Annotated in this window: 42 protein-coding genes and 1 tRNA gene (1 of these 43 running past the window's edge); 34 read left to right on the top strand and 9 right to left on the bottom strand. The window is 71.4% G+C overall.

Features of this window, described 5'->3' with window-relative positions:
- Nucleotides 1-1079: the 5' portion of an AMP-dependent synthetase/ligase gene (locus tag ACVWWH_RS14110; protein WP_457316992.1), read on the bottom strand. The gene continues 808 nt to the left of window position 1, outside the view; 1079 of the gene's 1887 nt are visible here — the first part of the coding sequence; it begins with the start codon at nucleotides 1077-1079; the stop codon falls past the left edge of the window.
- Nucleotides 1080-1197: 118 nt separating this feature from the next.
- Nucleotides 1198-2850, bottom strand: a complete 1653-nt coding sequence (locus ACVWWH_RS14105) for a dolichyl-phosphate-mannose--protein mannosyltransferase (RefSeq protein ID WP_457316991.1) — start codon at nucleotides 2848-2850, stop codon at nucleotides 1198-1200.
- A 129-nt stretch (nucleotides 2851-2979) separates the two neighbouring features.
- On the opposite strand from ACVWWH_RS14105, the gene rsmI reads away from it, so the two are divergent.
- Nucleotides 2980-3849, top strand: coding sequence for a 16S rRNA (cytidine(1402)-2'-O)-methyltransferase (gene rsmI, locus ACVWWH_RS14100; RefSeq protein ID WP_457317032.1), 870 nt, complete (start codon nucleotides 2980-2982; stop codon nucleotides 3847-3849).
- Between the two features lie 166 nt (nucleotides 3850-4015).
- Entirely contained in the window at nucleotides 4016-5509 is a 1494-nt protein-coding gene (locus tag ACVWWH_RS14095; protein ID WP_066496951.1) for an NAD-dependent succinate-semialdehyde dehydrogenase, read from the top strand.
- 98 nt (nucleotides 5510-5607) lie between these two features.
- Here the strand turns inward: ACVWWH_RS14095 and ACVWWH_RS14090 are convergent, their stop codons facing one another.
- From ACVWWH_RS14090 to ACVWWH_RS14080, 3 genes are read right to left on the bottom strand one after another with little or no spacing between them, the layout of a single operon-like run.
- On the bottom strand, nucleotides 5608-7953 hold the full coding sequence (locus ACVWWH_RS14090; RefSeq protein WP_457316990.1) for a transglutaminase TgpA family protein: 2346 nt from the start codon (nucleotides 7951-7953) through the stop codon (nucleotides 5608-5610).
- Nucleotides 7950-9308 (bottom strand): DUF58 domain-containing protein, encoded by a 1359-nt coding sequence (locus tag ACVWWH_RS14085; RefSeq protein ID WP_457316989.1) that lies wholly within the window; start codon nucleotides 9306-9308, stop codon nucleotides 7950-7952. Before ACVWWH_RS14085 ends, ACVWWH_RS14090 begins: the two co-directional genes overlap by 4 nt.
- Nucleotides 9309-9318: 10 nt before the next feature.
- Nucleotides 9319-10377 carry an AAA family ATPase gene (locus ACVWWH_RS14080; RefSeq protein WP_066496955.1) on the bottom strand — a complete coding sequence of 353 codons (1059 nt, stop codon included), beginning with the start codon at nucleotides 10375-10377 and terminating at the stop codon, nucleotides 9319-9321.
- Nucleotides 10378-10556: 179 nt separating this feature from the next.
- Between ACVWWH_RS14080 and ACVWWH_RS14075 the strand changes: the two genes are divergently transcribed.
- The 32 genes from ACVWWH_RS14075 to ACVWWH_RS13920 all read left to right on the top strand — a co-directional run bounded on the left by ACVWWH_RS14075 (nucleotide 10557) and on the right by ACVWWH_RS13920 (nucleotide 51657).
- The gene (locus ACVWWH_RS14075; protein ID WP_457316988.1) at nucleotides 10557-11504 is read left to right on the top strand and encodes a TatD family hydrolase; all 948 of its coding nucleotides are present in this window, start codon (nucleotides 10557-10559) and stop codon (nucleotides 11502-11504) included.
- A 231-nt stretch (nucleotides 11505-11735) separates the two neighbouring features.
- Nucleotides 11736-12899, top strand: coding sequence for a ubiquitin-like domain-containing protein (locus ACVWWH_RS14070; RefSeq protein ID WP_457316987.1), 1164 nt, complete (start codon nucleotides 11736-11738; stop codon nucleotides 12897-12899).
- 209 nt (nucleotides 12900-13108) lie between these two features.
- Nucleotides 13109-14017, top strand: a complete 909-nt coding sequence (rsmA, locus tag ACVWWH_RS14065; protein ID WP_457316986.1) for a 16S rRNA (adenine(1518)-N(6)/adenine(1519)-N(6))-dimethyltransferase RsmA — start codon at nucleotides 13109-13111, stop codon at nucleotides 14015-14017.
- Nucleotides 14018-14027: 10 nt separating this feature from the next.
- Complete coding sequence (locus ACVWWH_RS14060; RefSeq protein ID WP_066496960.1) at nucleotides 14028-14996, top strand: 4-(cytidine 5'-diphospho)-2-C-methyl-D-erythritol kinase; 969 nt, start codon at nucleotides 14028-14030, stop codon at nucleotides 14994-14996.
- A 29-nt stretch (nucleotides 14997-15025) separates the two neighbouring features.
- Nucleotides 15026-16831, top strand: a complete 1806-nt coding sequence (locus tag ACVWWH_RS14055; protein ID WP_457316985.1) for an ABC-F family ATP-binding cassette domain-containing protein — start codon at nucleotides 15026-15028, stop codon at nucleotides 16829-16831.
- A 114-nt stretch (nucleotides 16832-16945) separates the two neighbouring features.
- Nucleotides 16946-17149, top strand: a complete 204-nt coding sequence (locus tag ACVWWH_RS14050; RefSeq protein ID WP_066496963.1) for a hypothetical protein — start codon at nucleotides 16946-16948, stop codon at nucleotides 17147-17149.
- 74 nt (nucleotides 17150-17223) lie between these two features.
- Nucleotides 17224-17883, top strand: a complete 660-nt coding sequence (locus ACVWWH_RS14045) for a DedA family protein (protein ID WP_457316984.1) — start codon at nucleotides 17224-17226, stop codon at nucleotides 17881-17883.
- Between the two features lie 88 nt (nucleotides 17884-17971).
- Nucleotides 17972-18043 (top strand) — tRNA-Gln (locus ACVWWH_RS14040).
- Nucleotides 18044-18165: 122 nt separating this feature from the next.
- Nucleotides 18166-19725: a bifunctional UDP-N-acetylglucosamine diphosphorylase/glucosamine-1-phosphate N-acetyltransferase GlmU gene (gene glmU / locus ACVWWH_RS14035; RefSeq protein WP_457317031.1), complete on the top strand. Its 1560-nt coding sequence runs from the start codon at nucleotides 18166-18168 to the stop codon at nucleotides 19723-19725.
- Nucleotides 19726-20706, top strand: a complete 981-nt coding sequence (locus ACVWWH_RS14030) for a ribose-phosphate diphosphokinase (RefSeq protein WP_066496966.1) — start codon at nucleotides 19726-19728, stop codon at nucleotides 20704-20706. It abuts the gene before it with no gap.
- 224 nt (nucleotides 20707-20930) lie between these two features.
- Nucleotides 20931-21542 carry a 50S ribosomal protein L25/general stress protein Ctc gene (locus ACVWWH_RS14025; RefSeq protein WP_457316983.1) on the top strand — a complete coding sequence of 204 codons (612 nt, stop codon included), beginning with the start codon at nucleotides 20931-20933 and terminating at the stop codon, nucleotides 21540-21542.
- A 109-nt stretch (nucleotides 21543-21651) separates the two neighbouring features.
- The gene (gene pth, locus ACVWWH_RS14020; RefSeq protein ID WP_066496971.1) at nucleotides 21652-22239 is read left to right on the top strand and encodes an aminoacyl-tRNA hydrolase; all 588 of its coding nucleotides are present in this window, start codon (nucleotides 21652-21654) and stop codon (nucleotides 22237-22239) included.
- A 113-nt stretch (nucleotides 22240-22352) separates the two neighbouring features.
- Entirely contained in the window at nucleotides 22353-25076 is a 2724-nt protein-coding gene (locus ACVWWH_RS14015; RefSeq protein ID WP_457316982.1) for a response regulator transcription factor, read from the top strand.
- Between the two features lie 22 nt (nucleotides 25077-25098).
- A complete protein-coding gene (locus tag ACVWWH_RS14010) occupies nucleotides 25099-27837 on the top strand; it encodes a LuxR C-terminal-related transcriptional regulator (RefSeq protein ID WP_457316981.1) in 2739 nt (912 codons plus the stop codon).
- A 343-nt stretch (nucleotides 27838-28180) separates the two neighbouring features.
- The gene (locus tag ACVWWH_RS14005; RefSeq protein WP_457316980.1) at nucleotides 28181-29527 is read left to right on the top strand and encodes an aminotransferase class V-fold PLP-dependent enzyme; all 1347 of its coding nucleotides are present in this window, start codon (nucleotides 28181-28183) and stop codon (nucleotides 29525-29527) included.
- On the top strand, nucleotides 29524-29979 hold the full coding sequence (gene sufU / locus ACVWWH_RS14000; protein WP_066496978.1) for a Fe-S cluster assembly sulfur transfer protein SufU: 456 nt from the start codon (nucleotides 29524-29526) through the stop codon (nucleotides 29977-29979). The genes ACVWWH_RS14005 and sufU overlap by 4 nt, the downstream gene beginning before the upstream one ends.
- Before the next feature lie 151 nt (nucleotides 29980-30130).
- Nucleotides 30131-32848: a LuxR C-terminal-related transcriptional regulator gene (locus ACVWWH_RS13995; protein WP_457316979.1), complete on the top strand. Its 2718-nt coding sequence runs from the start codon at nucleotides 30131-30133 to the stop codon at nucleotides 32846-32848.
- A 28-nt stretch (nucleotides 32849-32876) separates the two neighbouring features.
- Nucleotides 32877-35618 (top strand): AAA family ATPase, encoded by a 2742-nt coding sequence (locus ACVWWH_RS13990; RefSeq protein ID WP_457316978.1) that lies wholly within the window; start codon nucleotides 32877-32879, stop codon nucleotides 35616-35618.
- Nucleotides 35619-35966: 348 nt separating this feature from the next.
- Nucleotides 35967-37505 carry a sugar transferase gene (locus ACVWWH_RS13985; protein ID WP_457316977.1) on the top strand — a complete coding sequence of 513 codons (1539 nt, stop codon included), beginning with the start codon at nucleotides 35967-35969 and terminating at the stop codon, nucleotides 37503-37505.
- A 58-nt stretch (nucleotides 37506-37563) separates the two neighbouring features.
- On the top strand, nucleotides 37564-38769 hold the full coding sequence (locus ACVWWH_RS13980) for a Gfo/Idh/MocA family protein (RefSeq protein WP_084249384.1): 1206 nt from the start codon (nucleotides 37564-37566) through the stop codon (nucleotides 38767-38769).
- Complete coding sequence (locus ACVWWH_RS13975) at nucleotides 38766-39761, top strand: NAD-dependent epimerase/dehydratase family protein (protein ID WP_066496982.1); 996 nt, start codon at nucleotides 38766-38768, stop codon at nucleotides 39759-39761. Before ACVWWH_RS13980 ends, ACVWWH_RS13975 begins: the two co-directional genes overlap by 4 nt.
- Nucleotides 39758-40906: a DegT/DnrJ/EryC1/StrS family aminotransferase gene (locus tag ACVWWH_RS13970; RefSeq protein ID WP_457316976.1), complete on the top strand. Its 1149-nt coding sequence runs from the start codon at nucleotides 39758-39760 to the stop codon at nucleotides 40904-40906. The genes ACVWWH_RS13975 and ACVWWH_RS13970 overlap by 4 nt, the downstream gene beginning before the upstream one ends.
- Nucleotides 40903-41598: a NeuD/PglB/VioB family sugar acetyltransferase gene (locus ACVWWH_RS13965; RefSeq protein ID WP_457316975.1), complete on the top strand. Its 696-nt coding sequence runs from the start codon at nucleotides 40903-40905 to the stop codon at nucleotides 41596-41598. The genes ACVWWH_RS13970 and ACVWWH_RS13965 overlap by 4 nt, the downstream gene beginning before the upstream one ends.
- Nucleotides 41595-42734, top strand: coding sequence for a DegT/DnrJ/EryC1/StrS family aminotransferase (locus ACVWWH_RS13960; protein WP_457316974.1), 1140 nt, complete (start codon nucleotides 41595-41597; stop codon nucleotides 42732-42734). The genes ACVWWH_RS13965 and ACVWWH_RS13960 overlap by 4 nt, the downstream gene beginning before the upstream one ends.
- Nucleotides 42731-44362, top strand: a complete 1632-nt coding sequence (locus tag ACVWWH_RS13955) for an oligosaccharide flippase family protein (RefSeq protein ID WP_457316973.1) — start codon at nucleotides 42731-42733, stop codon at nucleotides 44360-44362. The genes ACVWWH_RS13960 and ACVWWH_RS13955 overlap by 4 nt, the downstream gene beginning before the upstream one ends.
- A complete protein-coding gene (locus ACVWWH_RS13950) occupies nucleotides 44362-45567 on the top strand; it encodes a glycosyltransferase family 4 protein (RefSeq protein ID WP_457316972.1) in 1206 nt (401 codons plus the stop codon). Before ACVWWH_RS13955 ends, ACVWWH_RS13950 begins: the two co-directional genes overlap by 1 nt.
- Nucleotides 45564-46628, top strand: a complete 1065-nt coding sequence (locus ACVWWH_RS13945) for a glycosyltransferase family 2 protein (RefSeq protein WP_457316971.1) — start codon at nucleotides 45564-45566, stop codon at nucleotides 46626-46628. Before ACVWWH_RS13950 ends, ACVWWH_RS13945 begins: the two co-directional genes overlap by 4 nt.
- A 99-nt stretch (nucleotides 46629-46727) precedes the next feature.
- A complete protein-coding gene (locus tag ACVWWH_RS13940; protein ID WP_457316970.1) occupies nucleotides 46728-47771 on the top strand; it encodes a glycosyltransferase in 1044 nt (347 codons plus the stop codon).
- The gene (locus tag ACVWWH_RS13935) at nucleotides 47768-48508 is read left to right on the top strand and encodes a hypothetical protein (protein ID WP_457316969.1); all 741 of its coding nucleotides are present in this window, start codon (nucleotides 47768-47770) and stop codon (nucleotides 48506-48508) included. The genes ACVWWH_RS13940 and ACVWWH_RS13935 overlap by 4 nt, the downstream gene beginning before the upstream one ends.
- Complete coding sequence (locus tag ACVWWH_RS13930) at nucleotides 48505-49173, top strand: hypothetical protein (protein ID WP_457316968.1); 669 nt, start codon at nucleotides 48505-48507, stop codon at nucleotides 49171-49173. Before ACVWWH_RS13935 ends, ACVWWH_RS13930 begins: the two co-directional genes overlap by 4 nt.
- A gap of 167 nt (nucleotides 49174-49340) precedes the next feature.
- Nucleotides 49341-50510, top strand: a complete 1170-nt coding sequence (locus tag ACVWWH_RS13925; protein ID WP_457316967.1) for an O-antigen ligase family protein — start codon at nucleotides 49341-49343, stop codon at nucleotides 50508-50510.
- A 34-nt stretch (nucleotides 50511-50544) separates the two neighbouring features.
- Nucleotides 50545-51657 carry a glycosyltransferase gene (locus ACVWWH_RS13920; protein ID WP_457316966.1) on the top strand — a complete coding sequence of 371 codons (1113 nt, stop codon included), beginning with the start codon at nucleotides 50545-50547 and terminating at the stop codon, nucleotides 51655-51657.
- A gap of 28 nt (nucleotides 51658-51685) precedes the next feature.
- Here ACVWWH_RS13920 and ACVWWH_RS13915 read toward each other — a convergent pair whose 3' ends face one another.
- The 4 genes from ACVWWH_RS13915 to ACVWWH_RS13900 form a co-directional block, all read right to left on the bottom strand.
- A complete protein-coding gene (locus ACVWWH_RS13915) occupies nucleotides 51686-53047 on the bottom strand; it encodes a glycosyltransferase family 39 protein (RefSeq protein WP_457316965.1) in 1362 nt (453 codons plus the stop codon).
- A gap of 186 nt (nucleotides 53048-53233) precedes the next feature.
- Nucleotides 53234-53968, bottom strand: a complete 735-nt coding sequence (locus tag ACVWWH_RS13910; RefSeq protein WP_457316964.1) for a glycosyltransferase family 4 protein — start codon at nucleotides 53966-53968, stop codon at nucleotides 53234-53236.
- A gap of 485 nt (nucleotides 53969-54453) precedes the next feature.
- Nucleotides 54454-55824 (bottom strand): glycosyl hydrolase, encoded by a 1371-nt coding sequence (locus ACVWWH_RS13905; protein WP_457316963.1) that lies wholly within the window; start codon nucleotides 55822-55824, stop codon nucleotides 54454-54456.
- Nucleotides 55825-55955: 131 nt separating this feature from the next.
- The coding region (locus ACVWWH_RS13900) for a DUF4082 domain-containing protein (protein ID WP_457316962.1) at nucleotides 55956-57671 on the bottom strand (1716 nt) is incomplete at its 5' end.

The following is a 57671-nucleotide window of genomic DNA, read 5'->3' as shown; positions in this document are numbered from 1 at the left end:
CCGTAGACGAGCCGGTCGAACACGGCGTGCCGCAGCCGCAGGCGCCGCCCGGGGCCCTCGCCGCGCCCGGCGGCCTCCTCGTCGAGCGCGCGGGAGAACTCGCGCGCCGTCGCCGCGGCGCGCTCGAACACGGAGCCCCGTACTCCCTCGGCGCGTTCCTCGGCGGCGGCATAGACCTTCTCGAACACGCGAGGCACGGCGAGGAGGAACGTGGGCCGGAACGTCGCGAGGTCGTCGAGCAGGGTCGACTGGCGCGAGTGCCCCACCACGACGCCGGCCGCCACGCAGGTGATCTGGACGGCGCGGGCCAGGACATGGGCCAGCGGCAGGAACATGAGCGTCCGCGCTCCCGGGCCGACGACCTCGGGCAGGTGGGCCTGGAGGTTGACCGCGAGCAGGGCGAGGTTGCGGTGGGTGATCTCGCAGCCCTTCGGGCGCCCCGTCGTGCCGGACGTGTACACGAGGGTCGCGAGCGAGTCGAGGTCCGCGGCGGTGCGGTGGCGCTCGAGCTCCTGAGCCGGGACACCCAGCCCCGGGCCGGCCAGGCTCGTGAGGTTCGAGCCGCCGCCGCCGTCCTCGGTCATGAGCGTGATGGGCAGCCACGCGTTGCCGAGCTCGGGGGAGGAGCTGATGGCCTCCTGGACGGCCAGGGCGAGGTGGCTGTTCTCGACGAACACGCGGCGTACGCCCGAGTCGGCGAGGATGTAGGCGATCTGCGAGGGCGAAGACGTCTCGTAGACCGGCACGGGCACGCCGCCGGCGTACCAGATGGCGAAGTCGACGAGCGCCCAGCCGTAGCTCGACGCCGAGACGACGGCCACGCGGTCCCCGACGTCCAGCCCACTGGCGATCAGGCCCCGGGCGAGGGCGACCACGTCCGCATGGAACTCCGCGGCGCTGACCGGCTCCCAGCCGGCCTCGGTGCGCCGCGAGAACAGCTCGGCGCCCGGGGTGGCCGCCACCCGGTCCTCGAGGAGCGAGGTGACGTTCGCCTCGGGCGGCAGGCTCGCCAGCAGCGGCGTCGACGCCTCCGCCCGCGCCTCGTGCGCTCCTGCTCCGGCTTCCGCTCCGCCTGCCACGTGCCCGTCCTCTCCGCGCTCGCGCTCGTCTCCTGGTGCCCCCCGTGCCGCGCTCAATGCCTACGCCCATCCTGCCATCCCGGGGCGGCTCCAGGCCGGGGCGACGCGGGCCGCGCCGCTACGTCCAGCTCGGCATCCACAGCCGCAGCCGCCACTCGATGTAGGGGATGGGCTCGGCCGTCCAGAGGGGCATGAGGTAGGCCGACACGGCGAGGGCGGCGAGGACGAACACGCCGACCGCGAGGAACCCGGCCTGCCGCCGCGCGGGGGGGTCCGTGGGACGGCCGAGCACGAGCCCGAGGGCCATGGCCAGGGCCAGGACGAGGAACGGCTCGAACGAGACCGCGTAGAAGGCGAACATGGTCCGGTCCGGGTACATGAACCACGGCAGGTACCCGGCGGCGACGCCGGCGAGGATCGCGCCGGCGCGCCAGTCGCGCCGGCCCGCCCAGAGCAGCACGAGGACGCCGAGCGCCACCGTCCCGCCCCACCAGATCAGCGGGTTGCCCACGGACAGCACGGCCGAGGAGCAGTGGCTGGCCCCGCACGTGCCCGCAGGCTCCGTGTAGTAGAAGGACACCGGCCGGCCCTGCAGGAGCCAGCTCCACGGGCTCGATGCGTACGGGTGCGGCGTGGACAGGCCTGTGTGGAAGGCGTACGCCTCCTGGTGGTAGTGCCACAGCGAGCGCAGCGGGGCCGGCACCCACCCCCAGGCCGGGTCCGGGTTCGCCTCGGCCCAGTGCCGGTAGAAGCCGTTGTCCGAGAGGAACCAGCCCGTCCACGAGGCGAGGTAGACGCCCGCAGCGGTGACGAGGATGCTCGCCGCCGCGAGCGGGGCGTCGCGCAGGGCGGCGCCGGGCAGCCAGGCTCTGATGCCGGCCTCGCGGCGCGCGGACGCGTCCCACAGGACGGTCATGATGCCGAAGACCGCGATGAACGCGAGGGCGGACCACTTCACGCCCACGGCGAGGCCGAGGCAGACCCCTGCGGCGATCCGCCACCACCGTACGCCGAGCCACGGGCCCGTCACGAGCGCCGTCGGCCGTATCCGCCCGTCCGGCCCGGCGAGGGCACCGAGGCGCGCGGCGAGGCGCCGCCTGCCGTCGTCCCGGTCGAGGAGGAGGGCGCAGAACGCGGCGAGGAGCCAGAAGGAGAGGAAGATGTCCAGGATCCCGGTGCGGGAGAGGACCAGATGGTGGCCGTCGATCGCGAGCAGCAGGCCCGCCGCCGCGGCGAGCGTGTGCGAGCGGAACAGCCGGCGGGCCGCCCACGCCGTCATCATCACGGACAGCGTCCCCACGAGCGCCGCGGAGAAGCGCCAGCCGAAGGAGCTGCCCGGGCCGAAGAGCGCCATCCCGGCCGCGATCATCCACTTGCCCACGGGCGGGTGCACCACGTACTCGGGGGAGGAGAGCAGTCCGGACATGTCGCCGTTGACGAAGAGGTCGTTGGCGTTCTGGGTCCAGCTCCGCTCCACGCCCGCGACGAGGTACGAGTACGCGTCCTTGACGTAGTAGGTCTCGTCGAAGATCAGGGAGTGCGGCCGGTCGAGCTGCCAGAAGCGCAGGAGCCCGGCGACCAGGCCCACGGCCACGGGCACGAGCCAGGCGAGCCGACGGTCCCACACCCCGGCCGCGGTCCAGGAGCCCACGAGGCGCTCCCGCAGGGCCGCGGCCGGACCGCGCGAGGCGTCCTGCGCGGGATCGACAGTCCGGGGGCGCGGGGAGTTCCAGCTGCGCACGGGCGGGCGGGTGGGGGTCTGGGTGGCCATCCCGGCCCATGCTACCGGGGCGGAGGGGCCCGGGGCGGGCTCGCTGCGCTGGCGTAGGCTGGGCGCGTGCAGCCTCGCGAGACCCCCCAGGAATCCAGCAGCCTCCCGGACGCGGAACCAGGGGAGGATCTGGCGGACGACGGCGGCGCCCACCCCGTGCGGCCGGCCGGCGGGGCCGTGGTGCTCGCCGCCACGCCGATCGGCAATCTGGGCGACGCGAGCCGGCGGCTCGTGGAGCTGCTCGGCGAGGCCGACGTCATCGCCGCCGAGGACACGCGGCGCCTCCAGCGGCTCGTGCGCGGGCTCGGCGTGCACCCGAGGGGCCGCGTGGTGAGCTACCACGAGCACAACGAGGCCGCCAAGACGCCCGAGCTGCTCGACGCCGTGGCAGCCGGCGGCACGGTACTCCTGGTCACCGATGCCGGCATGCCCGCCGTGTCCGATCCCGGCTACCGGCTCGTCGAGGCCGCCGTTGCCCAGGGCCTCACCGTCACTGCAGTCCCCGGTCCTTCGGCGGTGCTCACGGCACTGGCCCTGTCCGGGCTGCCCACGGACCGCTTCTGCTTCGAGGGCTTCCTGCCGCGCAAGGCCGGCGAGCGGGCGTCCCGGCTCGCCGAGCTGCGCGCCGAGGCCCGCACCATGGTCTTCTTCGAGGCGCCCCACCGGCTCGCCCCGATGCTGCGTGCGCTCGCCGAGGCGTTCGGCGCCGAGCGCCGCATCGCGGTCTGCCGCGAGCTCACCAAGACCTACGAGGAGGTCCTGCGGGGCACCGCGGGCGAGCTCTCCGCCTGGGCGGAGGAGGGCGAGGTCCGCGGGGAGATCGCGGTGGTGGCCGAGGGCGCGCCCCCCGCCGCCCCCGCCCGCCCCGAGGACCTCGTGGGCGCCGTGCAGGCGCTCGTGGCCAGCGGGGCACGGCTCAAGGACGCCGTAGCGGTCGTCGCGGGGGAAGCAGGGGCGAGCAAGCGGGAGCTCTACGCCGCCGTCGTGGCCGCCAAGTAGGAGCCACACCAAAAACCGCGGAATTCCGCGGAAGTCGATTGTGCATCTGCACAGGTGAAGTCCGTCACCATCGTCCTCGGATGCATGGACACCTGCGGGCACGGAGGCCTAGCGTGGAAGGAGTCCACCCACGCCCGATGTCGAGCGTGCCCACGAAGGAGTCGACGTGCCCGAGAACACCGCTGTCACCCCCGAGCGCGAGCAGGAACTGCTCGCGAAAGTCCCCACCGGCCTGCTGGTCAACGGCGAGTGGCGCGACGCCGCCGGCGGGAAGAAGTTCGCGGTCGAGGATCCCGCGACGGGCAGGACCCTGCTGGAGATCGCGGACGGCACGAGCGAGGACGCGGTCGCGGCCCTCGACGCCGCCGACGCCGTCCAGGCGTCCTGGGCCCGCACGGCGCCGCGGGAGCGCGCCGAGATCCTGCGCCGCGCGTTCGAGCTCGTGACCGAGCGCGCCGAGGACTTCGCCCTCCTCATGACGCTCGAGATGGGCAAGCCGCTCGCGGAGTCCCGCGGCGAGGTCACCTACGGCGCCGAGTTCCTGCGCTGGTTCTCCGAGGAGGCCGTGCGCGACTACGGCCGCTACCTCACCAGCCCCGAGGGCAAGAACAAGATCCTGGTCCAGCGCAAGCCGGTGGGCCCGTGCCTGCTCATCACCCCCTGGAACTTCCCGCTGGCGATGGCGACCCGCAAGATCGCCCCCGCGGTCGCCGCGGGCTGCACGATGGTGGTCAAGCCGGCGAAGTTCACCCCGCTCACCACGCAGCTGTTCGCTGCGGTCATGCAGGAGGCCGGCCTGCCGGCCGGCGTGCTCAACGTCGTCTCCTCCTCCTCCGCCTCGAGCATCTCCGGCCCGCTCATGAAGGACTCGCGCCTGCGGAAGGTCTCCTTCACGGGCTCGACGCCGGTGGGCCGCCGCCTGCTCGCGGATGCCTCCGAGAACGTGCTGCGCACCTCCATGGAGCTCGGCGGCAACGCGCCGTTCATCGTCTTCGAGGACGCCGACCTGGACAAGGCCGTGGCGGGTGCCATGGCCGCCAAGATGCGGAACATGGGCGAGGCCTGCACGGCCGCGAACCGCTTCCTGGTGCAGGAGTCCGTGGCCGAGGAGTTCACGGCCAAGTTCGCCGCGGCGATGGCCGAGCTCACCCCGGGCCGCGGGACCGAGCCGTCCACGACCGTGGGCCCCCTCATCGACGGCGGTGCCCGCAAGGACGTCCACGCCCTCGTGACCGAGGCGGTCGAGTCCGGCGCGCGGGTCGCCACCGGCGGCGCACCGCTCGAGGGCGACGGCTACTTCTACGCCCCGACCGTCCTCGCCGACGTCCCGAACGACGCCGAGATCCTCCGCAACGAGATCTTCGGCCCGGTTGCCCCGGTCACGACGTTCAAGACCGAGGAGGACGCGATCCGCCTCGCCAACGCGACCGAGTACGGCCTGGCCTCCTACCTGTTCACCCAGGACTACGCGCGCATGTTCCGGGTGGCCGAGCAGATCGAGTACGGCATGGTCGGCTTCAACGCCGGCGTCATCTCCAACGCGGCCGCGCCCTTCGGCGGCGTGAAGCAGTCCGGCCTGGGCCGCGAGGGCGGCGCGGAGGGCATCGCGGAGTACACGACGACGCAGTACATCGGCATCGCGGATCCCTACGCGGGCTGACAAGCCCGCAGGCGACGACAGCGGACGGAGAAACGAGCACCGCATCGCCGATCCCTACGCGGGCTGACAGTCCCCGCGCCTGTGGTGGGGCGGGGGAGTCAGTCCTTCGGCCGCCGCACGCGGTGCAGCACCCGCCTCAGGGCGGCGCGCATCCTGGCCCCCGCAGCCTCGGCTGCGGGGGCCGTCCGCGTCCGGGCGCGCGCGAGCCACGCGAAGGACGAGGGCGGCAGCGCGGCGATCCGCGCCCGCCGGACCGGGTGCTGCGTGCGGCGCCCGGCCTCGTGCACCACCGCGACGGCATGCCGCGCGGCCTCCTCGTCGGCCTCGTACCCGGGGCGCCCGAATTCGTGCCGCTCGTACGCGGTGGTGAGGGTGTCGAGCGCGCGGTGCAGGCCGCCGTCGTCCGCGTCCCACGCGCTGAGCCGCCGCGCGTACGAGCGCGGCGTGTCGGCGGGGCCGGGGGGCAGCCCGTGGTCGACCCCGACGGCCTCGAGCTCCTCCCAGATCCCCCGGAGTCCGCGCCGGAGCCGCCGTCGCCGCTGCGCGGCGCGGAGGGCGGCGGGAAGGGCGACGACGACGGCGAGGGCGAGGAGCCCGAGCGCCACGAGGACGGCGGGAATCCACGGGGCGGCCTCCCGCGCGCCGGACGGGGCCGGAGCAGGGGCGCTGGGTGCGGGGGTCGCGCCCCCCTTGTTCGGGGCCGCCCGCAGGCCGTCGTTGAGGTTGTCCAGGTTGCTGCTGCCGCCCGGGCCCGCGGTGTCGGTGAAGGCGTAGGTGGGCAGCACCCCGCGCGTGGGCGTCGGCTCGAACGGCACCCAGCCGAGCCCCTGGAAGTACAGCTCGGGCCAGGCGTGGGCATCCTTCCCGTCGACCTGGAACTCGGGCAGGGACTTCGAGGCCGGGACCGCGACGGTCTGGCCGGTGGGGTGCCCCGGTGCGAAGCCCACCGCGATCCGGCTGGGGATGCCGACCACCCTCGCCATGACGGCCATCGCCGCGGCGAAGTGGATGCAGTAGCCGGACTTCTTCGTCAGGAAGGTGCTCAGGACGTCCATGCCGGTGCCGTCGTAGCCGTCCTCGACCGGAGTCTTCTCCGAGTACTGGAACGTGCGCAGCCACGCCTGGATCTTCAGGGCGCGGGCGTAGGGGGTGGCGGCGCCCTGGGTGACCTGTTCGGCCGCGGTGCGGACGTTCGCCGGGACGCCCTTGGGGACCTGGGCGGCGACGAGATCGATGCCGCGGGGGGCCGTGACCGCGGCGGAGAGCGCCTGGGGCGTGAGCTGCGGCATCGTGGAGTGCACCACGTAGAGCTGGTTCTGACTGGAGGCGGGGGCTCCCTTGATGCTCAGGTCGGCCGGATCCCAGCCGAAGTCGCCCCGCACCCCGTCGAGCGACTGGGGCGCGTAGGGGGCGGGCAGGTACGGGCTCGTGAAGCCGCCCGTGGTCACCACGGTGGTCGTCGCCGTGGTCGGGCCGGTGGCTGCCGCGGAGTTCACGATCTGCGTGATGGGCCGCTGGAGCTGGTCGTCATGGTTCTCGGGGCCCCACGCAGCCCCGTTGAAGTCCTCGACCGTGACGGTGCGCAGGTAGACGGGGGCCGTCGAGTCGGTGGCGTAGGTGAGGACGCCGACGGCGTTCGAGCTCCTCAGGTCGTTGCCGAGGCTGATGAGCGGGTTGAGGCCCACGTTCTGGCCCAGGCTCTGCAGCCGGGAGCCCTCCGGGAAGGTGCCGGCGTCGAACCCGGGGATGACCTGGGGGAGGACGAGGGCGCCGGCGACCACGGTCGCCACGAGCACGGCGAAGCGCCCGGGCGAGAGCGCGGCGGCGAGGCGCTCGGCGGCGCTCCCCGAGGCGTAGGCGGAGCCCGCCGTGGCGAGGAGCCCGAGGTAGCCGGCAGCGGCCGCGGCGAAGCCGGTCGCGCCCACGCTCTCGGGCTTGAGCACGGCGGGGACGACGAGGACCGCGAGGACGGCGACGCCCGAGACCGCCGGCATGCGGCACGAGAGGGCGATGGTCTCGGTGACGAGCGCGATGAGGCCGATCGCCCCGGCCGTCAGGGCCACGATGCCGACGTTCGGTGCGGCCGGGACCGCGTCGTAGGCCACCGTGTGCCAGGCCTGGTCCAGCGCTTCCCGCGCGGCTCCGAGGGTGCCGGCCGTCGGGATCAGGCCGAGCAGGCTCGAGCTCCGGAAGAACATCGAGTCCATCCCGGCCGTCCACGCGGCCAGCCCGGCGAGGCCTACCGCGACGGGGTGCCAGCGGAACGCCCGGGCAAGCAGGGTGCCGGCCACCGTGGCGATGAGCACCACGAGGACCGGGTACAGCCAGGACCACCCGCGCAGTACCCCGCCGTAGGCGAGGGACCCCCCGCCGACGGCGAGGACCAGGAAGAGCTCGGCGGCGATGTGGCGCCACTGCGGGCGCCGGAGCGAGGGAATCTTCACGTGGAGCTCCTCTCCCCGCCGGCCGTGCCCGGGCGGCGCTCCCCGCGGTCCAGGGGCGCATCCTCGGCGGTCAGCGCGGCCCACACCCGCGGCAGCGAGGCGCGGGGCGTGGCCTCCGCGGCCCTCCAGCCGGCGTCCCGCAGGGCGTCCACCGCGCCGCGCGAGGAGCCGGCCCTGGGGACGACGACCACGGCGAGCGCGCGTTCGGCGAACCCGGATGCCGAGGCCAGCTCGCGCGCCTGCTCCGTCGTGGTCCGGCCGAGGACGGCGACAATCGGCCCGCGGTGGCGGTGGCCCTCGAGCCTGTCGAGGAGCCGGTCGCTGAAGCCGGCGGGCCCGGCGGCCTGCTCCGCCGGGCCGATGGCGGCCAGGCCCTCGGCGATGAGGGCGAGGCCGTCGCGGCCCGTGTACTCGGCGGTGTCCGGTTCCGGCGCGGAGGAGGAGCGGGCGAGGGCGAGGCCCCCGCCGGGCTCGAGCAGCCGCAGTGAGTAGCCGAGCTCGCTCAGGTGGGCTGCGACGGAGACGACGGCGGTGACCGCCCATTCGAACGCCGGCGACTCGCGGTCCTCGGAGTCCTCCTGGCCCGCGTCGGGGAAGGCGGAGCCCCGCAGGTCCATCACGATCGTGGCCTCGGGCGAGACAGCCGACTCCTCCTGGCGCACCATGAGCTCGCCGTGCCGGGCGGTGGCCGCCCAGTGGACGCGGCGCATGGGGTCGCCGTGGCGGTACTCGCGCGTCATGACGTCGTCCTCGCTCGGCACCGACTGGATCCTGGCCGCGATGATGCCCTCTGCCCCCCGCAGCCCGGCCAGCGCGGCGGCCGGAAGCGCGACCGGCGCGGGGGTCACGGTGAGCCTCGTGCTGGCGCCGATCCGGCTGCGCCGCTCGGCCAGGCCGAACGGGTCCGAGTGCCGGGCCTCGACGGGGCCGATCCAGTAGAGGCCGCGGCGGGGGCAGCCGAGCTCGTACCGGTAGTTGCTCGCCCCGTCCCGTCCGATCGATGCGCCGGGGTAGACGAAGGTGGGACCCGTGCCGAGCGAGGCGGGCAGCTGCTCGGTCATGGCCATGCGCCCCGAGAGCAGGCCGCTGTGGCGCAGGCTCAGCGCGACCTCCGTGCTCTGCCCGGCCTCGACGACCTCCGGGCGCGGCCGGCGCAGGACCGTCACCGACGGCCGGACCAGAAGGCTGGCCACGAGGGCTCCTGCGGGGACGAGCGCGAGGAACACGGCAAGGTGCAGGAGGTCCCGCCGCCCCATGACCTGGGCGGCCATGAGCGCCACCGCGGCGGCGGCCACGAAGCCCCAGCCCCGCGGCGTGAGGGCGCCCCGCCAGTCCGTCCGGGGCAGCCGCTCCATGCCGGACCGCCTATCCGTGGCGCCGGGCGCCGGACTGCCCGGTGATGGGGATGGGCACCGAGTCCACCACGGCCCGGAGGACGGCAGCCGCCGTGAGCCCGCTGCCCGAGGCCCGGCGGTCGAGGACGAGGCGATGGGTGAGGACCTCCGGCGCCATCGCGGCGACGTCGTCGGGCAGCACGAAGTCGCGCCCGGCGAGGGCGGCGCGGGCCTTCGCCGCGCGGAGGAGCTGCAGGACGGCCCGCGGGCTCGCGCCGAGGCGGATCCGCTCGCTCGCGCGCGTCGCCCGCCCCAGCTCCACGGTGTAGTCGCGCACGGGCGCGGAGACGAAGACGTCCTTGACGGTGGCGATCATGGCTCGGATCTCGGCCGCGTCCACCACGGGCTCGACCCGCAGCAGGGGGGACTCCGACTGGTGGCTCTCGAGCATCTCCGCCTCGGCGGCGGCGTCCGGGTAGCCCATCGAGATGCGCGCCATGAAGCGGTCCCGCTGCGCCTCGGGGAGGGGATAGGTGCCCTCCATCTCGATCGGGTTCTGGGTCGCGACGACCATGAACGGCTCACTGAGGACGTAGGAGGTCCCGTCCACGGTCACCTGATGCTCTTCCATGCACTCGAGCAGCGCGGACTGGGTCTTCGCCGAGGCCCGGTTGATCTCGTCGCCGATCACGATGTTCGCGAACACGGCGCCCGGCCTGAACTCGAACTGCCGGGTGGCCTGGTTGTAGATGGAGACCCCGGTGACATCGCTCGGGAGGAGGTCCGGGGTGAACTGGATGCGGCTGACCGAGCAGTCGATGGACCGGGCAAGGGTCTTGGCCAGCATCGTCTTGCCGACCCCGGGGACGTCCTCGACGAGCAGGTGGCCCTGGGCCAGGAGGACGGTGAGGGCCAGGCGTGCGGCCTCCGCCTGGCCGTCGACCACCTGGCCGATGGAGGCGAGGATCCGCTCGCACGCGGCCTTGAAGCGCCCCGCCTCCATGGGCTCGGGCGACTCGGCGTGGTGGAGCGGACGCAGGGCGCTCACGGAGCCCCCTGCCTGATCGACGCCGCCCTGATGACCGTCCATGTGCGCCCTCCCGGCCGGCCGCCGCCTGCGTGCGGCCCTGATGCTGTGGCGTGCGCCACACCTAGCTCCACGTTACCCGCAGCCACCGCATCGCGCTCGGCCCGGGTACCGCCGCACGGCAGCCCTGCCGGGCCCCGATGCGGGCGGGCGCAGCCGGTCCGCGAACTACAGTGGAGGCCATGTGCTCAGCCCATCCGCCCGCCGCCTACCGCCCCACCGACACCGCCGGCACGGCGGAGGAGGCAACCTCGCCGGCCGGCCGCCGCGCCGCCGCGGACGAGTCGGGCCGCTCGCGCCGCCTCGAGTACCCGCCGGCGCCCGAGCCCCTGCCGGTGCCCGTGGTGGACAACCACACCCACCTGAACTTCAGGGACGGCCTCGTGGAAGTCGACGTCAGTGACGCCCTCGACGCCGCGGCCGCCGTGGGCGTGGACCGCGCCGTCCAGGTGGGCTGCGACCTGCCCTCCTCCCGCTTCACGGTGCAGGCGCTCGACGCCGACGCCCGGCTGCTCGGCGCCGTCGCCCTCCACCCCAACGACGCCCCCCGCTACGCCGCGCGGGGCGAGCTCGAGGCGGCCTACGCCGAGATCGAGCAGCTCGCCGCCCACCCGCGCGTGCGGGCCATCGGGGAGACCGGGCTGGACTACTTCCGCTCGAAGGGCGATGCCCTGGCCGTCCAGCACGAGTCGTTCCGCTGGCACATCGACCTCGCAAAGCGCCTCGGCAAGACCCTGCAGATCCACGATCGCGACGCCCACGAGGACGTGGTGCGCCTCCTCGGCGAGGAGGGCGCCCCGGAGACGGTCGTGTTCCACTGCTTCTCCGGGGACGAGGACCTCGCCCGCACCTGCAACGAGCACGGCTGGTTCATGTCCTTCGCCGGGACGCTGACCTTCAAGAACGCCGAGAACCTGCGCCGGGCCCTCGCGATCGCCGAGCCGGAGAGGATCCTCGTGGAGACCGACTCGCCGTACCTCACGCCGCACCCGTACCGCGGCCGGCCCAATGCGAGCTACATGGTCCCGTACACGGTGCGCTCCATGGCCGAGGTCCTCGGAGCAGACCTCGCCGAGCTCTGCTCGCGGCTCTCCGCCAACACCGAGCGGGCCTACGGCTCCTGGGCCTGACCCCACGCGGCGCCACGGGGTGGCCCGTAGCCATTCCGTGATCTGACTGGCCTCTCTGTAACGTTTCGGTTACTGTGATCCCCAACAGCCGGGGTCGCCGCAGACGCCGGGCACTTGCCCCCTCGGGGTGAGGCAGGAGCAGTGCCGCGGGCGCGCCGTCGTCCATCTCCCGGTCCTCCCTGCCCCGTGCCCGGGGCCGCCGTGCCCGGATGGACCGACGATTGGACCCCTGTGAGCAACCACGGCCGCCGCGCAGCACGACCGGTCCGTCCCCGCCGTTCTCCCGTCCGTGCCGCGGGCCAGGCCGCCGTGGTGGCCGCGCTCGCGCTCGGGACCACGGCCTTCGTGGTCAACGGCAAGACCGTGACCCTGTCCGTCGACGGGCAGGCCAGCACCGTCACGACCTTCGCCTCCACGGTGGACGAGGTGGTCCGCAGCGCGTCCGTGCAGCTCGGCTCTGCGGACCGCGTCTCGCCCGCCCTCGGCGCGACGGTCACCGACGGATCCGTGGTCACCGTCAGCCGCGCCAAGCGCGTCACGGTCGACCTCGACGGGGCCCGGCGCACGGTGGACACGACCGCCCCCGACGTCGCCGCGCTCGTGAGCCAGCTCGGGATCGCCCCGACCTCGCTCGTCTCGCTCGACCGCTCCACCCGCCTCGAGGCGGCGCCGGCCCCGATCCGGATCAGCACGCCGAAGGACGTCACCGTGATCGTCGACGGCACCCCCGTGACGCGCACGACGACGGCCGCCACCGTCGCGGACCTCCTCACGGAGCTGGGCATCACCCCAGGGCCGGCCGACCGCATCTCCGCTCCCCGCAACGCGCCCATCGTGGCGGACATGGCGCTCAAGGTCACCCGGGTCGACACCTCCGCCGCGAGCACGGTCACCGAGACGCTCCCGTACAGCACCGAGAAGACCGAGAGCGCCGACCTCACCGAGGGCGAGACGAAGGTCGTGCAGCAGGGCGTGGACGGAACGGTCGAGAAGCACTACAGCAGCGTCACCGTCGACGGCCGCGTGGCCCAGCGCACGCTCGTGTCCCAGAACGTGACCCGGGCCGCGGTCACCGAGAAGATCCTCGTGGGCACGAAGCCCAAGGCGGCCAGCACCGGCCAGAACACCGGCGCCGCCGCGCCCGCCGTCATGAACGCCGCCATGTGGGACAAGATCGCCCAGTGCGAGTCCAGCGGCAACTGGGCCGCGAACACCGGCAACGGGTACTACGGCGGCCTCCAGTTCGACATCTCCTCCTGGCTCGCCAACGGCGGCGGCCAGTACGCCCCCAACGCCGCCCTCGCCACCCGCGAGCAGCAGATCGCCGTCGCCAACACGTATTACGCCAAGGCCGGCCTCTCCCCGTGGGGCTGCGCGGGCGCGGCGGGCGGCTGAGAGGCCGGGACAAGGCCGGCCTCTCCCCGTGGGGCTGCGCGGGCGCGGCGGGCGGCTGAGAGGCCGGGACAAGGCCGGCCCCTTCCCGTGGGGCTGCGCGGGCGCGGCGGGCGGCTGAGAGGCCGGGACAAGGCCGGCCCCTCCCCGTGGGGCTGCGCGGGCGCGGCGGGCGGCTGAGGCGCACCCTCCGCCCCCGGTAGGATGCTCGGGTGACTGACGCCCCCGGCTCCCGCCCGCTCCTCGGAGCCGCCGACATCCGTGCCCTCGCGGCCGAGCTGGGGATCCGGCCCACCAAGACGCTCGGCCAGAACTTCGTGATCGACGGCAACACGATCCGCCGCATCGTCACGGCGGCCCGCGTCGACCCGTCCGAGACGGTCCTCGAGGTGGGGCCCGGCCTCGGCTCGCTCACCCTCGGCCTGCTCGACGCGGCGGCGAACGTCGTCGCGGTCGAGATCGACCCCGTCCTCGCCGCGAAGCTCCCCGCCACGGTCGAGCGCTGGCGGCCCGACGCCGTCGGGCGCTTCGCGCTCGTGCTCTCCGATGCCCTGAAGACCACCGAGCTCCCGCCGGGGCCGTTCGCCCAGCCCAGCGCGATCGTGGCGAACCTGCCCTACAACGTCGCCGTGCCCGTGGTCCTGCACCTCCTGGAGCACTTCCCGTCGCTGCGCCACGGCCTCGTCATGGTCCAGGACGAGGTGGCCGACCGCCTCGCGGCCGAGCCCGGCTCCAAGGTCTACGGCGTCCCCAGCGTCAAGGCCGCGTGGTACGGGACCATGCGCAAGGCCGGTGTGATCGGCATGAATGTCTTCTGGCCCGCGCCCAAGATCCACTCCGGCCTCGTGGCCTTCACCCGCACCCAGCCGCCGGTCACCTCTGCGAGCCGCCGCGAGGTCTTCGCCGTGATCGACGCCGCCTTCGCCCAGCGCCGCAAGACCCTGCGGGCGGCGCTGGCCGGCTGGGCGGGCTCGGGTGCCGAGGCGGAGCGGGCACTGCGGGCGGCGGGCGTGGACCCGCAGGCCCGCGGCGAGGTCCTCGGCATCGCCGACTTCGCCCGCATCGCCGAGCAGCACCGTCCGGCGGACGCGGGTGCGCCCGCGGCCGACGCCGTCCGATAGCGTGGGGGGCATGCGCACCAGCCCCTCCGGACCCGACCCCCGCCCGAGGTCCGTGAAGGTCCGCGCCCCGGGCAAGGTCAACGTCTCCCTGCGGGTCGGCCCCCGCCGCCCGGACGGCTACCACTCAGTGGCCAGCATCTACCTCGCCGTCTCGCTGTTCGAGGAGGTCACCGCCACGACCTCGCCCGAGCCCGGGGTGACGGTGAGCCTGAGCCCCGAGAGCACCCTGGACCTCGACGAGCTGGACATCCCCCTCGACGAGCGCAACCTCGCCGTGCGGGCCGCGCGGCTCATGGCCGAGATGACCGAGAACCCCACCGGCGTGCACCTGACCATCACCAAGCGCGTGCCCGTGGCCGGCGGCATGGGCGGGGGATCGGCCGATGCCGCCGCGGCCCTCCTCGCGTGCGACGCCCTCTGGGGCTCGGGCCTGTCCAAGGAGGAGCTCGCCCACGTCGCCGCCGAGCTCGGCGCGGACGTGCCCTTCGCCCTGCTGGGAGGCGCCGCCGTGGGCCTCGGGGTGGGGGACCAGCTCTCCCCGGCGCTCGCCACCACGCGGTTCGACTGGGTCCTCGTCCCGGCCCCGTTCGGCCTGAGCACGCCGGCGGTGTTCTCCGAGCTGGACCGCCTCCGCGATGCCGAGGGCCTCACCGTCCCCGAGCCCACCCACGTCGAGCCCGCTGTCCTCGCCGCCCTGCGGGCCGGAGACGCCGGCGGCCTCTCCCACCTGCTGGTCAACGACCTGCAGCGCGCCGCCGTGGGCCTCGCCCCCCAGCTGCGCGACACGCTCGGGTGGGCCGACTCGCACGGCGCGCTCGCCTCGATCGTCTCGGGCTCCGGGCCCACCGTCGCCCTCCTCGCCGCCGACGCCGCGGCCGCCGCCGACCTCGCCGAGGAGCTCGCCCACCAGGGGATCGAGGCGCTCGCCGTCCACGGGCCCGTGCCCGGGGCCCGGATCGTCAGCGATACCCTTCTGTAGTCCCCTTCACCCGACTGGCAAGGATTCCTGTGGCACACCTCCTCGGCGGCGAGAGCCTGGCCATCTCCTTCGGCACGCGCACCGTGCTCGACGGCGTCACGGTGGGCCTCAACGAGGGCGACCGGATCGGGATCGTGGGCCGCAACGGAGACGGCAAGTCCACCCTCATGCGCCTCCTCGCCCAGCGGCTGGCGCCCGACGGCGGCCGCGTCACCTGGCGCCGCGGCGTCGACGTCGGCTACCTCGACCAGGGTGACTTGCTCGACGGCGACCTCACCGTGGGCGCCGCGATCGTGGGGGACCGCGCCGACTACGAGTGGGCCTCCAACCCCACGATCCGCGACATCATGGGCGGCCTCGTGGCCGACGTCGACTGGCACGCGCAGGTGCGCTCCCTCTCGGGCGGCCAGAAGCGCCGCGTGGCCCTCGCGAAGCTCCTCATCGAGCCGCACGACGTCATCATGCTCGACGAGCCCACCAACCACCTCGACGTCGAGGGGGTCGCGTGGCTCGCCCGGCACCTCAAGACGCGGTGGCGGCCCACGGAGGGCGCCTTCCTCGTGGTCACCCACGACCGCTGGTTCCTCGACGAGGTGTGCACCGACACCTGGGAGGTCCACGACGGCATCGTGGAACCGTTCGAGGGCGGCTACGCCGCCTACGTGCTGGCCCGGGCCGAGCGGGACCGGATGGCCGCCGTCGTCGAGGGCAAGCGTGCGAACCTCGTGAAGAAGGAGCTCGCGTGGCTGCGCCGCGGCGCGCCCGCCCGCACGTCGAAGCCCAAGTTCCGCATCGACGCCGCCAATGCGCTCATCTCCGACGTCCCCGAGCCGCGGGACACCGTGGCCCTGTCCAAGATGGCTACCGCGCGCCTGGGCAAGGACGTGATCGACCTCGAGGGCGTGACCCTCGCCTACGACGGCGGCGGCGCGGACGCGAAGCCGCTCCTGGACAACATCACGCTGCGCCTGGCACCGGGGGAGAGGGTGGGCCTCGTCGGCGTCAACGGCGCCGGGAAGTCCACGCTCCTGCGGCTGCTCTCGGGGGACATCGCCCCGACCTCGGGGCGGGTCAAGCGCGGCAAGACCGTGGTCCCGGCCGTGCTCAGCCAGGACGTCCGCGAGCTCGACGATGTCGCCGACCTGCGCGTCATCGAGGTCATCCAGCGCGAGAAGCAGACGTTCAGCGTGGGCTCGAAGGAGCTCACGGCCGGCCAGCTCGTCGAGCAGCTCGGCTTCACCAACGAGAAGCAGTGGACCCGCGTCTCCGAGCTCTCCGGTGGCGAGCGGCGCCGGCTCCAGCTCCTGCGCCTCCTCGTGGGCGAACCCAACGTGCTCATGCTCGACGAGCCCACGAACGACCTCGACACCGACACCCTCGCCGCCGTCGAGGACGTCCTCGACGGGTGGCCCGGCACCCTCGTCGTCGTCAGCCACGATCGCTACCTGCTCGAGCGCGTCACCGACCACCAGCTCGCCCTCCTCGGTGACGGGAAGGTGCGCGACCTGCCCGGCGGCGTCGAGCAGTACCTCGCCCTGCGCGAGGAGGCGCTCGCCGCCGCGGAGGCGCTGCCCGGACAGGCCCCCCAGGACGCCCAGCCGGCCCCGGCGGGCCGCTCGGAGGCCGAGAAGCGCGAGGCCCGCAAGGAGCTCGCGCGCATCGAGCGCCAGCTCGGCAAGCTCGCCGCCCAGGAGGAGAAGCTGCACGCCCAGATGGCCGCCTCCGCCGAGGACTTCGTCCGGCTCGGGGACCTCAACGCCGCGCTGAAGGACCTGCAGGGCCAGAAGGACGAGCTCGAGCTCGCGTGGCTCGAGGCCTCCGAGGTCCTCGAGTAGCGCCCGGGCGTCTGACGCGGCGCGTCCAAGCGTTCACCTTCCCGTCACCGCGCCGGCACCCTCCTTCCCTACGCTGGACGCAGCAGGCCACGGCGGCTCGCAGAAGGGAGACGCATGGGCGCTCGGAGCGACGACTTCGCCCTTGTGGTGCCGGGGGATCCGGTCACGGTGGTCGACCCCGGGCGGCTCTCGGTCTCGGGCATCGTCGACGCGGTGTCGCCGGACGGGTCGGTCCTGTGGGTGATCGAGCACGGCGGACAGGGCCGCCACATGGTGCACAGCACGGATGCCGCCCTCGTCCGGCGCCGCGCCGGCTGACCGGCTGACCGTCCACGACGTGCGCTGCGGGCGGGCTCTGGCCGCTCCCAGACTCACCGCCTAGCATCGGCTGGGTGGGTTCCCTCGTCGATGCGATCCTCGCCATGCCGCCGCTCGTGGCGTACCTGGTGGTGTTCGGGCTTGTCTTCGCGGAGGACGCGATCTTCGTCGGATTCGTGGTTCCCGGCGAGACCGCCGCTGTGCTCGGGGGCGTGCTCGCCAATCAGGGCAAGGCAGACATCTGGACCATGGCACCTGTGATCGTGGCGGCCGCGATCCTCGGGGACACGGTCGGGTACGAGGTAGGGCGGCACCTGGGCCAGCGGCTGCTCGGATTCCGCGTCTTCGACAGGCACCGCCGCCGCCTCGAGGACGCGCAGGAGTTCCTGCGCCGCCGCGGCGGGTCGGCCGTGTTCCTCGGCAGGTTCGTCGCGTTCTTCCGTGCGATGATGCCCGCCCTCGCCGGGGCGTCCCGGATGCCGTACCCCCGGTTCCTCGCGTTCAATGCGATGGGCGGCGCCGTGTGGGGCACCGGGTTCGCCGTCCTCGGCTACCTCGCCGGTGCCTCGTACGACGCCGTGGCGAAGACCGCCGGGCGCGACATCGCCGCCGGCGTGCTCGTCGTCGCAGTGATCGCCCTCGTCGTGTGGCGCGTCCGCAAGAGCCGCAGCGAGCAACGCGCGGAGCGGACGCTCAGGAGCCCACGGGACCCGGATCCTTCCGAAGGCCCGTGAGCCCGTTCCTCGTCCCGCGACCGGCCCGGGCGGCCATCCATGGCAGAATTGAGCTTTGTGCCGCGCCCGTCCCGGCGGCAGCGTGCACTCCGCCCTGGTGTAATGGCAGCACGCCGGCCTTTGGAGCCGTGCAGTCTAGGTTCGAATCCTAGGGGCGGAACGCACTGGCCAGCCGACGGCACTGGCTAGAATTGCCGACAGCCCCACTCGCCAGCCGATCGACCAGGAGAGCCAGCGACAGTGAATGCGGAGACCCCCGGACAGAGCTCAACAGCAGAGGACCTGGGGCGGCCGCATCCCGCCGGCGCCCCGCGCGCGGCGCACGAACAGCACGGCCCCGCTGCCGTGATCGTCCTCGCCGCCGGGGCGGGGACGCGGATGAAGTCGCGCACCCCGAAGATCCTCCACCCGCTCGGCGGCCGCTCGATGGTCGCCCACGCGCTCGACGCCGCCCGCGGCCTCGCGCCCGGCCGGCTCGCCGCCGTCGTGCGGCACGAGCGCGACCTCGTGGCCGCGCACATCGCCGCGCACGACCCGGCCGCCGTCATCGTCGACCAGGACGAGGTGCCCGGGACCGGCCGCGCGGTCGAGGTGGCCCTCGAGGCGCTCGACGCCGAGGCCGAGGGCGGACAGCTCTCGGGCACCGTCGTGGTGACCTACGGCGACGTGCCCCTGCTGACCACCGCCCTGCTCGCCGAGCTCGTCGCCGAGCACGAGGCCGCGGGCAACGCGGTCACCGTCCTCACCGCCGTGCTCGAGGACGCGACCGGCTACGGCCGGATCCTGCGCGAGGACGACGGCACGGTCGCGGGGATCCGCGAGCACAAGGACGCGACCGCCGCCGAGCGCGCCATCCGCGAGGTCAACTCGGGCATCTACGCGTTCGAGGCCGCCGTGCTGCGCGAGGCGCTCCGGCAGGTCACCACCGAGAACGCGCAGGGCGAGAAGTACCTCACGGACGTCCTCGCACTCGCCCGCGCGGCCGGCGGCCGCGTGTCCGCCCTCGCCACCACGGACCGCTGGCAGGTGGAGGGCGCCAACGACCGCGTCCAGCTGCAGGCCCTCGCCGCCGAGCACAACCGCCGCATCCTCGACGCCTGGATGCGCGCGGGCGTGACGGTGGTCGACCCCGCCACCACGTGGGTCGACGCCACCGTGCAGCTCGCCGAGGACGTCACCCTCAAGCCCAACACCCAGCTGCACGGCGCCACGGTCGTGGAGCGGGACGCCGTGATCGGCCCCGACACGACCCTCACCGACTGCGTGGTCCGCGAGGGCGCCACCGTGAAGCGGACCGACGGGACCGGATCCGAGATCGGCGCCGGGGCCACCGTGGGACCGTTCACCTACCTGCGCGCCGGCACGCGGCTGGGGCCCGAGGGCAAGATCGGCGCGTTCTACGAGACGAAGAACGCCCAGATCGGCCGCGGCGCCAAGCTCTCCCACCTCGGCTACGCGGGGGACGCCGAGGTCGGCGAGGGCGCGAACATCGGCTGCGGCAACATCACCGCCAACTACGACGGCGTCCACAAGCACCGCACCGTGATCGGCGCCCAGGTGCGCACCGGGTCGAACACCGTCTTCGTGGCGCCCGTCACGGTCGGCGACGGCGCCTACACGGCCGCCGGGGCTATCGTCCGCAAGGACGTGCCCGCCGGCGCCCTGGCCCTCTCCGTCGCCCCGCAGCGCAACGCCGAAGGGTGGACCGAGGCCCACCGCCCCGGCTCGCCGTCGGCGGCCGCGGCCGCCGGAGCCAGGACCGCGGCGGCAGGTGCCGCCGACGGTGCCCCCGAACCACCTTCCTCCGCCGCATCCCCCTCGAAGAAAGAAGAAGGCAAGTAGATGACCGAGATCACGGCCAATGGCGAGAAGCGCCTGGTGCTCGCCTCCGGGCGCGCCCACCCGGAGCTCGCGCAGGAGATCGCCAAGGAGCTCGGCACCGAGCTGCTGCCGACCTCGGCGTACGACTTCGCGAACGGGGAGACCTACGTCCGCTTCGAGGAGAGCGTCCGCGGCGCGGACGCGTTCGTGATCCAGGCCCACCCGGCGCCGATCAACAACTGGATCATGGAGCAGCTGATCATGATCGATTCGCTCAAGCGCGCGAGCGCCAAGCGGATCACCGTGGTCTCGCCGTTCTACCCCTACGCGCGGCAGGACAAGAAGCACCGCGGCCGCGAGCCCATCTCGGCGCGCCTCATGGCGGACCTCTACAAGACCGCCGGCGCGGACCGCCTCATGAGCGTGGACCTGCACACCGCGCAGATCCAGGGCTTCTTCGACGGCCCCGTGGACCACCTCATGGCCATCCCGCTCCTGGCTGACTACGTCCGCACGCGCGTGGACCTGAACAAGGTCACGGTCGTCTCGCCGGACACCGGCCGCGTGCGCGTGGCCGAGCAGTGGGCCGAGCGCCTCGGCGGCGCCCCGCTCGCGTTCGTGCACAAGTCCCGCGACGTCAACGTGCCCAACTCCGCGGTCTCCAAGACCGTGGTCGGCCAGATCGAGGGCCGCGACTGCGTGCTCATCGACGACATGATCGACACCGGCGGCACGATCTCCGGCGCCGTCACGGTCCTGAAGAACGCCGGCGCCCGCTCCGTCATCATCGCCGCGACCCACGCCGTCTTCTCCGACCCGGCCGCGCAGCGCCTCGCCGAGTCCGGCGCCCGCGAGGTCGTCGTGACCAACACCCTGCCGATCCCGGCCGAGAAGCGCTTCGAGCAGCTCACGGTCCTCTCGATCGCCCCGCTCATCGCCCGCGCGATCCACGAGGTCTTCGACGACGGCTCGGTCACGTCCCTCTTCGACGGCCGCAGCTAGCTGCAGCACCCGCGCACGACGGCGGCGTCCCCACCTGAGGCGGGGACGGCGCCGTCGTGCGTCGTTTTGGCGGACGCCCCGGCGCCCCGCTAGGATGGCTGGCGAACCTTGGCGAGGGAGCGCCCGCTCCGTGATCGACTGGGTCTGGCAGCTCCTTCGCAGTGCCCCACGGGGCCGGGCGGGGTCGGCAGACCTCGCGCCAACGAACCATCGAAGGAGACCCCATGAGCGAGAAGCTCGCAGCCGAGAAGCGCACCGAGTTCGGCAAGGGCTACGCCCGCCGCGCCCGCGCCGCCCACAAGATTCCCGCCGTCATCTACGGCCACGGCGCCGAGCCGATCCACGTCACCCTCCCGGGGCACGAGACCATGATCGCCGTGCGCGTCCCGAACGCCCTCCTCACCCTCGACATCGCCGGCGAGGAGCACCTCGCGATCGTCAAGGACATCCAGCGCAACGCCGTCCGCCAGACGATCGAGCACATCGACCTCCTCACCGTCCGCCGCGGCGAGAAGGTCGCCGTCGACGTCCCCGTGCACGTCACCGGTGAGGTCGCCGCCGGGTTCGTCGCCAACCAGGAGGCCGTGACCGTCTCGGTCGAGGCCGAGGCCACCCACCTGCCGACCGCGCTCGAGGTCAGCGTCGAGGGCCGCGAGGCCGGCCAGCACGTCCACGCCGCCGACATCGCCCTGCCGAGCGGCGTGGCGCTCCTGACCGACGGCGAGACCCTCGTGGTCAACGTCTCCGAGGCCGTCGAGGTGGCCCCGGAGGAGGAGGCCGGCGAGGCCGCCGAGGCGCCGGAGGCTCCGGAGGCCGAGGAGGCCCCCGCCGAGTAGTCTTCCGACTGCTGTACTGCGTCAGGCGGCCCGTCCCACCCGGGACGGGCCGCTTCGACGTGGCGGGCCCCCGCCCGCCGATCGCCCGCCCAGCCCAAGGAGCGCATCCATGACCGACACCTGGCTCGTCGTAGGCCTCGGCAACCCCGGGCCCGAGTACAGCGGGAACCGGCACAACGTGGGGCAGATGGTCCTCGACGCCCTCGCCTCCCGCATGGGCGGGAAGTTCGCCGCCCACAAGGGCGCGCGCGCCGCGGTGCTCGAGGGGAGGCTGTGGGTAGGTGGCCCCCGCGCCGTCCTCGCCAAGCCGCTGACCTACATGAACGTCTCCGGCGGCCCGACCTCCTCCCTCGCCAAGTACTACGGCATCGATCCCAGCCACGTCGTCGCCGTGCACGACGAGTTGGACATCCCGTTCAACACCGTCCGGCTCAAGCTCGGCGGCGGCGAGGGCGGCCACAACGGCCTGCGGGACATCTCCAAGGCCCTCGGCACCAAGGACTACCTCCGGGTGCGGGTCGGCGTCGGCCGGCCCCCCGGCCGCATGGACGCCGCCGACTTCGTGCTGCGCGACTTCGCCACCGCCGAGAAGAAGGAGCTGCCGTTCCTCCTCGACGAGGCCGCGGACGCCGTCGAGATGCTCGCCCGGGACGGCCTCGCCGCCGCCCAGCAGAAGTTCCACCCGGCCAAGGCCTAGCCTCCCGGCAGGGGCGTGACATTCGGCCCTGCTGCCGCCGCCGGCGCCCGCGCTACGGTTTCCCCAGCGACGTCCTCGCCGGGGACGTGCCGACGCATGGGGGCGCAGGTCAGATGCTGACGCGAACCGAGGCGGAGGAGACCGGCCAGCTCCTGCGCGACGCCAAGGCCCGCGCGGGCGACAGGCTGGCCTGGGCGCGGACCGTCAGGTCCCGCGAGATCGCGGACGCGACGGCGGCGCTGGCCGCGCCCGAGTCCTACGGGGTCGTGCTGACCGGGGACGTGAGCCTCGGCAAGTCCGCGGTGGCCTCGGCCCTGCTCGCCGACCTCGACGGCTCCGCCCACACCGTCCGCCTCCGCGCCACGACCGCGGGGGCCAGGACCCCGTACGGCGCACTCGCCGTGCTGCTCGCGCGGCTGCCCGAGGACGCCCAGACTGACCCGGGGTCGATCATGCGGGGCATCCTGCAGCTGCTCGCCTCCGACGCCGGGGGCCGCACCGCCGTGCTGTCGCTCGAGACCTCCAGGAACCTCGACGAGCTCAGCATCGCCACCCTCGTGAACGTCATGGTCACGGGCACCGCCAAGGTCGTCCTCGTCGCCGACCGCGCAAGCGAGCTTCCCGCCGACTTCCACTGGATGCTCTCCGAGGGCCGGCTGCGCGAGGTCCCCCTGGCCGCGCTCGCAGCCGAGGAGACCCTGCAGGGGTTGCGCTCCCTGCTCGGCGGGATCGTCCCCCAGACCGTCGGGTTCCAGCTCCATGCGATGTCCCGGGGCAACCCGCAGGTCACGCTGCTCGCCACCGCCGAACTCCTCCAGCGCGGGGCCCTCGACGCCACGGACGGCGTGTGGACCCTCGCCTCGGACGCCGAGATGAGCGGCATCCGGCAGATCGACGACCTCGTGCGGGCCCACATCGAGCGGCAGCCCGAACGCATCCGGACCATCGTCGAGGCGCTCGCGTGCGCGCGCCGGATCCCGCTGCCGCGGCTCGTTGCCGTGTTCCGCAGCGAGGACCTCGCGCAGATGGAGGACGACGGCCTCGTCACGGTCGACGACGCGGGGCGGCACTCCGTGGCCCTTGCCGACCCGCTCGTGGCGGAGGTGGTCCGCGGATGGCTCTCGGTACCCCGCCGCCGCGAGCTGCGCGCGCTGCTGATCCCCGACGGCGAGCCGCCCGTCGGGGCCACCACCGCACTCGAGCTCCTCGGGCTGGCCGCCTGGGCCAGAGAGTGCCACACGCTGCTGTCCCCGCGGCATGCCCTCGCCGCCGCCGCGGCGTCCCTGCGGCTGTTCGACCCGCGGTTCGCGCTCGACTGCCTCGAGGGGATCGACCGCGAGCCCGCCACCTGGCCCACCGTCCAGCACCTGCGGGCGCGGGCCCTGCTCCTGCTGCAGCTGCCCCAGCAGGCCCTCGCGTGCCTGGACCAGGTCGCCGAGGACGAGCTGGCCCTGCTGGGCCCCGCAGCCGCGGCCGAGCTCACGGCCACCCAGGCGGAGGCCATGCGGTGGGTACCGGACCGGGCCGACCAGGTCGAGGAGCTCCTGACGGACGCCCGCGCCAGGCTCCTGCTGGGGCCGGGGTCCGGGCCGGGCCCGGACCCCGAGGTCCGCCGCGCCGCCGCAGTGCTCGATCTCGCGGACTTCGAGCACCGGGCCTTCGCCGGCGACTACCGCCGCATCGTGGACCGCCTCGAGGCCATGGTCGCGGACCCCGACCCGGCCGACGACGAGATCCGCCTCCGCGCGGCCTGCATCCTCATGGAGGCCAGGACCATGCTCGGCAGGGAGCAGGAAGGCCTTGCCCTGCTCCATGAGGTCGCGGCCCAGCTGGGCCGGAACCAGGGCTCGGCGCCGCTGCGACAGGCCTTCGCGGTCCGCGCCTTCAGCGTCCTGTTGTTCAACGGGCACTGGCGGCAGGCGCTCGCCCTGCTCAGGAGCCCGTCCCAGGTCTCGCTCGAGCGGCTGAGGACGACCGGGGCCTCCCTCGAGCTCGCGGCCGGGCTCGCCTGCGTCTATGCGGGACGGGGCCACGACGCCCTGGGCCCCCTCCTCTCCGCGCTCGCGCTCCTCGAGCGCCGCCCCTCGGCGGCCCTGCTCGGGCCCGCCTACGCCGCCACCGCCTTCGCCTACGCCCAGCAGGGCGACGCCCCGGCCTCGCGGAAGTGGCTCGAGAAGCTGGACCGCTGGCGCCCGCAGGGCAGCTACCAGGCCCGCTCCATCGTCGAGTTCTGCTCGCAGATGGCGCGCCGGTGGATCGGGGACCCCCAGGCAGCGTCCCGGCTCGTGGCCTCGGCGCGCGAGGACATCGCGAACGGGCGGTGGAACCAGGCCGGCGTCAAGCTCCTCGGGGCCACCGTCAGCGCCCACCTGGACGACCTGCGCCTGCTCGAGGACGTCTGCGCGCACCGGCAGGGCCAGCTGGCCGAGCTCGCCCTCCTGCTGGCCCGCGGGACCCGGACCGGGCGCCTCGAGGACCTCACCGCCGCGGCCGACCTCGCGGCCGGGCTCGAACTCGACGCGGTCGAATCGCGGTGCACCGCCGTGGCCCTCGACCGGGCGCGCGAGATGGACGACGCCGCGGCCGTGCGGCGCCTGCGCCCGCGCCTCGAAGCCCTGGCGGGCCGGCTCGCGGTCCTCCCCCTCACGCCCCGGCACGCGCCGCCCGTGCTCACCGACCGTGAACAGGAGGTCGCGGCCCTCGCGGCATCGGGGACCTCCAACCGGCGCATCGCGGAGCTGCTCGGGCTGTCCGTCCGGACCGTGGAGGGCCACCTCTACCAGATCTTCGCCAAGCTCTCCGTCTCGACGCGGGGCGAGCTGGCGGACCTGCTGTGACGGTGCCCCGGGGCGGCCCCGCATGAGCCCCGGGCCTCCACACCGTCCGCCGCCGCAGGGGTCGCGCGCGGACACGGAGCGCGTCGTCGAGCTCCTCACGCGGCCGGCCACAGCCGCCGTGCTGGTCTTGGGCGAGATGGGCATGGGCAAGTCCGCCCTGCTCGACCGAGTGGCGGCCGCGCTCGGCGAACGGCTGGAAGTCCTCCGCCTCCATGGCAGCCCGGCACTCGCGAAGGTCCCGTACAGCGTCCTCGCACCCTTCCTCGGAAACACGCACCCGGCGGAGTCCGGCTCACGGGTCGAGGTCCTGCGGGCCTTCTGGCGGGCCGTGGAGGCACTGCGGCAGAAGTCCGCGGCGGACCTGCTCCTCGTCATCGACGACGCGCACGAGCTGGATCCTGCCTCGAGCGAGGTCGTCGCGGAGCTCGTCTCGGCCCGATGGGCCAAGGCCGCCCTGGCCGCGCCCAGCGGAGCAGCCCTGCCCAGGCCGCTGATGGAACTGTGGCTCGACGACGGCGTCGAACGGGTCGACCTCGCACCCCTCGCCGTCGACGAGGTGCGCCGCTACCTCGAGGCGAAGCTCGGCGGCCCCGTGCTGCCCACCGTCCCGCTGCTGCTCTGGCGGGAGTCCGGGGGCAACCCCCTCCTGCTCGCGCGCCTCGTCGAGGAGGCCCGGAAGGCGGGAACGCTGCGCCGGCACGGGCAGACCTGGCTCGTCACCGGCGAGCTTCCGCACCGAGGAGAGGGCCTCCTCGCCCTGATCCGGGCACAGCTCGGCCGGCTCGGGCCCGACGAGCGGGAGGCACTGACGCTCATCGTCGTCGCCGAGCCGGCCCCCTTCGAGCTCGTGGAACGGGAATGCGGCGCCGAGGCCGTCAGGCGGCTTGCCGCCATGAGGCTGGTGCGCCCGGCCGAGGGCCCCGACGGCGTGCTCCGGCTCCGGCACGCGCTGTACGGCGACGCGCTGCTGCCCCTGATCCCGCTCACCGCCTCGCTGTCGCTGCGGGAGCGGACCGCAGGCCACCTCGCGCGGCAGGCGTCCACAGCGGAGGGCCTCGTCCGCGCCGTGACCTGGGCGCTCGACTGCGGGGTCCCGGTCGAGGACGAGGCCCTCCTGCGAGCCGGCCGCCTCTCCCTGCGGCGGCTCGGGAACACCCTCGCCGTGGAGGCGGCCAGCGCCGTCCGGCTGCCGGCATCGCGCGATGCGGCCCGGGAGGTGCTCGGGCAGGTCGCGTACAGCCGCGGCCGGTACGCCGAGGCGGTCGCCCTCCTCCGCCCGACTGCCTCGGAGCGCGGCGTCCTGCGCCCGGGGCTGGCCGGAGCCCTCGTGTGGCTCGCAGCGCGCGGGGCCCTCGGCCACCCGGTGGTGGCGGTCCGCGACGACGTCGAACGGCTCCCCGGAGCGGGAGCAGGAGGCCTGCGCGATCTGCTGGGCCTGGCCGCAGCCTGCGCAGCGGGGGACCGGGACGCAGTGGCGTCGGGGCTGGGCCGCTGGCGCGCCGGGCCCGGGCGGGACGCCGTGGCCCTGCAGGGGTGGGCAGCCGAGGCCGTGGCCGGCGCGGTCGAGGCCGAGCTCCTGGTCGCAGCCGGCAGGCCGGTCGGGGCGGCGCCGCCGCTGCGCGCCGCGCTGGAGCGCGCCACCGAGGACGCCGATGCGGCGCCCTTCCTGCAGGCGTTCGCGGCGATCCGCCTGGTCCTGGCCGGCCTCGCGGCAGGGGAGTGGGACGCCGCGGAGGACGACCTGCAGCGTTTCCTCATCTCCACCACCGCGGGCCTGGTCGCGGAGGGCGCGGCAGCGCAGACGGCCCGCGGAGTGGCCCTGGCCCGGTGTGGGCGCTTCCGCGAGGCCTGGGACGCGCTGGCTCCGGCCCTGGACGCCCTCCAGGGCCGCGACCCCGGGCACCTTCTCCCCTTCACCGCCGCGCTCGCGGCATATGCGGGGGCGCGTGCGGGGGAGCACGGCCCGGCCCGTGCCCTTCTGGCCCAGTTCCGCGTGGGCCAGTCCGGCCCGGGCCCGTCCGACCGGGACCCGTCCGACCCGGACCAGCCTGAGGATCCGGCGGCGCCCTCTATGGCGCTGCTGCACCCCTTGGCGGCCCTCTTCAGCGCCGCCGCCGGCCACGCGCTCGACGCTGCCCCGGGGTCCTCAGGCGCGGCAGCCACCGGCGCGGGAGACAGCCTTGAGGCCACGGTCGACGCGGCCGCAGGGGAGGGTCGGCTCGACGTGGCGCTGCAGGGCGAGCTCCTCTGCTTCGAGGCAGGCCGCCGGGACCGGCTCGGGCGCCTGCTCGAGGTGGCCCGCAGCACGGAAGGCCGGTGGGCCGAAGCGGCCGCCCTCCTCGCCTCCGCGTTCGCCGAGCGCAGCCCCGCCGGGCTCCTGCAGGCGGGGGAGCGGCTCTCGGACGGAGGCTGGACCGCCTATGCGGGGGACTGCTTCGCCGAGGCGTCCCGCGGCTTCGACCGCGCACTCCAGCGCTCCGAGGCCCGCGCCGCCTGGGCGAAGAAGTCCGCATGCGACGCGCTCCTCGGCGACGGGGCCCCCCGCCCGTCCGCCGGCGCGGCCCTCCTGACCCCGCGGGAGCGCGAGGTCGTCGCCTTCGCCGCGGCAGGACTCAGCGACCGCGAGATCGCCGAACGGCTCACCGTCTCGGTCCGCACCGTCGAGGGGCACCTCTACCGCGCCTACGCCAAGCTGGCCGTCACGAGCCGGGAGCAGCTCGGCTCCGCGCTCGGAACCAGTGGCCCGGCGCCTGGCCCCTAGGGGATCCGAGTACACCCTCGCGGCGAGCAAGTAGTCGCGGCGCGGGGAGGGGCCCGAAGACAAGTAGTCACTACCCGTGCGCAGGCACGCAGCAGGGTGCGAAAGTGGGGTGTGGCCGCAGCCCCCGGGTTCGCGGCCATCGTCCCCAAGGACTGGGCCGGCGGCGTCGGAACCTCCCCGAGACCAAGGTTCCTCCCCCCAGCCGCCGCCGGCCCCGCCTTGGGACTCCTGGGGTGGTGGATCTGCCGCCCGCCAAGCGTGGGACAATGGATTCCGGCATGTTCGCATGCCCTAATTCATGCTGCTGTCCGGCAGCCTCGTTCCATCGAAGGAGTCCCGTCCCGTGGCCCTGGTCAAGACGCCGTCGACCCTCCTGCCTGCCCAGCCGGCGCTGGACGATGCCGAAGTCTCCCGCATCCGCGCCGATTTCCCGGTGCTCGCGACGACGGTCCACGGCCATCCGCTGGTGTACCTCGACTCGGGCGCGACGAGCCAGCACCCCCGCAGCGTCCTCGAGGCCGAGCAGGAGTTCTACGAGCAGCGCAATGCGGCCGTGCACCGGGGGGCCCACGAACTCGCCGTCCGGGCCACCGAAGCCTACGAGGACGCCCGCGTGGCCGTCGCCCGGTTCGTGGGCGCCTCGCCCGACGAGCTCGTGTGGACCTCCAACGCGACCGAGGCGATCAACCTCGTCGCCTATGCGCTCGGCACCGCGACGCTGTGGGCGGAACGGGGGCGAGGGGGAGAAGACCTGCGTGCCCTCGCCGTGGGGCCCGGCGACGAGATCGTGGTCACGGAGCTCGAGCACCATGCCAACCTGATCCCGTGGCAGGAACTCGCCTTCCGCACCGGGGCGACCCTGCGGTGGATCCCCGTCGACGACGCGGGGAAGCTGCGCATGGACGAGGCCGAGCGGATCATCGGCCCGCGCACCAGAGTCCTCGCGTTCTCGCACGCCTCCAACGTGCTGGGCTCCGTGGCCCCCGTCGAGGAGCTCGTGGCGCTCGCCCGCCGCGCGGGCGCGCTCACCGTGCTCGACGCCTGCCAGTCCGCGCCGCACCTGCCCCTGGACCTCGCGGCCCTGGGGGTCGACTTCGCGGCCTTCTCCGGGCACAAGATGCTCGCGCCCACGGGGATCGGCGCGCTGTATGGGCGCCGCGAGCTGCTCGATGCCCTCCCGCCGTTCCTCGTGGGCGGGTCGATGATCACGACCGTGACGATGGAACGTGCCGAGTACCTGCCCGCACCCCAGCGCTTCGAGGCCGGGACCCAGCGCATCTCCCAGACCGTGGCCTTCGCGGCCGCGGTGGACTACCTGGGCCACGTGGGCATGGACAGGATCCATGCCCGCGAGGCGGAGCTCGGCCGCCGCCTCGCGGAGGGCGTCGCCGCGCTGGACGGGGTGCGCCTCCTCGGGCCGGCCCCCGGCGAGCAGTGGCACGGCTCCGAACGGATCGCGCTGGCCGCGTTCGACGTCGAGGGCGTCCACGCCCACGACGTCGGCCAGTACCTCGACAGCGCGGGCATCGCCGTGCGGGTGGGCCACCACTGCGCGCAGCCGCTCCACCGGCGCCTGGGGCTGACCGCCTCCACGCGGGCGAGCGCCTACCTCTACACCACGAGCGACGAGGTCGAGGCCTTCCTCGCGGCGCTCTCCGAGGTCCGCAGCTACTTCGGGGTGGCGCGATGAGCCTGGATTCCCTCTACCAGCAGATCATCCTCGAGCACGCGAAGGCCCGCCACGGCGGCGGGCTCGAGGGCCAGCCGGGGCCCCGCGAGGCCCAGTCCCACCAGCTCAACCCGGTCTGCGGCGACGAGGTGACGGTCAGGGTGCGGGTGGACGACGGCGTGGTCCGCTCGCTGCGGTGGGACGGGGCCGGGTGCTCGATCTCCATGGCCTCGGCCTCGGTGCTCCACGACGAGGCCGAGGGCCTCACCGTCGCCGAGTTCGGCGAGCTCGTGGAGGCCTTCCGCGCCATGCTCCGCTCGCGGGGCACGGTGGCCGCAGACCCCGAGGTGCTCGGGGACGCCGCGGCCTTCGAGGGCGTCTCCCGCTACGCCGCCCGCGTCAAGTGCGCCATGATCGCCTGGGTCGCCGCGGAGGACGCCGCGCGGCAGGCCGCCGCCGGGACGGCTCCGTAACGCCGGCATACCCCAGCAACACCAGCGTGCCCCAGTAACACATCGGAGCCCTGCTGAATCCGGGGCGTTGGTCCCTTTGCAATGCCCGAGGGCGGCCGTAGGCTGTGCCTGTTCGGGCGGCTGGGGGCCCACGTCCGAGGTGGAGGCACAGATGGGCAACAACATACCGAGCCTGGTGGAGGCGGGCGGCGCAGCCGGCGCGCCTGCGCCGCCCACGGAGCGGCAGGCGGACAGGCGGCACTGGGCCACGCTCGTGCGCCAGCCCGAGCTGGACGCAGCGGTCGGGGCGCTCACCCAGGACTCCAGCCTCGGCGTGGTGATCACTGGAGCCCCCGGAGTGGGGAAGTCCTTCCTCGCAGGCGCCGTGCTCTCCGCCCTCGGACCCAACGTGCACACCATGCGGCTGCGTGCCTCGTCCGGTCCGTCCGGGCCCGGGGCGCCCCCCTCCACCTGCCTCGGTCCACTCCTCGCCCGGCTCCCCAAGTCCGCCCCGTCCTCGGGCACCGGCCTGCTCCTGGCCCTTGAGCGCATGCTCGCCGACGACGCGGCGGGCCGCGACGTCGTGCTCACCCTCGACCTCGTGGGGCCGCTCGCGGAGGACAGCGTGGCCGTGCTCATGCACCTCGTCCTCAGCCGCGCGGCGCGGCTGCTGGCGATCGCGCCCGCCGTCGCAGATCTCCCCCCGGACCTCGCCCGCCTCGTCCGCGGCGGACGCATCAGGGAGATCGCGCTCGGCCGGATCGGCGTGCCCGAGACGCGCAGGCTCGTGGCCGCGATCGTGGGCGGCAGGGTGGCGTCGTCGACCATCGGCGAGGTGCACTACGCCTGCGGGGGCAATCCCGCCGAGGTGTACGGGATCGTCCACCGCGAGCGCGCCCGCGGGAACCTGCACGAGCGGGGCGGGGTGTGGACCCTCGACCGCTCGGTCCGGCCGGAGCCGGTACGGGGCGCGGACGACCTCATCCGCGCGCGCTGGGCCCGGGAATCCCAGGATGTCAGGGAGGTCATCGAGCAGCTCGCAGTGGCCCGCAGGGTGCCGATCACGGCCCTCGCGGGCCTTTTTGGTTCTGAGGTCCTCGTCGACATGGAGGACCGCGGCCTCATCGCGGTCGACGCGAGCCAGCACCGCTGCGCCTACCTCCGCGAGCCGCGGATGGCCGAGCTCGTCCGGGCCAGGCTCGGGCCGGACCGCCACCGCGAGCTCGCCTCGCTCATGTCCCTCGGCGGCGCGTCGGAGGAGAGCGGCCTGGACCACGAGGAGCTCATCTCCTACGTCGAGTGGACGCTCGAGGTCGGCAGCACGCCGGATCCCGGCCTCGTGCTGCAGTCCGCCGCGGCGGCGGTCGAGCTGTCCGAGCCGGACCGGGCGCTCGCCCTGCTCGACCGGCTGCCGGGGCTCGAGGGGCCGCTGGCCTTCGAGGCTGCCCTCCGCCGTGCGGCGGCCCTCGCGAGGCTCGAGCGCCGGGACGAGGCGCTCTCCGTCCTCGAGGCTGTGCCCGCGGACGTCCTCGGCTCGCTCGAGGCAGTGGATGCCGCGCGGCATGCGGCGGCGATGTCGGAGCTGCGCTGCTGGCTCTCCGGCGCAGGGGATGCGCTGGAGCCGCTGCGCGCGGCATGGGACCGGCTGGCCGTGCGCGCGGAGGAATCCGGGCCGGACCGCGCGGCCGCCGAGGTGCTCGACCTCGCAGAGTTCAGAGCGCACGCGTTCACCGGTGACTTCATGCCCATCCTGGCCCGCCTCGAGGCCGCGTCGCGGGACGCGGACTCGAGCGAGGGCTTCCGGCGCGGCTGCTCCCTCGTGCTGGCGCATGCCTGGGCCGCCTGCGGGCGCGAGGCGGACGCCGCGGCGCTGCTGGCCTCGATCGAGTTCTCGGCGCCGCGGCGCACGGACGAGGGCGAGTTCATGGCGTCCGCGTTCTCCGTCTGGACTGCCATCGGGGACTGGAAGCGGTGCGTCGACCTGTTCGAGGGGTACATGGACAAGGGCGGGCGCCGGCTCACCCTGCGCGGCGGGATCGCCGAGCTGTACCTCGCCCTCGCGCACCTGGCGGCAGGGCACGGCTCGGCGGCACTCGGCCCCGTCCTCAGTGCGGCCGCGCAGCTCGAGGAGTTCCCGGCGCTCAACGCCCTCCGCGCCGCCTATGCCGCCGCCGCCCTCGCGTACGCCCAGATCGGCGACTCGGGCGAGGCCGAGCGGTTCCTCGCCCTCGCAGCCAAGGCCCGGGGGCCGATGTTCTGGCAGCTCGCCATGTGCGCCGACCAGTGCGAGGGTGCTGCCCGCACTTGGCTCGGCCAGGGCGACGGGCCTGCGGCGATGCTGGCCCGTGCGGCCCGGGACGAGGCCGCGGGGCGCACGAGCGCCGCGGGCAGCGCGGTCTTCGAGGCGAGCCTGGTCGGCGGCGAGCGGGAGTTCCTGTGGATCGAGCGGCTCGCGCACCACCGCCAGGGCCCCCTCGCCCACCTCTGCGCCGCCGTGGCCTCCGCGACGCGCCGGAGGGACGTCACCGGGCTCCTCACGGCCGCCGAGCAGGCCTACGAGCTCCGCCTGGACGCCGTCGAGGCCCGGTGTGCCGCCCTCGCCCTCGACTTCGCCCGGGGCGAGGGCAACTCGGTGGCGGCCGGCCTCGCCCAGACCCGGCTGGACCGGCTCGCGCGGGTGCTCCCGGTGCTGCCGCTCGTCCCCCAGACGCCCGCCCCGATGCTCACCGAGCGCGAGCGCCAGATCGCCGTCCTCGCGGCCTCCGGCTCCTCCAACCGGGACATCGCCGACGAGCTCGGTGTCTCCGTCCGCACGGTGGAGGGCCATCTGTACCAGGTGTTCATGAAGCTGGGGGTGAGTTCCCGTGCCGGACTGGCTGGCCTTGTCTGAGAGGGAAGCGCGCCCGGAACGGAGGACGATGGAGACGACAATGAATGCCTCGCGGGGATCACGGGGAGACCACCGCGACTACTCCATGGCCCCCGACGGACTGGCCCCGACCCAGCAGGCGGTCATCTCCGCCACCGCCGAGGCGCTGCACCGCGGGGTCCCCGGCGCGGTGATCGTCTCGGGGGAGCCCGGGACGGGCAAGACCCACCTCATCAAGACGGTGACGGCCCAGCTCCGCGACGACGTCCGGTTCGTGGCCATCACGCCCGGAGAGAGCCTGCGGCACATCCCCTACGGAGCGCTGCTGCAGTGCCTGCGACATCTCACCCCGGAGGAGGCCCAGGACCGCGTCGGCATCCTGCGTGCCCTCTGGGCTGAGCTGCACGGCGCCGAGCCCCACGACGGCGGTGGACCCGAGCGGCCGATCGTGATCGTGCTCGACGACGCCCACCACCTCGACGACGACTCAGCCGGTGTCCTCGCCGAGGCCGTCGCCTCGTCGTGGATCAGGGTGCTCGCCACGGCGTCCAGCTCGGCGGGGCTCCCAGGGGACCTCCTGGACCTGTGGCGGGACGGGCTCGCGGAACGGTTCGATCTCGGCCCCCTGTCCCTCGAGGAGAGCCGGGAGGCGGCCGGGAAACGGCTCGGCGGCCGGCTCTCGATCACCGCCGCCGCGGTCCTGCACGCCCTGAGCGCGGGCAACCCGCTGCACCTCGTGCGGCTGACGGAAGAGGCCACCGCGGCCGGAACGCTCGTGCAGCGGCGCGGGATCTGGCTCCTCACCGGGGACTTCGCCAGCCGGGGGCAGGCGCTCGGCGCCCCCGTGCGCAGCGCGATGGAGTCCCTCGCCGCGGCCGAGCGGGAGGCCCTCACGCTGATCGCCCTGACCGAACCGCTGCCCCGCGCGGCCGCCCGGACGCTCATCGAGCGGGCCGTGTTCGACAGGCTCACCGACGCCGGGTGGCTGGCTGACGCAGGCCACGCGAGCGTCCGGCTCCGCTACCCCCTCGTGGCGGACGCCATCCGGGCCATGACGACCTCGACCCGCCGGCTGCACCTCCTGCGCCGGGCCACCGCTGTGGGCGGCGACGAACTGCGCCAGCCCTCGAACGAGCTGAGGCTGTTCGAGCTCGCCCTCGAAACGGGCACCATCCCGCCGTTCCACGAGCTCGCGCGGGGAGCAGCCCACGCGGTCTCGCGCTTCCGCAACGATCTGGGCCTCAAGGCCGCGGCCCTCGTCGAGGGGGAGGCCGAGCGTTCGCTCATGCGGGCCATCCCGGCGCGCGCCCACCTCAACCTCGGCGACCCGGCCGCGGCCCTGGCCGACCTGTCCCGCGGCCCCGTGGACCCGAACGACCTCGATGACGTCCTCGCCGGCACCCTCATCGGCTTCGCGGCCCGGGCCGCCCGGGGCGAGACCTCGGCGATGGACGACGACGCCGCGCGGCTCGAGCGGGCGGCCGAGGCGATCGAGCGGGGCACGCCCACGGGCGACATCGTCTTCGGCCCCGGTCCCCGCAGCGTCGTCATGCGCAGGGCCAGGCTCCTGCGGGCCCTCGCCGCCGATGAGCGCGGGGACATCGCCGCGGTCGAGGCGGCCGTCGCCGACGAGCGCCGCGCGGTGCACGCCACGCCCCCGGCCCCGATCGAGCAGGCGCTGTGGACGCTGCTCGAGGGGTCCGTGCTGCTCGCCCAGGGCCAGTACGCCACCTCGGCCCGCATGGCCGGCTCCGTCCTGGCCCAGATCGAGATCGATGACGAGCACTTCCCCCTCGAGGAGTACGGCCTCGTCCGGTACCTCTCTGCCCTCGTCCTCGGCGGCGACTGGGCGTCCGTCGTGAAGGTGTCCGAGGGCTATACCGGTGTCCGCTCCCGCCCCATCGTCGCCTTCGGCCCAGGGCTCTACTGCGCCCGGGCGTTCGCGCTCCTGCACAGCGACCGCGGCGAGGAGGCCGTGCCGATCCTCGGCGACGTCGTCGAGAACCTCGAGCTCATGGACCCCCTCCGCCTCCTCGCCGTCGCGGCCTCCTTCGCCGCGTGGGCGGCCGCAGCGGCCGGGGACGAGGAGGGCGCGCGCGAGTACCTCGCCCGGGCCGAGGGCTGCGCCGAGGTGGGCAGCGCGGCGATGCGGGAGCTCGCCGCGATGCACCGCGCGGGCGCGGCCGAGATCCTCGAGCCCGGCGCCGGTCTGGCGGCACTTGCCGAGATCGCCGAGCGCAACCGCGCCGCGGGCCGGCCCGGCTGGGAGCTCATCGCGTGGGTGCTCTACCTCGAGCTCGGGGGCAGGGACGAGGCCGGTCGGGCCGCGGAGGTCGCGGCGGCCGCAGAAGGATCGTGGGCCAAAGGCTGGGGCGCCTGGGCGCGCGCCGAGGCGGAGGAGCACGGCGACGCCTACCTGGCGGCTGCCGACCACTTCCGCGCGCTCGGGCTCAACCGGCGCGCGCGGGGTGCCTACGCGCGCGCGGCGGCCTGCTTCGACGCCGCCGGGGACAGGATCGCTGCGCGCCGCGCCGGTGCCGCCGCGCGGGCCTGCGAAGGCCTGCCCGGGGCCGGAGAGGCGGGCGAGGCGGAGGAAGCCGTCCTCGCCTCGCTGCGGCTGAGCCCACGCGAGCAGGACGTCGTGGACCTCGCCGTCGAGGGCCTCAGCGACCGCCAGATCGCCGACCGGCTGCACCTGTCGGTCCGCACCGTCGAGGGCCACCTGCACCGCAGCTACGCCAAGCTCGGCATCCGCAGCCGCGAGGACCTGCGCGCCGCCGTCGAAGACTGACCGGCACCCTCCCACACCGCCTCTCCGTCCAGGCCTCCGGCCCGCCCCCGTGGCGGGCCGGAGGCCTGTGGCGGGCCGAAAGCCTCTGCCGCCGCGCGCCGTCGTCCGTCCCGTCACCCCGGACAAGTAGCCCTCGCCGGGCCCGGCGGAGGGTCAGCGCCGGCCCGCGTAGTGCCCCCCGAACCGGCTGCGTACCGGGCAAGGGGTGCGCCCCCGGAAGCCCCTCGAAGCTCGCGTACTCACTACTCGTGACCCTCTTCAAGCCGGCGCGTGTACTGGTGTGCAGAAGCTTTCCGTTCGAGGCGGTGCCGCAATGCCGGGCACCGCGGCAGGGGCAAGGAGCGGGTCATGTCCGTTGGAGCTCAGCAGGGATCAGCAGGATTCGAGCCGGCCCGCGCCCGCGGGCTGGCGGAACGGATCGGGGCGTCCGCACTGGGCCTGCGGCTGCGCCGGGACCTGAGCGCGGCAGAGGCGCGCATGGCCCGGTCGGCACGGGCGCAGGGCTGGGCCCACCGCTATGCGCGGTTCCTGCGCGTCACCGACGCCCTCGTGGCGCTCGCGGCCGGGGCCCTGGGCCTGCTCGTCATGAACCCGCCGCCCGGGCCGGCGGCCGCCCTCGTGGCGTTCATCCTCGTCTGGCCGTTCGCCCTCGGGCTCTCCGGCAGCCGGGACACCTCCGTGCTCGGCATCGGCGTGGACGAGTACCGGCGCGTCATCAGCGCGACGATGCAGCTGTTCGCCCTCGTCGCGGTCGTGGTCGTCCTCACTGACGGCGTGCTGTCCGCGCGCCTGTGGGCCCTGGTCCTCGGCACCGGCTCGGCCGGGCTGCTGGCGACCCGCTCCCTGAGCCGCCGCTGGCTCCACCGCCAGCGGCAGAGCGGGATGTACCTCACCCCGGCCGTGGTCGTGGGCGAGCCGGAGGACGTCCGCTACGTGGTGCGGCGCATCTCTGCCGGCGAGGGCGCGCCGTACAACGTCCTCGGCGCGATCCTGCCCGGCGGCCGCCGCGGGCAGTCACTCACCGTCGACGGCGTGCGTCTTCCCGTGCTCAGCTCGACGGACGACGTGGTGCGCACGGTCGCGACGAAGAAGGCCGGCGCCGTGATCGTCGCCGGGCCCGTGCCGGGGGGCAACCAGTACGTCCGCGAGCTCGGCTGGAACCTCGAGGAGCACGACGCCGAGCTCGTCCTCGCGTCGTCTCTGACCAACGTCGCCGGGCCCCGCATCCACTTCCGCCCCGTGCCGGGGCTGCCCCTCATGGAGGTCGACCTCCCGCGGTACTCGGGCACCAAGCACGTGGTGAAGCGCTGCGCGGACCTCGTGCTCGCCACGGCGGCGGTGATCGTCCTGGCGCCGGTGCTCGCGGTCCTGGCGCTGATCGTGCGGCTCGATTCTCCAGGCCCGGTGCTGTTCCGGCAGGAGCGGATCGGCAAGGACGGCACGCCGTTCACCATGTTCAAGTTCCGCTCGATGGCCACGGATGCGGAGGCGCGCCTGGCCGCCCTCGCCGAGGCCAACGAGGGGGCCGGGGTGCTGTTCAAGATGAAGGACGACCCTCGGGTCACCCGGTGCGGGGCCTGGATGCGCCGGTACTCGCTCGACGAGCTCCCACAGTTCCTCAACGTCCTGCGGGGCGAGATGAGCCTCGTGGGCCCGCGCCCACCCCTGGCCCGCGAGGTCGGCGGCTACGAGCGCTACACCCACCGGCGGATGCTCATCAAGCCCGGCATCACCGGCCTGTGGCAGATCAGCGGCCGTTCCGACCTCGAATGGGACGACGCGGTGCGGCTCGACCTGTACTACGTCGAGAACTGGTCCCTCACGGGAGACCTCATGATCCTGTGGCGCACGCTCCGCGCCGTGGTCTCGCCGACCGGCGCCTACTGAGCACCGCGGCCAGACACCGCCCTTTTCCGTTACGCACATCATCTAGCAAGGGGAGACCATGGGAGATGTTCCACATCCGCTGGCCCGGCTGAGGGGGCTCGCCGAGGGCCGGCACGGCAGCACGTTGAGAGTCGTCGTGGTCGGAGCCGGCTACTGGGGGCCCAACCTTGCCCGGAACTTCGGCCGCTCCCCGGACTGGGAGCTGGCCGCGGTCTGCGACCTCGACGTGGCTAAGGCCGCCGTGCTCGGGGCCCCCTACGGGGCACCGGCTTTCCCCTCGCTGGACGAGGCGCTCGACACGGTCGAGGTCGACGCCGTGGCCATCGCGACCCCGGCTCGGACCCACCACGGCGTGGCACTCACCGCGCTCGCGGCGGGCAAGCACGTGCTCATCGAGAAGCCGCTTGCGGACACCTGGGACAAGGGGGCGGACCTGGTGCGGGAGGCGGATGCCCACGGGCTCGTCCTCATGGCCGACCACACGTACTGCTATACCCCGGCGGTCCAGAAGATCCGCGAGATCATCCTCGACGGGGATCTCGGGGACCTCCTCTACATCGACTCCGTCCGCATCAATCTGGGCCTGATCCAGCCGGATGTGAACGTCTTCTGGGACCTCGCCCCCCACGATCTCTCCATCCTGGACTACGTGCTCCCCGAGGGGCTCGCTCCGGAGGCGGTCTCGGCGCACGGCGCGGACCCGCTCGGCACAGGGCGGGACTGCGTGGGCCACCTCACCTTCGACCTGCCGGACGGAGCCATGGCGCACATCCACGTCAACTGGCTCAGCCCCACCAAAATCCGCCAGATGGTGATCGGCGGCACCCGGCGGACCCTGGTGTGGGACGACCTCAATCCGCAGCAGCGGCTGAGCGTCTACGACCGCGGGGTCCAGCTCCCGCGCAAGAGCCCGCGGGGCGGCCTCGAGCGGCGGGACGCCGCGGTGTCCTACCGGCTCGGCGACACGTGGTCGCCGGCGCTGCCGGAACGCGAGGCTCTCGGGGCCATGGTCGCCGAGTTCGCCGGCGCCATCCGCTCAGGGCGCTCGCCCGCGACGAGCGGCGAGTCCGCGCTCCGTGTGCTGGGCCTCCTCGAGGCCTCGAGCCGCAGCATCGCCCACCAGGGCGCCCAGGCCTCCGTCGCCGCGCTCGACGGGGCCTCCGGCACCGGGGGCAGCCGGGAGGCCAGCGTCGTCGACCTCGCCGGCCACACGTCCCGGAGCACGTTCGTCGAGAGCGCCGCGGCCCAGGAGTCGGGGTCATGACCGTCCTCGCGGGGGCACGCGTGCTCGTCACCGGAGGAGCCGGCACGATCGGCTCCACGATCGTGGACCAGCTGCTGGACGCAGGGGTCGAGCACATCGACGTCCTCGACAACCTGGTCCGCGGCAGGCTGGCGAACCTGGACCACGCCATCGCCGCGGGGCGTGTCCGGCTGGTCGAGGGCGACCTGCGGGACCGCGACCTAGTCCACGACCTGACGGTCGAGAAGGACCTCGTCTTCCACCAGGCGGCCATCCGCATCACACAGTGCGCGGAGGAGCCCCGCCTCGCGCTCGAGGTCCTCGTGGACGGCACCTTCACGGTGCTCGAGGCCGCGGCCCAGCACAGCGTGGACAAGGTGGTGCTCGCCTCGAGCGCCTCCGTCTACGGCGCCGCGGAGCAGTACCCCACGGGCGAACGCCACCACCACCACAACAACGACACGTTCTACGGCGCGGCCAAGAGCTTCAACGAGGGCATGGCCAGGAGCTTCCGCGCCATGTACGGCCTCGACTACGTGGCGCTGCGGTACTTCAACGTGTACGGGCCGCGGATGGACGTGCACGGGCTCTACACCGAGGTCCTCGTGCGGTGGATGGAGCGGATCGCCGACGGCAGGCCGCCGCTCGTGTTCGGCAACGGCGAGCAGACCATGGACTTCGTCTACACGGAGGACGTGGCGAGGGCCAACCTCAGCGCCGCCGAGTCCTCGGTCTGCGAGGGCGTGTACAACGTGGCCAGCGGCACCGAGACGAGCCTGCTCGCGCTCGCGGTCGCGCTGCTCGCGGCCATGGACTCGGACCTCTCGGTCGAGTTCGGGCCAGCCCGCAGGGTCAACGGCGTCGCCCGCCGCCTCGCCGACGTCGCGGCAGCCGAGCGGGACCTCGGATTCCGCGCGCAGGTGCCGCTCGAAGAGGGCCTGCGCCGGCTCGTCGCCTGGTGGCGCCCCCTGCGCGAGGAGATCGCCGCCGCCCGAGTCCTGGCGGCGTCATGACGGGGCGCATCAACGTCATGCAGCCCTGGGTGGGCCCCGAGGAGGCAGCGGCCGTCGCCGAGGTGATCGCCTCCGGGTGGCTCGCGCAGGGGCCCCGGGTGGCCGAGTTCGAGGCCGCGTTCGCCGCGGCCCAGGGGGCAGCGCACGGCGTCGCCACCTCGAGCTGCACGACCGCGCTGCACCTCGCCCTCGTCGTCGCCGGCCTCGGAGAACGGGACGAGGTGGTCGTGCCCTCGTTCTCCTTCATCGCCACCGCCAACGCCGCCCGCTACGTGGGGGCCGAGCCGGTGTTCGCCGACGTCGACCCCCTGACTGGGAATGTGACCGCGGAGACGGTCGAGGCGGTGCTGGGCCCCCGGACGGCCGCCGTCGTCGTCGTCGACCAGGGCGGAATGCCCGCCGACGTCGCCCCCATCGCCCGGCTGTGCGCGGCCCGCGGCATCACCCTCATCGAGGACGCCGCCTGCGCTGCGGGCTCCCTCTACCGGGGCCTGCCGGTGGGCGTGTTCGCGGACGCCGCCGCATGGTCCTTCCACCCCCGCAAGCTGCTCACCACGGGCGAAGGCGGCATGCTCACCACCGGCCGGCCGGAGTGGGCCGAGCGCGCGCGGCACCTGCGCCAGCACGCCGCGAGCCTGTCCGCGGCGGACCGCCACGGCTCCGTCCGGGCACCCGCAGAGTCCTACACCGAGGTGGGCTTCAACTTCCGGATGACCGACCTGCAGGCAGCGGTGGGGCTCGTCCAGCTCGGCAGGCTCGAGGCCATGGTGGGGCGGCGGCGCGAGCTCGCGGCGCTCTACCGCGCGGCGCTCGCCGACGTCCCCGGGCTCCGGCTCGTCGAGGACCCCGAGGCGGGGGAGTCGAACTTCCAGTCGCTGTGGGCCGAGGTCGGCGAGGCGTTCCCGCTCACGCGGGACGAGCTCCTGGACGCCCTCGCCGAGCAGGGGATCTCTGCCCGGCCGGGCATCATGGCCGTGCACCTCGAGCCGGCCTACGCAGGGGCGCCCCTGCGTGCCCCGCTGCCCGCGACCGAGCACCTGACCGCGCACACCCTGATCCTGCCGCTGTACCACGAGCTCGGAGCCGAGGGCGTCGAGCGGGTGTCCGATGCCGTACGGGCTGCTGCGGCGGTGGCGCGGACATGACAGAGCTCCTCCTCGCAGCGGCGGGCGGCCTCGCCCGCGAGGTCATGGCGGCTGTCCGCGACGGCAGCAGGTACGACATCCTCGGACTCGTCGACGATGACCCGGCCCTGATCGGGACCGTGCTGGACGGGGCGCACATCCTGGGCCGCCTCGAGGACGTGCGGGACTATCCCTCGGTGCACCTCGTGGTCTGCGCCGGCAACGGGACCGTGCGCGCGGACATCGTCCGGCGGCTCGGCGGCCTCGGCGTGGCCCAGAACCGGTACGCGACCATCATCCATCCGAGTGTGACCGTGCCGGAGGGGTGCCTCGTGGGCCAGGGGAGCATCCTGCTCGCCAACGTCGTGATGACGGCGGCCGTGCAGATCGGCAGCCACGTCGTGGCCATGCCGCAGGTGACGTTCACCCACGGTGACGTCGTCGAGGACTTCGCGACGTTCGCGGCGGGCGCCACGCTCGGCGGATCCGTCACGGTCGCGCGCGCTGCGTACGTGGGCATGAACTGCAGCATCCGGCAGAACGTGCGGATCGGGGCGCAGGCGACCGTGGGGATGGGCGCGGCCGTCGTGGCCGACGTGCCGGACGGGCAGACCTGGGTGGGTGTGCCCGCGCGGCAGATCCCGCCGCCGCCGCCGCGCCAGGCACCGGCGCCAGAGGAGGCCGCCGAGCAGGCGCGGGAGGGGGAGCGATGACAGCAGGAGCCAGGGCGGGCGCGCCCGCGGTGCCCTTCGTGGACCTCGCCGCGCAGCAGCAGGAGATCGCGGCCGACGTGGTGCCCGAGGTGCTCGAGGTCCTCGCGACGGGCGCCTTCATCGGCGGCCCCCACGTGGCCGCCTTCGAGGAGGAGTACGCGCGGTTTGCGGGCACCCGGGAGTGCGTGGGCGTCGCCAACGGCACCGATGCCCTCGAGCTGGCCCTGCGCGCCGTCGGCGTCGGCCCGGGCGGGGAGGTCATCCTGCCGGCGAACACGTTCGTGGCCACGGCGGAGGCCGTGGTGCGCGCCGGCGCGCGGCCGGTGCTGGTCGACGTCGACCCGGAGACCCTCCTGATCGACGCAGATTCGGTGGGCCGGGCGGTGGGTCCTAGAACGCAGGCCATCGTCCCGGTCCACCTGTTCGGGCAGGTGGCGCCCGTCGAGGAGCTGCTCCCGATCGCGGTGGCGTGCGGCGCCGCCGTGGTCGAGGACGCGGCGCAGTCCCAGGGCGCGCGGCGCTTCGGCCGCCCCGCGGGATCCCTCGGCGACATCGCGGCGACGAGCTTCTACCCGGGCAAGAACCTCGGCGCCGCCGGGGACGCGGGGGCGGTGACGACCCATGACGGACTCCTCGCCGACCGCGTCCGGCTCCTCGCCGCGCACGGGAGCCGGGTGAAGTACGTGCACGAGGCGGTGGGCTGCAACTCGCGGCTCGACGCCGTCCAGGCCGTGGTGCTGCGCGCCAAGCTGCGCCGGCTCGAGGGCTGGAACGCACGACGCCGGGTGGCGGCCGAGCGGTACTCCTCGCTTCTCGAGGGGGTCGCCGGGGTTCGGGTTCCGCGGAGCCTGCCCGGCAACGAGGACGTGTGGCACCTGTACGTGGTGCGGGTCCTCGACGGGCGCCGCGCCCGGGTGCAGGCGGCGCTCGCGGAGGCAGGGATTGCCACCGGCATCCACTACCCGACCCCGGTGCACCTGACCGAGGCCTTCTCTTCCCTGGGCTACGGCCCCGGCGACTTCCCCGTCGCCGAGGCCGCCGCGGAGCAGATCCTGTCCCTGCCGATGTTCCCGCACCTCACGGACGGCCAGGTCGAGCGGGTCGCCGAAGCGGCGGCCGAGGCGGTGGCGGGATGAGGAAGCCGGCTGGGCGGGAGCGAGGCAGATTCCGTGATCAAGGTTCCTCCAGAATCGGCCTGAAGGTTCGCGGCCGTCGCGCGGCTCGGACCCTTTCGGGCCTTCCAGCCGCAATATCGCCCGCCATGACGGTCGGGGGCAGAGAACGGGGCCCAGAGACGGGAGCACATCTCGGCGGCAGTGTCCGACGTGGAGCGCTGTGGGCTGGGGCCAGCTCGATTCTGTTGCGTGTGGGCAATATTGCCGTCATGGCGGTCATCGCCCGCATTGTGTCTCCGAAGGATTTCGGCGTGTTCGCGCTCGCCGTCACCGTGCAGACCATCCTGACTGGCGTCGCCGAACTCGGCGTTGCATCGGTTATCGCGCGGTCAGACATCGCCGTTGAGCGTATCGCTCCGACCGTTGTGACCATTTCGGTGGGGACGAGTGCGATTTTGGCTACCGCAATGGCACTCTTCGCAGGCCCCATCGCGTCCTTCCTGGGATCCCCCGACGCAGAGGGGCCGGTCCGGATTCTCGCCATTACTATCGCGCTCATCGGCCCGTTCGCAGTTCCGGGTGCGCAGCTCCAGCGCGACTTCCGGCAGGATCAGCTGTTCTGGGGGACGCTGGTCTCCTTCGCGGTGTCGAACGCCGTCCTCATCGCACTCGCCCTTGTCGGCGACGGCGCGACTGCATTCGCATGGTCCCGCGTCGTCGGCCAGCTCGTCGTCGGCTTGTACATGATGTGGAAGGTTGAGCGGAATTACGGCCTGGGGTTCTCGTTCGTCTATGTGAAGCCGCTTCTCTGGTATGGCCTCCCTGTGGCCGGTGCTAATATCCTCAGCCAAGCCTTGGTGAATATCGATTACGTTTTCGTCGGACGAATGTTGTCCACCACAGACGTCGGTGTCTACACTCTCGCCTTCAATATCTGCATGTGGTCTGCAAGTGTCATCGGAACGATGCTCAACGCTGTCGGACTCCCCGCCTTTTCAACCGTTCGGAGGGATCAGGGTGACCTTGCGGCGGCTCTAGCCCACGCTCTGCGTTCGGTGGCCTTGGTTGCCTTTCCGATGGCGGGCTTCACGTGCGCCTTTGCCGCGCCGCTGGTGATGGTCATCTACGGGAGCAAGTGGCAGGCGGCAAGTCCTGTGCTCTCCGTTCTTTCCTTCTATGGAGTGGCCTTCGTCGCAGGCCTCCTTTTCGGAGGTATCCTCACCTCGATGGGGCGAACTGGGCCCCTTTTCGCGGTCCAAGCAGTCGCGGTCGTCTTCCTCGTTCCTGCGCTCTGGATCGGCATTTCCGCGGCCGGGCTCATCGGCTTGGGAATAGCCCACATTTCCGTGATCTGCCTCGTCACGCTCCCGATCTACCTACGGTCATTGCGTCAGGTCGTGGCAATCCGCACCGTCACCTTGTTGGCGGCAGTCGGGCGGCCGGCTGCGACGACCATGGCAGCCGTTCTCTTGGCCCTCGCAGTTGCTGCGCCCCTTACCGCGGATCTGGCCCGTCTGATGGCAGGCGGACTCGTGGGCGGCGCAGTGTATTTGGGCTTGAATCGGAGCCTTTTCGCCCAGCTTGTACCCGTGAAGTTCGGAGCCTGGGCTCCAATGAAGCAGCGCAGCGTAAGCCCGAGGAGGCAGTGATGAGCATGAGCGCGCAGGAAGAGGGTCAGCCGCCCGGAGACCGCCGGAGGCGGATTGGCCTTCTCTACCCAGCCCCCGACCCCTTGTCTCCGGCCGTCTGGTCAGGGACTCCGCACGGGCTGGCCGACGGCCTTGCCGCACAAGATGTCGAAGTCGTGCCGATCGGGGTCCGCCTTCCCTTTGGGGTACATCAAGCGGTTGCGCTTGCCTCCTACGCAGGAGGACAAAGGGGTGCGGTGGCAGATCGCATGCCGATTCGGCAGATTGCCCGAACTACGGTGCTCGGGAGCCAGATGCGTCGAAAGGCACCGCTGGACGGAGTCATTGCGATGGGTTCCGAGATGTACCGGCTCAAGAGGATTGTCCCGGAGGGGACCGCCTCCGCGACGTTCGACGATGGAACGCTCCAGCAGATGTGGGCACATCCTGATTCTGACATCCGGCAGTCAAGTTTCCCTGAGCGCCATGTCCGGCTCTGGATCGATCGCCAGGCCGCGTCGAGCCGCGCAGCCGATGTCTGCTGTGTGAGCACAGCATGGGCAGCACGGTCCTTTGAAGAGGACTACGGCGTCCCCGGTGAACGGATCCGTGTTGTGGGGATAGGGCACCGTCCCCGATCGACCCAGCGGGATGTGCGCGACTGGAACCGCCCGCAGTACCTGTACGTAGGCGTCGACTGGGAGCGCAAGAATGGGGCTGCCGTCGTAGCGGCATTCCGCCAGGTTCGGGAGCACATTCCGCACGCCCTTCTCCATCTCGTCGGCAGAGTCCCGGAGATCGAGGAACCGGGCATCGTGAGGCATGGTTTCCTTCCCCGCGAGGATGGCCGTGCCCAAGCCATTCTCGACGACCTCTATGCCCGAGCGACCTGCTTCGTCCTGCCGAGCCGCTTCGACCCTGCTGGCATCGCGTATCTCGAGGCCGGCTCGGCTGGGCTTCCCGTCATCGCCACAACTGCGGGTGGCCCGCAGGACCTCATCGGCAAGGCAGGGCAGCTCGTCGACCCCCACGACGTTGGGTCCATCACCCAGGCCATGAAGGATCTGGCTGTCGCAGAACGGGCGCGGGCTGCCGGAGCCGAAGCGGCGCGTGTTGCGCTCCGCTACTCGTGGACGCGCGTTGCGGGACGGGTGCTGGCCGCGCTCGCCGAGGCACAGACTAGTCGGTCAGGTGTTGATCCCGCCCTTTCACGGGAGGCCCGATGATCGTGCACGCCCGCCCCCTGCCCGCCGATAGGCGGCCCCACGTCGCGGTTGTTGTGCCGTGCTACAACTACGGACGTTTCCTCGCCGAGTGCGTGCGAAGCATTGTGAGTCAGGCCGACGTGACGACTTCTGTGCGCATCATCGACGACGCGTCGTCCGACGACAGTTTTACCGTCGCTCAAGATCTCGCAGCGACGTACCCAGGGGTTGAGGCCAGGCGCCACGCTACGAACCAGGGACATATTGCCACCTACAATGAGGGGCTCGCGGAGGTCGACAGCGATTACGTCGTTCTGCTGTCAGCCGACGACCAGCTTGCGCCCGGAGCGCTCTCCCGCGCGACCGCGGTCATGGAAGCGTTCCCCAACGTAGGGCTCGTGTACGGGCACCCCCAGACGTTCTCGTCCACGCCGGTTCCCGGCTCGGACCGAGTCCGTAATTGGTCCGTGTGGCCCGGAAGGCGGTGGATCAGCGCACAGTTCTCGCGGGGCCTGAGCAACATCTACAGTCCGGAAGCGGTGGTCAGGACTGAAGTCCATCACCAGGTGGGCTACTACCGGAACTCTCTTCCGCACTCAGGAGATCTCGAGATGTGGCTGCGCATTGCAGATGTCTCCGATGTCGGCAGAGTGAATGGCCCAGACCAAGCGTATAGGCGCCTCCACTCGGCGAGCATGATGGAGACCACGTTCAAGGGAATCGCGACCGACCTTCGAGAACGATTCAGAGCATATGAGTCTTTTTTGGCTGCTTCTCGGCTGGATCCCCGTGAACGCCGGCGACTTGAAGTCCTCGCGAGACGGCGAGTCTGTACAGAGGCGTTCCAATGGGCAGCATCGGCAGAGGGCAGACGGGCCGAGGCTCTTGCCGGAGCCGCGGCGGCTGTTCAATTCGCGGAAGACGTATATCCGGACTTTGAAGATTTGGGGGCATACCGCGTCTACGAGGCGAGCCTAGAGGAAGCCTCCCTGCTCTCCAAGGTCGTTGCCGCGAGGGGCCGGCTCGGTCTCGAGATTGGCGCACGAACCAGTTGGCGCCGTTGGCGCCGGTACGGGATCTAGGGGGCGGACATGACCACGGATGGCGTTTCGAGGGGCTTGCGGCATTGGGCCACTACAGGCAGGGAGGCTCTTATGGGTAGGGCCAGTATGAAGTGGAGGATGCCTCCGAAGATCAAGCTCAGCAGACGCGTGCCGGAGAGGCCGACGATCTACTATCTGACTCCTCACGGAGCGCGCCCGAGCGGAGGCGTTCGGATCATCTACCGGCATGTAGAGCTCCTCAACCGGATGGGCGCGCAGGCCGCCGTCCTGCACGCGCGTGACAACGTGAATCTAGGGTGGTTCCGCCATGCGGCCAGGGTGGAGTCCACCCGTACACTCGACTTCACCGCCAAGGACATCCTTGTGGTTCCGGAGGTCTATGGCCCCTTCTTGGACACCCTGCCTGACGAGGTGTCGAAGGTCGTCTTCAATCAGGGTGCTTACCATACATTTGACGACATCGACTTCCGTGCGACGTCTCCCGGTTATCCCTATTCGACGCTTGCGAACCTCAGAGGCATCATGACGGTTTCGCAGGATTCGAGACATCTCCTTGAACTCGCGTTCCCAGCCCGGCCGGTGATGGTGGTCCGCAATGCTATAGACCCCCGTGTCTTTTTCCCAGGGGAGGGGCCACGGCGGCGCGCGGTCGCCTACGTTCCGACACGTCGCGGTCATGAACTCGGACAGCTTCTGCATATTCTGCGGTCCCGCGGCTTTGATTGGGAGCTCATTCCCATTCAGGGTATGTCCGAGGCGGACGTATCAGGAGTCCTCAGATCTGTAGCCATCTTCATGAGCCTCAGCGAGCAGGAAGGCTTCGGGCTGCCGGCCGCTGAGGCCATGGCCGCCGGCTGCTACGTCGTGGGCTATTCGGGAGGCGGGGGAGACGAGTTCTTTGATTCCGAGTACTGTTCGCCCACGGGGCGCCTCAGCGAACTTGTCGAGGCGCTGGTCCGTGCAACCCAGACGCCTCTGCAGGAACTGCAGTTGTTGGGGCTGAAAGCCTCACGCGCGATTTCTCTGCGCTACTCAGAAGCGGCTATGTGCGATGATCTCCGGAAGTTTTGGGAATCCATCACAGGTTGCTTCGGCGCTGATGAATCCGGGGCTGGCGTCTATGACGTCGCCGCATCTTCGAAGCGGGGAGGTCCGAGATGAGTTTGAAGGTCTTGATCCAGCGGGTTATCAGACGCTGGTATTGCCTGCTCGCCGGTCTTCTGGCGGTAGCTGGCCTCTGTTACTGGGTCGGCGTCCACACTCCAGTGCAATATCGCATTCAGGGCAGTGTCGTCCTGCTCCCCTCATCCGAAACCGTTGGCGGTGGAAACCCGTACCTCTTCCTGACCGGTCTCGGTCAGGCTATGGATGTGGTCACCAGGAGACTCACGGCCCCATCCGTCAGGGAGCCAATCGCTGACACCTATCCGCACACGGCCTACACCGCCGCCGCAGACCAGACGAACGGCAGTTCCATCCTCCTAGTCTCTGTCACGGGCGATACCGAGAGCGCGGCCCGCGGCGTGCTTTCCGCCGTGATGGCCCAGGTCCCCAAGATCCTGGTCGGAATGCAGGACCAATTGTCAGTGCCGCCGCAGGGCCGCATCGGCTCGATGCCTGTCACGTCTCAGCAGGAGCCCACGGTCGATTCGAAATCGCGCGTCCAGCTTCTTGCGCTGTCGGCAGTGGGCGGCGTCGCACTGACCCTCCTCCTGACTGCTCTCCTCGATGGTCTGATCTCGAAGTGGACGTCGCGAAGAGGTTCTCGCGCCCCTCTCGCTCGGAAGAGCCGCTTGCACCGGAGACCCGTGGGAGCGCCGACGACGCCGGATGAGGAAGAAGCCAGCCCGCTGGCAACGGAGGTCGGTGCCGGGTCCCTCTCGGAGCTGAGCCGATGACGACTCTGAGGCGGTTCCCTCGCCACTGGACCCCCCTTGTTGCCGCCGCGCTCGTGCTGGCTGCTCTCGTGGTGGCCGTCAAGAATCCTGATCGCGTGTACTGGGCCAAGACCGAGGTCGTCTTTCTGTATCCAGGACTTGCTCCGGTCTCTACCACCTTCGTGAGAGGAACCGATGCCCTGGTCAACTTCGCGGAGCTCGTGCGGCTGAAGGTCGCGGAACGCGATCAGGAGGGCGAGACCGTGGCCGCGATGTCCGGCGGCACGCTCTCCGGTGCAGGCTTCCGCCGCGGCGTCTCAGTCATTCTGCCGAACATGGGGGGCCAGTGGACCAAGAGCTACAGCGAACCTCGGCTCTCGGTGGAGGTCGTTGACACCGACCCCGGAAGGGTTCGCGCGTCAATGCTGATCGTCCTCGGGGCGATTTCCTCGGCCGCGCGCGACCTTCAGATCCAGGTCTCGACTCCGCGGGACGCGATGGTCACCGTCACCACGATCCCGCAGTCGATTGAGGTCGTCCCAGAAGGGCCCAGCCTCATCATGGTGGTTCGGGGCTTCGCTGCCGCGCTGGCGGTGCTCTTGTTGCTCGTTCCCTTCGCCTCCAAGCGCAGACTGAGCGGCCTGAACGGGCAGGATGCGCTGTCAAGGGGGTCGGGTCCGGGATGACGATCAGCGGGAGCCAGCCTGAGCTTGAACCGGCGAATCAAGAGTCGTCCGACGCTGTGAGCGTCCTGAGCGTGTATCTGGTGCTGTGCTGTCTCGTTCCCTCATACCTCAGTTTTCCATCCCTGGGGTCGGCGCTTGGAAGACCCGGGGTCCTGTGGTGTGTTCTCATGATGTTCTGGTGGCTGATGGCCAAGTTCCTCCAGCGGGAACCGCCGTCACGGGGCGTACAGCCGGTCCGCCTTGCGTTGCATCTCCTGGTCATCGTCATCGTCGCGAGTTACGTGCTCGCAATGTTCCGAGGCATTCCCGACACCGAGGTGAGCCCTGCGGACAATGCTCTTCTTCGGGCGGCAGGTTGGTGCGGAATCCTGTTGGTGGCGCACGACGGCCTTCGGAGTGCACGGGATATCAAGGTGGTGCTCCGGCGCGTCGTCACGACAGGGGCGATCATCGCGGCCATCGGCATCCTCCAGTTCGCGACCAAGCAATCCCTGGTGAACTGGATCGTCATCCCCGGCATGACTGCTGATGGGCAGGCCGGTGTTGATACGCGGGGTGAATTCACGCGAGCCGCCGGAACCGGGGGACATCCCCTCGAATACGCGGTCGTCATCTGCATGACGCTTCCTCTGTCACTGACGTTCGCCTTGGAAGACAGGACTCGTGGTGTCTTATCCCGCTGGGCGCCGCCGGTCGTCATTGCGACCGCGGCTCTTCTGTCCGTTTCCCGTTCCGCCATCATCGCTCTGGTGGTAGGTATTGTTTTTCTGCTTCCGAGTTGGGCACCCCGAGTAAGGCTGTTCGCAGGGATCGCTGGAGTGCTCCTCTTCACGGTGATCTACTTTGCGGTGCCTGGGATTGCGGGAACGATTCGCGGCATGTTCACCGGCGCGGGCGACGATAGCAGCGTCCTGTCGAGGACCAACGCGTATGATGTCGCATTCACGATCGCCTCGAACAACGCTGCATTCGGTCGCGGCCTCGGTACCTTCCTACCTGCATACACTATTCTGGACAATCAATATCTCGGGCTGATCATCGAGATCGGGTATATCGGCGCCGCGGTGTTCCTTGCTCTCATCGTCGCGGCGATTTTCGTCGCCCGGAGCGCGGTGACCCGGGCGACGGATTCCATGATGCGCCAGCTTGGTGTGGCCGCGGCAGCCTCGGTGGCTGCGGGCAGCTCATGTTTCGCCTTCTTCGACGCATTGTCCTTTCCGATGTCCGCCGCATTCCTCTTCTTGATGATGGGAATAGCAGGAGCCTTGGCGCATGTGCCAATGGAGCCCACGGTAGCCGCTTCGCCTCGGTCGGCTCTTCGTGAGGTTCGGACGTGAGTCGTGAACCCACTTTGGTTAGGAAAATTCTCAGATGAACGCATCCCGACTTGCCTTCGTTATCGACGAACCGTTCATTCCTGACGTTTATGGAGGGGGGGTCGCTGATATCCATGAGATAGCGCGAGCCTGTGGGGACCATGGTTGGGAAGCAGAAGTGCATTGCCTCCGGTCCAGTCGTCCACGATTCGCAACCGGGTTGGCCACCCGGTTCGTCCGGCGCTTGCCATTCCCTTACGCTCGGACGGAGCATGACGCCACCCTGGGGTATCCAGTGCATCGCAGGTCCACCGTGTCGCTTCTTGGCCCAGCTCCCCTACCGGGTAGGGACGCGCACATAGTAGTCCTCCAGGGTGCCCGCATTCCCCAACTCGCCGTGCGGTACGCCGACCTCGGGCTCAGAGTGGTATTGCGGGTGGTCACGACGGCTTCGGTAGACGAAATCGATGCGTACTCTCGAGTTCACGCCTCGCTTCGCTCGCACCTTCAAACCGGGTCCGTGGCTGTCGTGGCCAACTCGCGATTTGTCGCAGACAGAGCGGAGGACCAGCTCGGCGTGAAGGTTGCGTGGAGCTATCCGCCGATCGCCTCGGGCAACGGATCTCGCGCGGCAGGCGCGCACGGTGATTCGGTGCTGTTCGTCAACCCTGTGGAGCTGAAGGGGCTGGAGACAGCGCTGAATGTCGCGCGTCTGATGCCGGATACAAATTTCCTTTTTCAGGAGTCGTGGCCTCTCGCAGGCCGGGAGCGCGGCATCTTGCAGAATCAGCTCTCACAATTGCCGAATGTGGAGCTCCGAGGGAATGTCCCCCGTCTAGATGCCGTCTTCCACGAGGCAGGCCTTCTCCTGGTTCCGTCGGTGGTGGACGAGGCGTTCGGCCGAGTGATCGTGGAGGCGAACCGCTTCGGTATTCCCGTCGTGGCGAGCAGAGCCGGGGGCATCCCCGAAGCTATCCGGTCAGCCGGACTGCTCGTTGAACGCGATGCACCAGCCGAAATGTGGGTCAAGGCAATCAGGACGGTCATGTCAGAGCGTGGGAAGTGGACGGAGAGGGCCTTCTCCAACGGGGCGTCCCCCGACTTCTCGCTCGATGAGGTCGTGGGCTCGTTTGTTGCGTTGATGAGCGCGCTGCGACCAAGGAAATAGAGCCAAGGCCAGTTCTTGGAGCACAAAGTCATGCGGCGCAGCCAACGCTGACGCCGTCCCCGGACGGGGTCCGTCCGGTCCCTGTGTAACGCGTCAGGCTACTCCCAGGCCAAGAACCCACGGTCTGGCCCCTGCCAGCGGTATGGAGCGCCGCGGCAACAGCCCCGTTGGGGTCAGACTCCCACGGGCGGAAGACGAGTAGCCATGTGGTGCCAGACCCGGTTCTGGGTGATAGCGATGCTGCGACGGCCTGCGCTCCGCTTGGCGAACTGATGACAATGTCGGAGGGCGAGCATCGCCAGCCGTAGTACTCCAACGAAGCTGAGGCATGCGAGTTGTCCAGAATCAGCACGTCGCCGGGCCGCATCTGCTGCGCGAGAGCCACTGCGGCCGACCGCAAGTCGTCCTTTGCGTAACGAGGGTCGGTGTACCAATTGGTTAACGACCACGCAACGACGCCCGCAGCGAGGACGGCCGCTGTCCTTGCCAACCAGCTCGTGGCGAGGCGGGAGAGCGCAGCCCCGACAAGAACGGACAAGGCTGGAAGAGCGGTGATGGCGTAGCGAGCGTTGTAGCTGACGTCGGCGACGTAGGTTGCGGCGACGGCCAGCGCCGGGGGGACTGCTCCCCAGCAGAGAATCCATGCGGTGACAGCCTTGCTCCGCTTCCATAGGACGGGAAGCCCCGCGATGGCAATGACGGCCATGGCCACGACGGTCAGGCCGACGGCGGGGGCTTGTTGCAGGAGGGCATGTCCCGCATCCGTGAGCCGCAAGTCCCTCACCGATGGTCCGAGGCTCAGGCCGGCGAGATACGAGAAGAACGTATACGGCAACCAGAGAAGTTGCCCTGACTTCTCAAAGCCAGTGCCGTTGCCCTGGCCCTGCGTGAGCAGTAGCCATGGGACGAAGGTGAGCGCTGCGATCGCCTGGGTCCCCGCCCACATCCACAGGCGCCTGCTGCGGAGGCCTGTTTGGGTAATAAGGAAGAGGCCAAAGGCGATGATGAGGAGCCCCATGTAGTGGTGGGTCCACAACCCAAGTGCCGCCCCGATGGTCATGAGGACCCACTCCCGCTTCGTCGCCCTTCCTTGAGTCAAAGGCCAGCAGGCCCACACATACATGAGCGCGAGGAGCAGAAGGAGCGAGTACATGCGAGCTTCTTGGCCGTACCAGACCGCAAAAGGTGCAACTGCGGTGAAGATCCCGGCTCCGAACGCTATCGTCTGGTCGTGCAGGATCCGTCTAGTCACGGCGTAGGCCATCGCCGCTGCGAGCGTGCTGGCCACGGCAGCGGGCACTCGGAGCCAGAACTCGCTCGGACCGCCGATTCCGATCGAGAGCGCGTCAATGATCGCCGAGAGGGGCGCCACATGATCCTCGGCTGCCATGCCTGGCAATCCCGAGCGTGCGAGGACTTCGGCGTTGTGCAGAGAAGCCACCTCGTCTATCCAGAAGGGGCTGGCTCGCCAAAGCGTAGAAGCGTAGGACGGCGGCGAGCGTCACGATGGGGAGCAAGGGCCACCAACGCCATGTGGACGGCGTCGGGCGTCGAGTCTTCAGCAGCTCTTTGGTAGTCATCCGGCCATCCCCTCGCTCACACCCGCTTTTCTCGGCGCACCGGCCAGGGCTTTCTCATAGCAGTCCATGAGCGCCGTCCCCGCGGCCGACCACGAGAAGAGGTCCCGATCGGCTACGCAGTTGCCGGACAGACGCTCGAGTAGGTCTGGATGTTGCGCAAGCGTCCTCATCTGTGAAGCAAGTCTCTCCACGTCGCCCACTGAGTGGACGAGGAAGTGCCTTCCGGCTTCGCCGAATGCCCCGCTTGCCGCACTCACGAGGGGAACGCAGCCTGTTGCCTGCGCCTCGTACACAACGAGGGCGCTCCCCTCCGTCGAACTCGGCAGCAGGAGGACATCAGAGCCGGAGAGCAGTGCTCCGACATCGTCAACGAAGCCACGCACGGCGATCCGCGGATCCGCGAGCCGATCCCGAAGCGATTCGGCATAGGACTCCTCCAGCTTTCCGGCAATCATGAACCTCGCGTCAGAGAGGTTTGCGGCATGCCACGCCTCGAGCGCTACATGCAGGCCCTTTGTGGGATCGCCCCGGCCTACGAAACACATCCTGAACGGCGTGCCCGGAGGCCTCCCCGCGATCCTCGCAGGGAAATGATCCAAATCACACCCATAGCGATGGCGTAGCAACTTGCCGGACGGGAATCCTTGCCTCAGGAATTCACTGAGTGCGTAGTCGGAGGGGACCAGGACAAAGTCGGCTGCATCATATTCGGCCTGCTCCCTGCTGAGCACGGAGCTCGATGGTGCGTGGGAATGGTCATGGGGCAGCTCCACATGCGCCTCCCGCGCTGCGAGGGCAGAATCGCGCATCACGGAGGCGGTGTGCGGATTCGGTGATTCCCGCAATGCAGGGATGCCGGCCTGGCGTGCGGCGTTAAGCGTCCTGATGCATCCGCGCGGCCACGCATGAACGAGATCGACGCTGCTGGAGTGGCGCCTGAGCCACAGGGCAACTCTCGCATCATGCAGGCTGTATGCGTTCTGAACGCCGAGGGCTCTGTGCGGTACCCGGAAGCCAGCAGCGCTCAAGGTCGTGTGGACGCGCACCGAGCTCGGAAGCTCGGCGGCACCCAATGAGGCGCAGAACAGCTCCACCGCGATTCCCCGCTTGGCGAGCTCGAGGACTTGATGGAGTGCGGTGACCGCAATCCCCGGTCTGTCGAGGACATGGGGAAAGCTGTACAGGACCGTGAGACGAGCGCTGGGCAATATGAAGCTCATGAGGCTACCACCGAGAAGACGGAATCTGGGGCGACGGATACAGCGAGGGGGCCACCCGTTTGCATGGTCCACTGAGGACTTGTGGATGGGTTTGCCGTGGAGGTCAGCTGCTGAAGACGGAGGGAGTTGAAGTTCCCCCGGATCCTCAGCTGAAAGCTCTGCCGTGATGCCGTGGGGTTGATTCCAAGAATGGTCACCTTTCCGGTGGCCGGATCGAGGAATGCTTCGGTTCGGACGGCGTGGGCGCCATCCGAATCTAGATGCACAGTGCCCGGAGGCAGCGATTGGAGGAACAGGCCCAGAACCGCAAAGGACGACCGCGGGGTGTAGGACCCCGACGACTGGTCATACCTGAGGGCGCCCGAGTAGTCGAAAGTACCGTGGTGTTCGTAGTAGCCGTCCCAGCCGTCGTAGAGCTGTCCGCCGTTCACTCCTTGGGCGATGAGGTTCAAGAGGTCCTTTGCCATTGCGAAGGCCTGGTCCCACGCACCTCCCGCATTGGGATCGCTGTCACAGGTGTCGCACGTGGCGTTGAACTCGGTGGCCCATACGGGGGTTCCCCCCTTTGAGCTCTTCGCGACATCGTCGGGCACTGCCCCCGCGTCTCCCGAATAGGTGTGGATCCCGATTCGAGCGATCTTCGCCGCGACGGTTGGGTCCGCGAGCAGGGCTGGGAGATAGGAGGCGTGGATATTCTGCACGCTAGCGGCGTCCGGCACGACGAACCGGACGTCACCCATACCCATCGAATCGAGTTTCCTGCTGAGCTTGGAGAGCAGTTCTGTCATCTGGGACGGCTTGACTTTGGCGCCTTCGATTCCGTCCCAGTCCGGCTCGTTGAGGGGGCTGACGAGACTGAGTCGCAGGCCCTTCTGGTTCCTGGCATAGTCGAGCAGGGAAGCGATCATCCGCACCCAGTAGTCCTCTTTCTCGGGCAGGATCTGCGTTCCCCCCATCCATGGCGCCACACCGCCCATGACACTGAGCGAGACCGTCTGGTTGGGTGAAGCCTCGATGTAGGCGATGGTGTTCCAGAGGTCCTGCATCTTGGGCGTCTCGTAGATTCGTCGGTAGTATTCCTCGTCGATCACATCCGGCGAGCCCACCTGAGTCGGCTCCCAATCGGCCTTCTCGATGATCACGCGCCACGTCACGGGTCCAAGTGCCGTGTACCTGTCGATCGCCGGCTTGAGCTGGCCGTTCTTCCAGCTGTGCACGTCGGCATTGATGCCAAGCCCCGAGATGACCTGCTCCTTAGAGCTGATATCGACTTTCAGCTCATCAGTCGTGAGCGGACCTACGTCACTCGGCGGCGCGATCTGGACCGAGGAGGGAGAGGGGTCGGACCCCAGAAGAGGCGGTGCCACATTGTCCTGCCGAGGAGGCGATGACGATGGTGCCGCCCCGGGCTCCTGGCCGGTGCAACCGGCCAGGAGCGTGAGCGTCAGGGCGGCCAGGGCTGTGAGTCCCCGGCGCCTCCATGGGCGAGCCATTGGATTCACGGTGTGCTGAAGACCACGTCGACCCAGTAGTTGGTGGCGTTGTAGCTGCTCGTCGGGAACCCAGACGATCCGTACTTGAATACGCCGTTGAGGTGGCTCGCGGTACTCTGCAGTCCGTGCAAGGGCGGCGCATCAGCGGAGGCGTTGAAGTAGCCACCGTTGGCCGAGTAGTTGCCGTTCGGTGCGTAGTAAGAGACCACGTAGGTCGTGTTGGCCGCGATTGCCACCGGGCTCGAAAGGGTGGCGGTTTGCCATCCGCTCGATGTTTCACCGCTGAACGTCACCGTAGTCAACAGCGTCCCGCTGGCGGTCCACAGGTGCCCCACATGGGTCCCGGTGTTCTGAGAGCCCTTGTAGAACTTGATGGCCGTGACAGAACCGGACACATCGGACGTGAACTGCATGCCCAGCTCGACGGCGTTCGAGTCATTCGCGTTGGCGGTCGACGGAACCGACGACGCGCTGAAGACGCTGCAAGGGCAGCTGTAGGTCGTCCCGCCGGTCGTGAAGCTCCAGCTGTAAGCCGCGGACATGGCCTGCCCCGTTGCGCTCTTGACACCCGAAACCGTCGCCGTGTACGTCGTATTCGCGGCGAGCGGTGAGCTTGGCGCGAACGTGTACGTGCCCGCCGTCGCCGCCGTGCTCGTCGTCCCGCCGACACTGGACCCACCGCTGGGAGCAACGGAGAACGTCGCGGAGGAGGTGTCGATCGATTGATCGAACGTCGCGGACATCGACGCGGAGGTGAGGACCGACGAAGCGCCCTGCCCAGGTGAGACGCTCAGGACCGAAGGTGCCGAGGGCGAGCCTGGATTGAAGATGGCGTCAACCCAGTAGTTGGTCGCGTTGTACGTCCCTGTTGGGAACGACGAGCTGGACCCGTAGGCGAAGACCCCGTTGCCGCCCGACGATCCGCTGGCGAGGCCGAAGATCGGCGACGCGCCTTGCTGGCTCGAGAATCCGGTGCCCGTGTAGGCATAGCCGCCGTTGGGGGCGTAGTACGAGATCACGTAGGTGGTGTTCGCAGTGACGGACACGGGCGTGGAGAAGTAGGCCTGCTGCCAGCCCGTTGCGCTCTCATTGGCGAAGGTCACGCTCGCGAGCTTCGTGCCGCTGGCCGACCAGAGGTTGCCGATATGGGTGCCTGTGTTGAGCGAGCCCTTGTAGAAGCGGACGCCAGTGATCTGGCCCGCCGTATCGGTTTGGAACTTCATCCCCAGCTCCACGCTGCTGGAGTCGTTGGCGCTTGCGGTCGCTGGGCTGGAGCTGAGGGGGAAGACGGAGCAGGGGCAGGTGTACCCGGGTGCTGTTGTGAAGCTCCAGCTGTAGGGCGACATAGTCTGCCCCGTCGAATTGGTGGCTCCGCTGACCGTTGCCGTGTACTGCGTGTTGTAGGCGAGGGCCGAGGACGGTGTGAAGGTCGCCGTCGTCGTCGTGCTCGAGTATGTGACAGATCCGGCGACACTGGCGCCGGACGGATCCTTCACGACGAACTGAATCGACGATGCCGTGACGTCCTGGCTGAAGGTCGCGTTGACCGTTGAAGTGGCCGCGACGCCGGTTGCTCCTGGAGCGGGATTCGTGGATGAGACGTTGGGAGCAGGTGGTGCCGTGGCTGTGGTGAAGCTCCAGGAGTAGGGACTCGCCATGGTCTGGCCGGTCGAGTTCGTTGCCCCGCTCACCGTGGCGGTGTAGGTGGTGCTGTAGGCAAG

It is taken from the genome of Sinomonas sp. RB5, from assembly GCF_054063535.1.
This window is presented reverse-complemented; position numbering and strand designations above follow the sequence as displayed.

What these genes read in the sequence shown, in the direction of transcription:
- ACVWWH_RS14050 (WP_066496963.1), top strand. Translation starts at nt 16,946, where the DNA reads ATGGGCGCTCGGAGCGACGACTTCGCCCTTGTGGTGCCGGGGGATCCG.
- pth (WP_066496971.1), top strand. Translation starts at nt 21,652, where the DNA reads ATGACCGACACCTGGCTCGTCGTAGGCCTCGGCAACCCCGGGCCCGAG.
- ACVWWH_RS13940 (WP_457316970.1), top strand. Translation starts at nt 46,728, where the DNA reads ATGCCTCCGAAGATCAAGCTCAGCAGACGCGTGCCGGAGAGGCCGACG.
- ACVWWH_RS13945 (WP_457316971.1), top strand. Translation starts at nt 45,564, where the DNA reads ATGATCGTGCACGCCCGCCCCCTGCCCGCCGATAGGCGGCCCCACGTC.
- ACVWWH_RS13975 (WP_066496982.1), top strand. Translation starts at nt 38,766, where the DNA reads ATGACCGTCCTCGCGGGGGCACGCGTGCTCGTCACCGGAGGAGCCGGC.
- ACVWWH_RS13970 (WP_457316976.1), top strand. Translation starts at nt 39,758, where the DNA reads ATGACGGGGCGCATCAACGTCATGCAGCCCTGGGTGGGCCCCGAGGAG.
- ACVWWH_RS13960 (WP_457316974.1), top strand. Translation starts at nt 41,595, where the DNA reads ATGACAGCAGGAGCCAGGGCGGGCGCGCCCGCGGTGCCCTTCGTGGAC.
- ACVWWH_RS13915 (WP_457316965.1), bottom strand. Translation starts at nt 53,047, where the DNA reads ATGGCAGCCGAGGATCATGTGGCGCCCCTCTCGGCGATCATTGACGCG.
- ACVWWH_RS13930 (WP_457316968.1), top strand. Translation starts at nt 48,505, where the DNA reads ATGACGACTCTGAGGCGGTTCCCTCGCCACTGGACCCCCCTTGTTGCC.
- ACVWWH_RS14080 (WP_066496955.1), bottom strand. Translation starts at nt 10,377, where the DNA reads ATGGACGGTCATCAGGGCGGCGTCGATCAGGCAGGGGGCTCCGTGAGC.
- ACVWWH_RS13955 (WP_457316973.1), top strand. Translation starts at nt 42,731, where the DNA reads ATGAGGAAGCCGGCTGGGCGGGAGCGAGGCAGATTCCGTGATCAAGGT.
- ACVWWH_RS13995 (WP_457316979.1), top strand. Translation starts at nt 30,131, where the DNA reads ATGGGCAACAACATACCGAGCCTGGTGGAGGCGGGCGGCGCAGCCGGC.
- ACVWWH_RS14030 (WP_066496966.1), top strand. Translation starts at nt 19,726, where the DNA reads ATGACCGAGATCACGGCCAATGGCGAGAAGCGCCTGGTGCTCGCCTCC.
- ACVWWH_RS14025 (WP_457316983.1), top strand. Translation starts at nt 20,931, where the DNA reads ATGAGCGAGAAGCTCGCAGCCGAGAAGCGCACCGAGTTCGGCAAGGGC.
- ACVWWH_RS13950 (WP_457316972.1), top strand. Translation starts at nt 44,362, where the DNA reads ATGAGCATGAGCGCGCAGGAAGAGGGTCAGCCGCCCGGAGACCGCCGG.
- ACVWWH_RS14010 (WP_457316981.1), top strand. Translation starts at nt 25,099, where the DNA reads ATGAGCCCCGGGCCTCCACACCGTCCGCCGCCGCAGGGGTCGCGCGCG.
- ACVWWH_RS13920 (WP_457316966.1), top strand. Translation starts at nt 50,545, where the DNA reads ATGAACGCATCCCGACTTGCCTTCGTTATCGACGAACCGTTCATTCCT.
- ACVWWH_RS13925 (WP_457316967.1), top strand. Translation starts at nt 49,341, where the DNA reads ATGATGTTCTGGTGGCTGATGGCCAAGTTCCTCCAGCGGGAACCGCCG.
- ACVWWH_RS13985 (WP_457316977.1), top strand. Translation starts at nt 35,967, where the DNA reads ATGTCCGTTGGAGCTCAGCAGGGATCAGCAGGATTCGAGCCGGCCCGC.
- ACVWWH_RS13980 (WP_084249384.1), top strand. Translation starts at nt 37,564, where the DNA reads ATGGGAGATGTTCCACATCCGCTGGCCCGGCTGAGGGGGCTCGCCGAG.
- ACVWWH_RS14015 (WP_457316982.1), top strand. Translation starts at nt 22,353, where the DNA reads ATGCTGACGCGAACCGAGGCGGAGGAGACCGGCCAGCTCCTGCGCGAC.
- ACVWWH_RS13965 (WP_457316975.1), top strand. Translation starts at nt 40,903, where the DNA reads ATGACAGAGCTCCTCCTCGCAGCGGCGGGCGGCCTCGCCCGCGAGGTC.
- ACVWWH_RS14060 (WP_066496960.1), top strand. Translation starts at nt 14,028, where the DNA reads ATGCGCACCAGCCCCTCCGGACCCGACCCCCGCCCGAGGTCCGTGAAG.
- ACVWWH_RS13935 (WP_457316969.1), top strand. Translation starts at nt 47,768, where the DNA reads ATGAGTTTGAAGGTCTTGATCCAGCGGGTTATCAGACGCTGGTATTGC.
- ACVWWH_RS14075 (WP_457316988.1), top strand. Translation starts at nt 10,557, where the DNA reads ATGTGCTCAGCCCATCCGCCCGCCGCCTACCGCCCCACCGACACCGCC.
- ACVWWH_RS14085 (WP_457316989.1), bottom strand. Translation starts at nt 9,308, where the DNA reads ATGGAGCGGCTGCCCCGGACGGACTGGCGGGGCGCCCTCACGCCGCGG.
- ACVWWH_RS14105 (WP_457316991.1), bottom strand. Translation starts at nt 2,850, where the DNA reads ATGGCCACCCAGACCCCCACCCGCCCGCCCGTGCGCAGCTGGAACTCC.
- ACVWWH_RS13990 (WP_457316978.1), top strand. Translation starts at nt 32,877, where the DNA reads ATGGAGACGACAATGAATGCCTCGCGGGGATCACGGGGAGACCACCGC.
- sufU (WP_066496978.1), top strand. Translation starts at nt 29,524, where the DNA reads ATGAGCCTGGATTCCCTCTACCAGCAGATCATCCTCGAGCACGCGAAG.